At 63.1% G+C, this 57,003-nt stretch carries 53 protein-coding genes (1 of these 53 only partly in view); 29 read left to right on the forward strand and 24 right to left on the reverse strand.

Going from position 1 to position 57,003, the window contains the following annotated elements:
* Positions 1–221 precede the first annotated feature (221 nt).
* The 10 genes from rimP (at position 222) to FJ973_RS21400 (ending at position 12,512) form a co-directional block, all read left to right on the forward strand.
* Entirely contained in the window at positions 222–869 is a 648-nt protein-coding gene (gene rimP / locus FJ973_RS21355) for a ribosome maturation factor RimP (protein ID WP_140557592.1), read from the forward strand.
* 49 nt (positions 870–918) lie between these two features.
* A complete protein-coding gene (gene nusA, locus FJ973_RS21360; protein ID WP_140496790.1) occupies positions 919–2,514 on the forward strand; it encodes a transcription termination factor NusA in 1,596 nt (531 codons plus the stop codon).
* Between the two features lie 38 nt (positions 2,515–2,552).
* On the forward strand, positions 2,553–3,203 hold the full coding sequence (locus tag FJ973_RS21365) for an RNA-binding protein (RefSeq protein WP_140497289.1): 651 nt from the start codon (positions 2,553–2,555) through the stop codon (positions 3,201–3,203).
* On the forward strand, positions 3,200–5,773 hold the full coding sequence (gene infB, locus FJ973_RS21370) for a translation initiation factor IF-2 (RefSeq protein WP_140513170.1): 2,574 nt from the start codon (positions 3,200–3,202) through the stop codon (positions 5,771–5,773). Before FJ973_RS21365 ends, infB begins: the two co-directional genes overlap by 4 nt.
* A gap of 114 nt (positions 5,774–5,887) precedes the next feature.
* Positions 5,888–6,301: a 30S ribosome-binding factor RbfA gene (rbfA, locus tag FJ973_RS21375; protein ID WP_140496786.1), complete on the forward strand. Its 414-nt coding sequence runs from the start codon at positions 5,888–5,890 to the stop codon at positions 6,299–6,301.
* Positions 6,301–7,272, forward strand: coding sequence for a tRNA pseudouridine(55) synthase TruB (gene truB / locus FJ973_RS21380; protein ID WP_140557594.1), 972 nt, complete (start codon positions 6,301–6,303; stop codon positions 7,270–7,272). Before rbfA ends, truB begins: the two co-directional genes overlap by 1 nt.
* A gap of 44 nt (positions 7,273–7,316) precedes the next feature.
* Positions 7,317–8,411 (forward strand): magnesium/cobalt transporter CorA, encoded by a 1,095-nt coding sequence (corA, locus tag FJ973_RS21385; protein ID WP_140513174.1) that lies wholly within the window; start codon positions 7,317–7,319, stop codon positions 8,409–8,411.
* 139 nt (positions 8,412–8,550) lie between these two features.
* Positions 8,551–8,862, forward strand: a complete 312-nt coding sequence (rpsO, locus tag FJ973_RS21390; protein WP_281405124.1) for a 30S ribosomal protein S15 — start codon at positions 8,551–8,553, stop codon at positions 8,860–8,862.
* Positions 8,863–9,275: 413 nt separating this feature from the next.
* Positions 9,276–11,423, forward strand: a complete 2,148-nt coding sequence (gene pnp, locus FJ973_RS21395; protein WP_140513176.1) for a polyribonucleotide nucleotidyltransferase — start codon at positions 9,276–9,278, stop codon at positions 11,421–11,423.
* Between the two features lie 69 nt (positions 11,424–11,492).
* Positions 11,493–12,512, forward strand: coding sequence for a class I SAM-dependent methyltransferase (locus FJ973_RS21400; RefSeq protein ID WP_140557597.1), 1,020 nt, complete (start codon positions 11,493–11,495; stop codon positions 12,510–12,512).
* An 18-nt stretch (positions 12,513–12,530) separates the two neighbouring features.
* On the opposite strand, the gene FJ973_RS21405 is transcribed toward FJ973_RS21400, so the two are convergent.
* From FJ973_RS21405 to fabA, 4 genes are all read right to left on the reverse strand, one after another.
* A complete protein-coding gene (locus FJ973_RS21405; protein WP_140513180.1) occupies positions 12,531–14,075 on the reverse strand; it encodes a bifunctional diguanylate cyclase/phosphodiesterase in 1,545 nt (514 codons plus the stop codon).
* A gap of 125 nt (positions 14,076–14,200) precedes the next feature.
* Positions 14,201–15,013 (reverse strand): enoyl-ACP reductase FabI, encoded by an 813-nt coding sequence (gene fabI / locus FJ973_RS21410; RefSeq protein WP_140513182.1) that lies wholly within the window; start codon positions 15,011–15,013, stop codon positions 14,201–14,203.
* 31 nt (positions 15,014–15,044) lie between these two features.
* Complete coding sequence (gene fabB, locus FJ973_RS21415; RefSeq protein ID WP_140496770.1) at positions 15,045–16,265, reverse strand: beta-ketoacyl-ACP synthase I; 1,221 nt, start codon at positions 16,263–16,265, stop codon at positions 15,045–15,047.
* Between the two features lie 49 nt (positions 16,266–16,314).
* Positions 16,315–16,833, reverse strand: a complete 519-nt coding sequence (fabA, locus tag FJ973_RS21420; protein ID WP_140496768.1) for a 3-hydroxyacyl-[acyl-carrier-protein] dehydratase FabA — start codon at positions 16,831–16,833, stop codon at positions 16,315–16,317.
* Positions 16,834–17,075: 242 nt separating this feature from the next.
* Here fabA and irrA point away from each other — a divergent pair, with 242 nt between their 5' ends.
* Both irrA and FJ973_RS21430 read left to right on the forward strand, forming a co-directional pair.
* Positions 17,076–17,507 (forward strand): iron response transcriptional regulator IrrA, encoded by a 432-nt coding sequence (gene irrA / locus FJ973_RS21425; RefSeq protein ID WP_181165297.1) that lies wholly within the window; start codon positions 17,076–17,078, stop codon positions 17,505–17,507.
* 49 nt (positions 17,508–17,556) lie between these two features.
* Positions 17,557–17,916 (forward strand): DUF4260 domain-containing protein, encoded by a 360-nt coding sequence (locus FJ973_RS21430; RefSeq protein WP_140557599.1) that lies wholly within the window; start codon positions 17,557–17,559, stop codon positions 17,914–17,916.
* Between the two features lie 43 nt (positions 17,917–17,959).
* Here FJ973_RS21430 and FJ973_RS21435 read toward each other — a convergent pair whose 3' ends face one another.
* Positions 17,960–18,520 (reverse strand): SH3 domain-containing protein, encoded by a 561-nt coding sequence (locus tag FJ973_RS21435; protein WP_140496762.1) that lies wholly within the window; start codon positions 18,518–18,520, stop codon positions 17,960–17,962.
* A 148-nt stretch (positions 18,521–18,668) separates the two neighbouring features.
* On the opposite strand from FJ973_RS21435, the gene FJ973_RS21440 reads away from it, so the two are divergent.
* On the forward strand, positions 18,669–19,670 hold the full coding sequence (locus FJ973_RS21440) for a D-glycerate dehydrogenase (protein WP_140496760.1): 1,002 nt from the start codon (positions 18,669–18,671) through the stop codon (positions 19,668–19,670).
* 30 nt (positions 19,671–19,700) lie between these two features.
* Here the strand turns inward: FJ973_RS21440 and FJ973_RS21445 are convergent, their stop codons facing one another.
* From FJ973_RS21445 to FJ973_RS21485, 9 genes are all read right to left on the reverse strand, one after another.
* Positions 19,701–20,189 carry a GNAT family N-acetyltransferase gene (locus tag FJ973_RS21445; RefSeq protein ID WP_140557600.1) on the reverse strand — a complete coding sequence of 163 codons (489 nt, stop codon included), beginning with the start codon at positions 20,187–20,189 and terminating at the stop codon, positions 19,701–19,703.
* Between the two features lie 2 nt (positions 20,190–20,191).
* Positions 20,192–20,950, reverse strand: a complete 759-nt coding sequence (locus FJ973_RS21450) for a molybdopterin-synthase adenylyltransferase MoeB (protein ID WP_140496755.1) — start codon at positions 20,948–20,950, stop codon at positions 20,192–20,194.
* A 39-nt stretch (positions 20,951–20,989) separates the two neighbouring features.
* On the reverse strand, positions 20,990–22,132 hold the full coding sequence (recF, locus tag FJ973_RS21455) for a DNA replication/repair protein RecF (RefSeq protein WP_140557602.1): 1,143 nt from the start codon (positions 22,130–22,132) through the stop codon (positions 20,990–20,992).
* Between the two features lie 11 nt (positions 22,133–22,143).
* The gene (gene dnaN, locus FJ973_RS21460; protein WP_140496751.1) at positions 22,144–23,262 is read right to left on the reverse strand and encodes a DNA polymerase III subunit beta; all 1,119 of its coding nucleotides are present in this window, start codon (positions 23,260–23,262) and stop codon (positions 22,144–22,146) included.
* 200 nt (positions 23,263–23,462) lie between these two features.
* Complete coding sequence (gene dnaA / locus FJ973_RS21465; protein ID WP_140496749.1) at positions 23,463–25,007, reverse strand: chromosomal replication initiator protein DnaA; 1,545 nt, start codon at positions 25,005–25,007, stop codon at positions 23,463–23,465.
* Positions 25,008–25,855: 848 nt separating this feature from the next.
* Complete coding sequence (gene rpsT / locus FJ973_RS21470) at positions 25,856–26,122, reverse strand: 30S ribosomal protein S20 (protein ID WP_140496747.1); 267 nt, start codon at positions 26,120–26,122, stop codon at positions 25,856–25,858.
* A 207-nt stretch (positions 26,123–26,329) separates the two neighbouring features.
* Positions 26,330–27,103, reverse strand: a complete 774-nt coding sequence (locus FJ973_RS21475; protein ID WP_140496745.1) for an enoyl-CoA hydratase — start codon at positions 27,101–27,103, stop codon at positions 26,330–26,332.
* Positions 27,104–27,143: 40 nt separating this feature from the next.
* The gene (gene mutM, locus FJ973_RS21480; protein ID WP_140496743.1) at positions 27,144–28,034 is read right to left on the reverse strand and encodes a bifunctional DNA-formamidopyrimidine glycosylase/DNA-(apurinic or apyrimidinic site) lyase; all 891 of its coding nucleotides are present in this window, start codon (positions 28,032–28,034) and stop codon (positions 27,144–27,146) included.
* The gene (locus FJ973_RS21485; protein ID WP_140557604.1) at positions 28,027–29,268 is read right to left on the reverse strand and encodes a phosphopentomutase; all 1,242 of its coding nucleotides are present in this window, start codon (positions 29,266–29,268) and stop codon (positions 28,027–28,029) included. The genes mutM and FJ973_RS21485 overlap by 8 nt, the downstream gene beginning before the upstream one ends.
* 135 nt (positions 29,269–29,403) lie before the next feature.
* On the opposite strand from FJ973_RS21485, the gene FJ973_RS21490 reads away from it, so the two are divergent.
* Positions 29,404–30,321 (forward strand): PhnD/SsuA/transferrin family substrate-binding protein, encoded by a 918-nt coding sequence (locus FJ973_RS21490; protein ID WP_140557605.1) that lies wholly within the window; start codon positions 29,404–29,406, stop codon positions 30,319–30,321.
* Positions 30,322–30,326: 5 nt separating this feature from the next.
* On the opposite strand, the gene FJ973_RS21495 is transcribed toward FJ973_RS21490, so the two are convergent.
* The 3 genes from FJ973_RS21495 to FJ973_RS21505 form a co-directional block, all read right to left on the reverse strand.
* Entirely contained in the window at positions 30,327–30,947 is a 621-nt protein-coding gene (locus FJ973_RS21495; protein WP_140523898.1) for a TadE/TadG family type IV pilus assembly protein, read from the reverse strand.
* Between the two features lie 38 nt (positions 30,948–30,985).
* Positions 30,986–31,567: a TadE/TadG family type IV pilus assembly protein gene (locus tag FJ973_RS21500; RefSeq protein WP_140513202.1), complete on the reverse strand. Its 582-nt coding sequence runs from the start codon at positions 31,565–31,567 to the stop codon at positions 30,986–30,988.
* A gap of 127 nt (positions 31,568–31,694) precedes the next feature.
* Positions 31,695–32,117 (reverse strand): pilus assembly protein N-terminal domain-containing protein, encoded by a 423-nt coding sequence (locus tag FJ973_RS21505; protein WP_140496732.1) that lies wholly within the window; start codon positions 32,115–32,117, stop codon positions 31,695–31,697.
* A gap of 320 nt (positions 32,118–32,437) precedes the next feature.
* On the opposite strand from FJ973_RS21505, the gene FJ973_RS21510 reads away from it, so the two are divergent.
* The 9 genes from FJ973_RS21510 to FJ973_RS21550 all read left to right on the forward strand — a co-directional run bounded on the left by FJ973_RS21510 (position 32,438) and on the right by FJ973_RS21550 (position 41,511).
* The gene (locus FJ973_RS21510; protein ID WP_140557607.1) at positions 32,438–32,617 is read left to right on the forward strand and encodes a Flp family type IVb pilin; all 180 of its coding nucleotides are present in this window, start codon (positions 32,438–32,440) and stop codon (positions 32,615–32,617) included.
* A 161-nt stretch (positions 32,618–32,778) separates the two neighbouring features.
* The gene (locus FJ973_RS21515; protein WP_140513204.1) at positions 32,779–33,297 is read left to right on the forward strand and encodes a prepilin peptidase; all 519 of its coding nucleotides are present in this window, start codon (positions 32,779–32,781) and stop codon (positions 33,295–33,297) included.
* A 201-nt stretch (positions 33,298–33,498) separates the two neighbouring features.
* Entirely contained in the window at positions 33,499–34,311 is an 813-nt protein-coding gene (cpaB, locus tag FJ973_RS21520; protein ID WP_140513206.1) for a Flp pilus assembly protein CpaB, read from the forward strand.
* Positions 34,308–35,828 carry a type II and III secretion system protein family protein gene (locus FJ973_RS21525; protein ID WP_140513208.1) on the forward strand — a complete coding sequence of 507 codons (1,521 nt, stop codon included), beginning with the start codon at positions 34,308–34,310 and terminating at the stop codon, positions 35,826–35,828. The genes cpaB and FJ973_RS21525 overlap by 4 nt, the downstream gene beginning before the upstream one ends.
* 14 nt (positions 35,829–35,842) lie before the next feature.
* On the forward strand, positions 35,843–36,580 hold the full coding sequence (locus FJ973_RS21530; protein ID WP_140496714.1) for a CpaD family pilus assembly protein: 738 nt from the start codon (positions 35,843–35,845) through the stop codon (positions 36,578–36,580).
* A gap of 34 nt (positions 36,581–36,614) precedes the next feature.
* Positions 36,615–37,904 (forward strand): CpaE family protein, encoded by a 1,290-nt coding sequence (locus tag FJ973_RS21535; RefSeq protein ID WP_140496712.1) that lies wholly within the window; start codon positions 36,615–36,617, stop codon positions 37,902–37,904.
* A 29-nt stretch (positions 37,905–37,933) separates the two neighbouring features.
* On the forward strand, positions 37,934–39,442 hold the full coding sequence (locus FJ973_RS21540) for a CpaF family protein (protein ID WP_140557609.1): 1,509 nt from the start codon (positions 37,934–37,936) through the stop codon (positions 39,440–39,442).
* Positions 39,443–39,471: 29 nt separating this feature from the next.
* Complete coding sequence (locus tag FJ973_RS21545; RefSeq protein ID WP_140496708.1) at positions 39,472–40,485, forward strand: type II secretion system F family protein; 1,014 nt, start codon at positions 39,472–39,474, stop codon at positions 40,483–40,485.
* Positions 40,486–40,494: 9 nt separating this feature from the next.
* Complete coding sequence (locus FJ973_RS21550) at positions 40,495–41,511, forward strand: type II secretion system F family protein (protein WP_140496706.1); 1,017 nt, start codon at positions 40,495–40,497, stop codon at positions 41,509–41,511.
* An 82-nt stretch (positions 41,512–41,593) separates the two neighbouring features.
* Here FJ973_RS21550 and FJ973_RS21555 read toward each other — a convergent pair whose 3' ends face one another.
* On the reverse strand, positions 41,594–42,415 hold the full coding sequence (locus FJ973_RS21555; RefSeq protein WP_140496703.1) for a tetratricopeptide repeat protein: 822 nt from the start codon (positions 42,413–42,415) through the stop codon (positions 41,594–41,596).
* A 130-nt stretch (positions 42,416–42,545) separates the two neighbouring features.
* On the opposite strand from FJ973_RS21555, the gene FJ973_RS21560 reads away from it, so the two are divergent.
* From FJ973_RS21560 to pdeM, 5 genes are all read left to right on the forward strand, one after another.
* Positions 42,546–43,910 (forward strand): leucyl aminopeptidase family protein, encoded by a 1,365-nt coding sequence (locus tag FJ973_RS21560; RefSeq protein WP_140513214.1) that lies wholly within the window; start codon positions 42,546–42,548, stop codon positions 43,908–43,910.
* A 77-nt stretch (positions 43,911–43,987) separates the two neighbouring features.
* A complete protein-coding gene (locus tag FJ973_RS21565) occupies positions 43,988–44,338 on the forward strand; it encodes a MarR family winged helix-turn-helix transcriptional regulator (protein ID WP_140513216.1) in 351 nt (116 codons plus the stop codon).
* 19 nt (positions 44,339–44,357) lie between these two features.
* Positions 44,358–45,227 carry an NlpC/P60 family protein gene (locus FJ973_RS21570; RefSeq protein ID WP_140557611.1) on the forward strand — a complete coding sequence of 290 codons (870 nt, stop codon included), beginning with the start codon at positions 44,358–44,360 and terminating at the stop codon, positions 45,225–45,227.
* Between the two features lie 98 nt (positions 45,228–45,325).
* Entirely contained in the window at positions 45,326–47,860 is a 2,535-nt protein-coding gene (locus FJ973_RS21575; RefSeq protein WP_140557613.1) for a ligase-associated DNA damage response DEXH box helicase, read from the forward strand.
* Positions 47,857–48,573, forward strand: coding sequence for a ligase-associated DNA damage response endonuclease PdeM (gene pdeM / locus FJ973_RS21580; RefSeq protein ID WP_140496693.1), 717 nt, complete (start codon positions 47,857–47,859; stop codon positions 48,571–48,573). Before FJ973_RS21575 ends, pdeM begins: the two co-directional genes overlap by 4 nt.
* Before the next feature lie 5 nt (positions 48,574–48,578).
* Here the strand turns inward: pdeM and FJ973_RS21585 are convergent, their stop codons facing one another.
* From FJ973_RS21585 to FJ973_RS21595, 3 genes are read right to left on the reverse strand one after another with little or no spacing between them, the layout of a single operon-like run.
* Complete coding sequence (locus FJ973_RS21585) at positions 48,579–49,514, reverse strand: DmsC/YnfH family molybdoenzyme membrane anchor subunit (protein ID WP_140523919.1); 936 nt, start codon at positions 49,512–49,514, stop codon at positions 48,579–48,581.
* A gap of 5 nt (positions 49,515–49,519) precedes the next feature.
* Complete coding sequence (locus FJ973_RS21590) at positions 49,520–50,254, reverse strand: 4Fe-4S dicluster domain-containing protein (RefSeq protein ID WP_140557615.1); 735 nt, start codon at positions 50,252–50,254, stop codon at positions 49,520–49,522.
* Positions 50,251–53,181 (reverse strand): molybdopterin oxidoreductase family protein, encoded by a 2,931-nt coding sequence (locus FJ973_RS21595; protein WP_140557616.1) that lies wholly within the window; start codon positions 53,179–53,181, stop codon positions 50,251–50,253. Before FJ973_RS21595 ends, FJ973_RS21590 begins: the two co-directional genes overlap by 4 nt.
* A 277-nt stretch (positions 53,182–53,458) precedes the next feature.
* Between FJ973_RS21595 and FJ973_RS21600 the strand changes: the two genes are divergently transcribed.
* Positions 53,459–54,361: a LysR family transcriptional regulator gene (locus FJ973_RS21600; RefSeq protein WP_140557618.1), complete on the forward strand. Its 903-nt coding sequence runs from the start codon at positions 53,459–53,461 to the stop codon at positions 54,359–54,361.
* Between the two features lie 12 nt (positions 54,362–54,373).
* Here the strand turns inward: FJ973_RS21600 and FJ973_RS21605 are convergent, their stop codons facing one another.
* The 3 genes from FJ973_RS21605 to FJ973_RS21615 all read right to left on the reverse strand — a co-directional run.
* Positions 54,374–55,630: an Hsp70 family protein gene (locus FJ973_RS21605; protein WP_140513226.1), complete on the reverse strand. Its 1,257-nt coding sequence runs from the start codon at positions 55,628–55,630 to the stop codon at positions 54,374–54,376.
* 179 nt (positions 55,631–55,809) lie between these two features.
* Complete coding sequence (locus tag FJ973_RS21610) at positions 55,810–56,598, reverse strand: TIGR02186 family protein (protein WP_140496681.1); 789 nt, start codon at positions 56,596–56,598, stop codon at positions 55,810–55,812.
* Positions 56,598–57,003, reverse strand: partial view of a sulfite exporter TauE/SafE family protein gene (locus FJ973_RS21615; protein WP_140496679.1) — the 3' portion only. Its footprint extends 518 nt past the window's final position; the window shows 406 of its 924 coding nt (coding positions 519–924); the start codon falls outside the window, past its right edge — the gene reads right to left on this strand; it ends in the stop codon at positions 56,598–56,600. The genes FJ973_RS21610 and FJ973_RS21615 overlap by 1 nt, the downstream gene beginning before the upstream one ends.

The following is a 57,003-nucleotide window of genomic DNA, read 5'->3' on the forward strand; positions in this document are numbered from 1 at the left end:
CCCAGCCTCCATCCGCTGGCGATAAAACCGGACAACTCACGTGCTACCTAATCCGGACAACTCATCTGCTTACGACAAGTTGGGACGGCGGGCTTGAAACACCGGGGCGGATCGTTTATATCAGCCTCAAATTCTTGGTCGGTATGACGAAGAGTGGGTCCACCCGGTCCCGCTCTTTTTTATTACCTGCCGACGGCTAGAGAATGATCGACAGGAATCGAATGACGTCAACGGCAAGCGAGAGCGACGATCGCATCATCCGCGAAAGCGGCATCGATGCACGCATCGCGCTGATCGTCCAGCCGGTGCTGCGCGGCATCGGCTTTCGCCTTGTACGCGTGCATCTGTCCGGCCAGAACGGGCTGACGCTGCAGATCATGGCTGAGCGCGAGGACGGCACCATGACGGTCGAGGATTGCGAAGAGGTGAGCCGTGCGGTGTCGCCGGCGCTCGACGTCGACGATCCCATCGAGAAGGCGTATCATCTCGAAGTCTCATCGCCCGGCATCGACCGGCCGCTGGTGCGCAAATCGGATTTCTCGACCTGGACCGGTCATCTGGTGAAGATGGAAACATCGGTCGTTGTCGCGGATCGCAAGCGCTTCAAGGGCAAGATCGCCGAAGCCGGTGAGAACGATGTGCTGATCGAGCGCGACAAGGCGGCCTACGGTGAGGAGCCGACAGTGCGCGTGCCCTACGACGCCATTGCCGAAGCCCGGCTGATCCTGACCGACGACCTCATCCGTGATGCATTGTCGAAGGACAATAGGGCGCGCAAGGAAGCCAAGAAACGCCGCGGCGAACCGGACGACGACGTACCGGAGGGTACGGAACCGGGCGCTACGGAAGAACACGAACAGGAAAGTTGATTGAGCTGCCAGGCCCCAGGGGCCGGCAAACAGGCTCGGGAGAAAAAACATGGTTGTAAGCGCCAACAGACTTGAACTGCTGCAGATTGCCGACGCGGTCGCGCGTGAAAAGTCGATCGACAAGTCGATCGTCATCGCCGCCATGGCTGATGCGATCCAGAAGGCGGCACGCTCGCGTTATGGCCAGGAGACCAACATCCGCGCCGACATCAACCCCAACACCGGTGAGATGAAGCTGCAGCGGCTGATGGAAGTGGTCGAGAAGGTCGACGACTACGCCACGCAGATCGCCATTTCCTCGGCGCGCGAGCGCAATCCCGATGCCCAGCTCGGCGACTTCATCGCCGAACAGCTGCCGCCGATGGATTTCGGCCGCATCGCCGCCCAGTCGGCCAAGCAGGTCATCGTGCAGAAGGTGCGCGAGGCCGAGCGCGACCGCCAGTATGACGAATACAAGGACCGCATCGGCGAGATCGTCAACGGAACCGTCAAGCGCGTCGAATACGGCAATGTCATCGTCGATCTCGGTCGTGGCGAAGCAATCATCCGCCGCGACGAGCTGATCCCGCGCGAAAACTACAAATATGGCGATCGCGTCCGCGCCTATGTCTACGACGTGCGCCGTGAGCAGCGCGGCCCGCAGATCTTCCTGTCGCGCACCCATCCGCAGTTCATGGCCAAGCTCTTCACCATGGAAGTGCCGGAGATCTATGATGGCATCATCGAGATCAAGTCGGTCGCCCGCGACCCCGGTTCGCGCGCCAAGATCGCCGTCATCTCGCGCGACAGCTCGATCGATCCGGTCGGCGCCTGCGTCGGCATGCGCGGCAGCCGCGTCCAGGCGGTCGTCGCCGAATTGCAGGGCGAGAAGATCGACATCATTCCGTGGTCGCCCTCGGCCGCATCCTTCATCGTCAATGCGCTGCAGCCGGCGGAAGTCGCCAAGGTCGTGCTCGACGAGGACGCCGAGCGCATCGAAGTGGTGGTGCCGGACGACCAGCTCTCGCTGGCCATCGGCCGCCGCGGCCAGAATGTGCGCCTCGCTTCGCAGCTCACCGGCTGGGATATCGACATCCTGACCGAGGCCGAGGAATCCGAGCGCCGCCAGAAGGAATTCGTCGAGCGCTCGGCGCTGTTCATGGAAGCTCTCGACGTCGACGAGATGGTCGGCCAGGTGCTCGCCTCCGAAGGCTTCACCAGCGTCGAGGAAGTCGCCTATGTCGATGCCGGCGAAATCGCCTCGATCGACGGCTTCGATGAGGATACCGCCTCGGAGATCCAGACCCGGGCCCGCGAATATCTGGAGAAGATCGAAGCCGAGCACGACGAAAAGCGCAAGGCGCTGGGCGTCAAGGACGAGCTGCGCGAAATCCCCGGCATCACCACCGCCATGATGGTGACGCTCGGCGAGGACGGCGTGAAGACGATCGAGGATTTCGCCGGCTATGCCGCCGACGACCTCACCGGCTGGAAGGAACGCAAGGACGGCGAGACCAAGGTGTATCCGGGCGTGCTGGCCGATCATGGCGTTTCGCGCGCCGATGCCGAGCAGATGGTGCTCGCGGCCCGTCTCAAGGCCGGCTGGATTTCCGAAGACGAGCTTGCAGCCGAAGAAGCGCCGGCTGACGAAGCCGTTGGTGCGTGAGGTGAAACCGCATCGCACAGAAACCGCCCTTGGACGAGATGAACGATCGCACCTGCATCGTCACCCGCAAGCAGGCCGAACCGGATGAACTGATCCGGTTCGTCGTCGGCCCGGATTCGGCCGTCGTTCCGGATCTCAAGAGAAATCTGCCCGGCCGTGGTTGCTGGGTGAGCGCCGACCGCCTACATATCGACAAGGCGGCGGCCAAGAACCTTTTTAGCCGCGCCTTTAAGGCACAGGTGGTCGTGCCGCCCGATCTCGGCGGCATGGTCGATGGGCTGCTTTCCAGATCCGCCCTTGGCATGCTGGGTCTCGCTCGCAAGGCAGGGGCGATCGCGCTGGGCGCCACCAAGGTGGAGAGCGCGGTGCGCGGCGGATTGGCGCTTTTCGTGCTCCACGCGACCGAAGCCTCGGACGATGGCGTGCGCAAGATCAGCCAGGCGCGGCGGGCGACCGTCCATATTGGCGGCCCCTCCATCCTTGCCTACAAACTTTTCTCCGAGGCCGAGTTGAGCTTGGCATTGGGGGGTACAAATGTGATACATGCTGCCGTCCTCGCGGGAGACGCGGGTAAGGCGGTCCAGAAGCGCATGGTTGCGCTCGACCGATATCGGGGCGGTACCCCGGACGATCTGGCAATGCTTGCGGCCGTTGCTGACGAAGATGAGGCCGCAGAGGATATGGAATGAGCGATACGAAATCGGGCGACGACAAGACGTTGAGTGTTACGCCGAAGAAGACCTTGACGCTGAAGCGCCCCGGCATGGAACAGGGCACCGTGCGCCAGAACTTCTCGCACGGCCGCACCAAGTCGGTCGTGGTCGAGACCAAGAAGCGCAAATTCTCGCTGCCCGGCGACAAGCCGGAGCCGGCGGTGGCGGCACCCGTGTTCACCCCGAAGCCGGCGGTCGCGGCGGCTCCCGTCGTGCAGGAGGCACCCAAGGCGCCGCCTCCACCTCCGCCGGCACCGGTCGAGCGCAGCGGCATGGTGTTGAACGAACTGTCGCGCAGCGAAATGGAAGCGCGCCGCAGGGCGCTCGAAGGCTCCAAAGCGCGCGAGGTCGAGGACCGCCAGCGCGCCGTCGAGGAAGCCAAGCGCCGCGCCGAGGATGAGGAGCGCCGCAAGCGCGAGCGCGAGGAATCCGCACGCCGCCAGGCCGAGGAAGAAGCGCGGTTGCAGGCCGAGGCCGAATCCCGCCGCCGCGCCGAGGAAGAGGCGCGTCGCCGCGCGCCGCAGGCCGCCGAACTGGCGACCGCCGACGAGGAAGAAGAGGTCAAGCCGAAGCGGACTGGCGCCGGTGCGCCGGTGCGCCGTCTGGTGACGCCCGAAGTGGCGCGTCCGGCCAAGCCGACCAAGGGCGAGGAAGACCGCCGTCGCGGCAAGCTGACGCTGAACTCCGCGCTTTCCGATGAGGATGCGCGGGCCCGTTCGCTGTCGTCGATGCGCCGCCGCCAGGAAAAGTTCAAGCGCGCGATGCACAATGAGCCGCGCGAGAAGGTTATGCGCGAAGTGATCCTGCCCGAAACCATCACCATCCAGGAACTGGCGCAGCGCATGTCCGAGCGCGCCGTCGATGTGGTCAAGTTCTTCATGAAGCAGGGCCAGATCCTGAAGCCGGGCGACGTCATCGACGCCGACACCGCGGAACTGGTCGCCACCGAATTCGGCCACACGGTCCGCCGCGTCGCCGAGTCCGACATCGAGGAAGGCCTGTTCAACATCGCCGACCGTCCGGAAGACCTGGTGTCGCGGCCGCCTGTCGTGACCATCATGGGCCATGTCGACCACGGCAAGACCTCGCTGCTCGACGCGATCCGCAACGCCAATGTCGTCTCCGGCGAGGCCGGCGGCATCACCCAGCATATCGGCGCCTATCAGGTCGAGAAGAACGGCCAGAAGATCACCTTCATTGACACGCCCGGCCACGCCGCCTTCACGGCCATGCGCGCCCGCGGCGCCCAGGCCACCGACATTGCCATCCTGGTGGTGGCGGCCGACGACAGCGTGATGCCGCAGACGATCGAATCGATCAGCCATGCCAAGGCGGCCGGCGTTCCGATCATCGTGGCGATCAACAAGATTGACAAGCATGACGCCGATCCGCAAAAAGTGCGCTCGGAACTTCTGCGCCATGAGGTATTCGTCGAATCGATGGGCGGTGAAGTGCTTGATGTCGAAGTATCGGCGACCAAGGGCACCAACCTCGACAAGCTGCTCGAAGCGATCCTGCTGCAGGCCGAAATCCTCGACCTCAAGGCCAATCCGGACCGCACCGCCGAGGGCGTCGTCATCGAGGCGCAGCTCGACAAGGGCCGTGGCCCCGTCGCCACCGTGCTGGTGCAGACCGGCACGCTGATGCCGGGCGACATCCTTGTCGCCGGCAATGAATGGGGCCGGGTGCGCGCGCTGGTCGACGATCGTGGCGAACACGTCAAGGAAGCGCCGCCGGCTATGCCGGTCGAGGTGCTCGGCCTCCAGGGCACGCCGCAGGCCGGCGACCGCTTCGCCGTGGTCAACAACGAGGCCCGCGCCCGCGAGATCACCGAGTACCGCCAGCGTCTGGCCCGCGAGAAGGCGGTTGCCCGTCATGCCGGCCAGCGCGGTTCGCTCGAACAGATGATGTCGCAGCTGCAGACGAGCGGACTGAAGGAGTTCCCGCTGGTCATCAAGGGTGACGTGCAGGGTTCGATCGAGGCGATCAACGCAGCGCTCGACAAGCTCGGCACCGACGAGGTGCGTGCGCGCATCGTCCATGCCGGCGCCGGCGCCATCACCGAAAGCGACGTGTCACTGGCGGAGACGTCGGGCGCGGCGATCATCGGCTTCAACGTCCGCGCCAATGTGCAGGCACGCGCCGCTGCCGCGGCCGCCGGCATCGAGATCCGCTACTACTCGATCATCTACAACCTCGTGGATGACGTGAAGGCGGCTCTGTCGGGTATGCTCTCGCCGGAGCGTCGCGAGACCTTCATCGGCAATGCGCAGATACTCGAGATATTCGACATCACCAAGGTCGGCAAGATCGCCGGCTGCCGTGTCACCGAAGGCAAGGTCGAGCGTGGCGCGGGCGTGCGCCTGATCCGCGACAACGTCGTCATCCACGAAGGCACGCTGAAGACGCTGAAGCGCTTCAAGGACGAGGTTTCGGAAGTCCCGGGCGGCCAGGAATGCGGCATGGCCTTCCAGAACTACGAGGACATGCGCGTCGGCGACATCATCGAGTGCTTCCGCGTCGAGATGGTAACCCGCACGCTCTGAGTTCGTGTGACGTCCGTCATGCCAGGCGGTGGCCGAGAGGCCGCCGCCTGGCAAACATTTGAGACATGAGGCACGGTCCTATCCCGCGCCCCACGCTTTCAGGATCGAGAAAAAATGCCCCGTTCGACCACATCAGGCCCATCCCAGCGCATGCTGCGCGTCGGCGAGCAGGTGCGCCATGCGCTGTCCGAAACCTTGCAGCGCGGCGAGATCATCGATCCGCTGGTCGAGAATGCCGTGGTTTCGGTGTCGGAAGTGCGCATGTCGCCCGACCTCAAGATCGCAACCGCCTTCATCTCGCCGCTCGGCGCCACGGACGCCGGCGCGGTGGTCGAGGCGCTCAACAAGCATGCCAAGTTCATCCGCGGCCGTGTCTCCGGCGCGCTGCGGCAGATGAAGTACATGCCCGAGTTTCGCTTCCGGCTCGACACCTCCTTCGACAATTTCGCCAGGATCAACGATCTCCTGAAATCGCCGGAAGTGGCGCGCGATCTGGATGCGGACGACGACGATAAGGACAGCGAATAATGGCGCGCCGCGGCAAGAAGAAGGGCCGGCCGGTCTCGGGCTGGGTGGTGTTGGACAAGCCGGTCGGCATGGGCTCGACCGAGGCCGTCTCCAAGATCAAGTGGCTGTTCCAGGCGGAGAAGGCCGGCCACGCCGGCACGCTCGATCCGCTCGCTTCCGGTATGCTGCCGATCGCGCTCGGCGAAGCCACCAAGACCGTGCCCTACGTCCAGGACGGCGCCAAGATCTACCGCTTCACCGTCGCCTGGGGGCAGGAGCGCTCGACCGACGACCTCGAAGGTCCGGTGACGCGGGACTCCGATCGGCGCCCCGTGGAGGCCGAAGTGCAGGCGCTGCTGTCGAAATACACCGGCGTCATCATGCAGACGCCGCCGCAATTCTCGGCCATCAAGATCGCGGGCGAACGCGCCTATGATCTCGCCCGCGACGGCGAGACGGTCGACATTCCCGCGCGCGAGATCGAAATCGGCCGCCTCGACATCGTCGAGCACGGGGCCGATCACACGGTTTTCGAGGTCGAATGCGGCAAGGGTACCTATGTGCGCTCGCTGGCCCGCGACATGGGCCGCGATCTCGGCTGCTTCGGCCATATTTCTGAACTGCGCCGGATCGAGGTCGAGCCGTTCACCGCCGAGGATTTCGTCACCGTCGCCGAACTGGAGGCGGCGCGCTTCGGCGAGCAGGGTCATGGCACGCAGCAACCGTCCCCCGATTCGATAGAAGCGCCGATCGATTTTGCCGCGATCGACGCGCTGCTTGTCGACACCTCGGCGGCACTCGACTGCCTGCCGCAGATAGCCATCAGCGACGATGCGGCGACGAAGATCCGCCTCGGCAATCCCGTCATCATCCGCGGCCGCGACGCGCCGGTGGAGGCCGAGGAAGCCTGCGCGACCGCGCGCGGCAAGCTGGTGGCCATCGGCGCCATCGAGCAGGGCATGTTCAAGCCCAAACGGGTCTTTGCCGGGTGAGGGCCCTCGTCTAATCTCTATGCGATATCTATCCGAGGGGCCGCATGGCAAAGGTTGAGGCGATCAAGACGCGGGCGCCGCTCAGGGCCAGGCGGCCGCCGGTCGGTGCATCGCCCGGAACGCTGATCGCCGATCCCGCGGCGCGACGCTCGGAACTGCGGCTCACCCTGATCTCGCCGCAAAAGTCCAAAACGATCGACAATGCCAGCATCGACGACGTCAATGCCAATTGCGAAAAGTGGCCGGTCATCTGGCTGGACTGCACCGGCCTGGCCAATATCGAGCTGATCAAGGAGATCGGCCGCATCTTCAGCCTGCATCCGCTGGCGCTGGAGGACGTCGTCAACACGGGCCAGCGGCCGAAGGTGGATTTCTACGAAGACCATGCTTTCGTGGTCGTGCGGATGATCGACGACGTCGCCTCGCACCGCTACGAGCAGATCGCCGTTTTCCTTGGCAAGAATTTCGTCGTCACCTTCCAGGAGCGCGAAGGCGATCCGTTCGATCCGGTGCGCAAGCGCATCGAAAGCTCGGCGCCGAACCGGCTGCGCGCCCGTGGCGCCGACTATCTCGCCTATGCGCTGATCGACGCCATCGTCGATAGCTACTTTCCGCCGATCGAGGCGGCCGGCGAACTCGTCGACAGCATCGAGGACCAGATGCTGCACGCACCGCACAAGCATCAGATGCAGCAGCTTCATGGATTGCGGCACGACGCCAATGTGCTGAAGGGGGTGCTGTGGCCGGTGCGCGATGCGCTAGCGACGCTGATCCGCAACGACGTGTCCTATGTGAAGGCCGAAACCAAGGTCTTCCTGAACGATACGCTCGACCACGCGCTGCGGCTGATCGAGCTGGTCGAGAACCAGCGCGACATGCTGACCGGCCTGATCGAGATGCATCTGTCGCTGAGCCAGGCACGCACCAACGACGTCATTTCCTATCTGACGATCGTCTCGGTCATCTTCATGCCGCTCACGTTTCTGGTCGGCGTCTGGGGCATGAATTTCGATCCGGAGACGTCGCCTTGGAACATGCCTGAGCTGAAGGCCTATTACGGCTATCCCTTGTCGCTGCTGTTCATGGCCGTGGTCGCGGTTGGGCTGATTGCCTTCTTCAAATGGAAAAAATGGCTTTGACAGGGATAACTTGCCGTTTTGGCGTGAAAAGCCGGCTTCGTGAATTGGGCTGGTGTTTTCTTGGGAATTGCACTATATGCGCCGCAGCTTAGCGCTATGACGCTCTGCTTGCACCGGCCCCTGCTGGACGACATCCCGGCTGAGGGCGACCCGTTTCCTCGAACAGATAAGGAAAAACACGATGTCGATTACTGCCGAGCGCAAACAGGAATTGATGACTGAATTCGCAACCGCCAAGGGCGACACCGGGTCTCCGGAAGTTCAGGTAGCCATCCTTTCCGAGCGCATCAAGAACCTGACCGACCATTTCAAGGACCACAAGAAGGATAACCATTCCCGCCGTGGTCTGCTCGCTCTCGTCTCCCAGCGCCGAAGCCTGCTTGATTATCTCAAGCGCAAGGACGACACGCGCTACCAGACGCTGATCGAGAAGCTCGGCCTGCGCCGTTGACGAATTGACCGGCGGGCCTCACAAGGGCCCGCCGGTCGCGCATTTGAGCACCGGACCAATCCGATCTCGAATGCAGGTATTGGAGCGCCGCGCACCCATCCGGATGCCGGACGGACGCTCCAACAAGTTGAGTTTGCGCGTGACGCATTCCACAAGCCGCTGCTTGTGGGGTCATGCGCAGGGCCAGTCGGATCGATTGGCCAAATCCGGTTTCGAGCGTGCAGAGGGCCCCCTCGAAGCCACCCCATGGACGGTCATGGGGCAGGATTGCAGGACGCTCGCGCGGCCATCCGGCCGACATGGATCGAGCTTCCCGTTGTCTTGCCCGTGGCTGCCCGAGAAAGGAAGCCAGGGGAAAGGGCACCCGCGCACGCTGAAACGGCGCGGCCCTTTCCTCATATGAAGGACAAGACATGTTCAATCACCACAAAGTGGAAATCGAATGGGGCGGTCGCCCGCTCATCCTCGAAACCGGCAAGATCGCGCGCCAGGCCGACGGCGCCGTGCTCGCCACCTACGGCGAGACCAAGGTTCTCGCCACGGTCGTTTCGATGAAGGAGCCCAAGCCGGGCCTCGACTTCTTTCCGCTGACCGTCAACTACCAGGAAAAGACCTACGCCGCCGGCAAGATCCCGGGCGGCTATTTCAAGCGTGAAGGCCGTCCGAGCGAAAAGGAAACGCTGGTTTCGCGCCTCATCGACCGCCCAATCCGCCCACTCTTTGCCGACGGCTACAAGAACGACACGCAGATCGTCGTCACCGTCGTCCAGCATGATCTCGAGAACGATCCGGACATCCTGTCGATCGTCGCCACCTCGGCGGCCCTGACCCTGTCGGGCGTGCCCTTCATGGGCCCGATCGGCGGCGCTCGCGTCGGCTACATCAACGGCGAATACGTGCTCAACCCGCATGTCGACGAGATGCAGGAATCCAAGCTCGACCTGATCGTCGCCGGCACCGCCGACGCCGTGCTGATGGTCGAGTCCGAAGCCAAGGAGCTCGGCGAAGACCTGATGCTCGGCGCGGTCATGTTCGGCCATCGCGGTTTCCAGCCGGTGATCGACGCGATCATCAAGCTGGCCGAGGTCGCCGCCAAGGACCCGCGCGACTTCACCGCGCCGGACTATTCCGCTCTCGAAGCCGAGATGCTGAAGATCGTCGGCGACGAGCTTCGCGACGCCTACAAGATCACCGACAAGCAGAAGCGCTATGCCGCCGTGGACGCCGTCAAGGCCAAGGTCAAGGCGGCCTTCGCTCCGGCCGAAGGCGAAGAGCCGAAATATTCCTCCGAGCAGATCGGCAGTGTGTTCAAGGAGCTCCAAGCCAAGGTCGTGCGCTGGAACATTCTCGACACTGGTTCGCGCATTGACGGCCGTGACCTGAAGACCGTGCGCAAGATCGTATCCGAGGTCGGCGTCCTGCCGCGCACCCACGGTTCGGCGCTGTTCACCCGCGGCGAGACCCAGGCGCTGGTCGTCGCCACGCTGGGCACCGGCGAGGACGAGCAGTATGTCGATTCGCTGACCGGCATGTACAAGGAGAAGTTCCTCCTCCACTACAACTTCCCTCCCTATTCCGTCGGCGAGACCGGCCGCATGGGCTCGCCCGGCCGCCGCGAGATCGGCCACGGCAAGCTCGCCTGGCGCGCCATCCGCCCGATGCTGCCGACATCAGACCAGTTCCCCTACACGCTGCGCGTGGTCTCGGAGATCACCGAGTCCAACGGCTCGTCGTCGATGGCAACCGTCTGCGGCACCTCGCTGGCGCTGATGGACGCCGGCGTGCCGCTGGCCAAGCCGGTCGCCGGTATCGCCATGGGCCTGATCAAGGAAGGTGAGCGCTTCGCCGTGCTCTCCGACATCCTGGGCGACGAGGATCACCTCGGCGACATGGATTTCAAGGTCGCCGGCACCGCCAACGGCATCACCTCCTTGCAGATGGACATCAAGATCGAGGGCATCACCGAGGAGATCATGAAGATCGCTCTCGACCAGGCCAAGGACGGTCGTCAGCATATTCTCGGCGAAATGGGCCACGCGCTGTCCGGCGCGCGCGCCGAGCTCGGCGAGTTCGCGCCGCGCATCGAGGTCATGCACATCCCGACCGACAAGATCCGCGACGTGATCGGTTCCGGTGGCAAGGTCATCCGCGAGATCGTCGAGAAGACCGGCGCCAAGATCAACATCGAGGATGACGGCACGGTCAAGATCGCTTCGGCGAACGCCAAGGAGATCGAGGCGGCGAAGAAGTGGATCCACACCATCGTCGCCGAGCCGGAAGTCGGCGAAATCTACGAAGGCACGGTCGTCAAGACCGCCGACTTCGGCGCTTTCGTCAACTTCTTCGGCCCGCGTGACGGCCTCGTCCACATCTCGCAGCTTGCCAACGACCGGGTCGCCAAGACTTCGGACGTCGTCAAGGAAGGCGACAAGGTGTGGGTCAAGCTGATGGGCTTCGACGAGCGCGGCAAGGTCCGCCTGTCGATGAAGGTCGTCGACCAGGCCACCGGCAAGGAAATCGTTCGCGACAAGAAGGCCGAGAGCGAAGAAAACGCCGCCTGAACTGGCTAACGGAAAAATCGAAGCGGGCGCGGCTCATGTCGCGCCCGTTTTCGTTTATGGAGCAAAGGCATGTCCGCTGAAGTGCTGAAGACGCTGTTCCATCCATTCGAGGCCGAGGCGGTCGCCTTGCCGCGAAAGGGCGAGCGCATGCTTTTTCTCGGGGCCGAATCCGGCTTGCGGACACCGCGGGACTTCGACGCCGAGCTGCACGTGGTGCAAGGCTTCCGGCCGCATTTTCGCGCGCTGCAAGCTGCGGGCTTCACTGTCACCCCGCAAACGCAAGGCGATGGCTTTGACGCCGCGCTGGTGCTCGCGGGCCGCCATCGCGGCCAGAACGAGCTGCGCATCGCGGATGCGCTGGAGCGCGTCGCCGAGGGCGGATTAATCGTCATTGCCGGCGGCAAGGATGATGGCATCGCCAGCCTGCGCAAGCGCATGGACGAGCTTGTGCCGCTCGAAGGCCATCTGCCCAAATATCACGGCATCGCCTTCTGGCTTCGCCGGCCGGCCGGGACGGACGCGTCGACAGCGCTGCGTGCCGCCAATCCCGCCGGGCTGGTCGACGGCCGCTTCAGCACGGCGCCCGGCATGTTTTCCTTCGATCGTGTCGATGCCGGTTCGAAGTTGCTGGCGGACCATCTTCCGGCCGACCTGCGCGGCCATGTCGCCGATTTCTGCGCCGGCTGGGGCTATCTGGCGGCGGAGATGGAAGCGCGTTCGCCCGGCATCTCGGCACTTGATCTCTATGAGGCGGATTTCGCTTCTCTCGAAGCCGCCAAAGCCAATCTTGCCACGGCCAGCCAGTCGGTTGCGAAAGGTTTCTTCTGGACGGACCTGCAGGGGGAGCCGGTCGAGCGTCGCTACGACGCGGTCATCATGAACCCGCCTTTTCATCGCAGCCGCGCGGCCGAACCGGAGATCGGCGCCGGCCTGATCCGGGCAGCGGCAAAGGCGCTGAAGCCGGGAGCACGGCTGTACATGGTGGCGAACCGCCAGCTGCCCTACGAGCCGGCACTGGCCGCCGCCTTCTCCAGCCATGCCGAGCTCGCCCGTGACGGCATGTTCAAGGTTCTTTCCGCGCGTCGCTGACACGCAACGGCGTGACACTCAGTGCAGATTGGCGACGCGCCTCGAATCCTCGATGACATGTCCCTCGCCGGCCATGACCGCAAGCGGCGCCGGCCGGCCGAACAGATAACCTTGCACCACCTCGCAACCAGCTGCCCTGAGCAGTGTCGCCTGGTCCTCTGTCTCGACACCCTCGGCAATGATACTGACGCCGAGTGCTCGCGAGAGGCCGACAATGGTCGATACGACGGCGCCGGAGCTCGAATCCGTATCGATGCGGCTGACGAAGGAGCGGTCGATCTTCAGCTTGCCGAATGAAAAATCGATCAGGTAGCTGAGATTGGAATAGCCGGTGCCGAAATCGTCGACGGCAACCGAGATGCCCATATCGGCAAGCTCTTTCAGGATGGCGGCGGCGCGGTCGCGGTCCTGCATCATGGCCGTCTCGGTGACTTCCAGCTCCAGCCGCGAGGGCTTGATGCCGGTGGTCCGCATCGTGTCGCGCACGAGGCCGATGAAGTCCTTGGTCATGAACTGGACCGGCGAGATGTTGACAGCGACGAAGCAGTCGTCGGGTAAATGGCGGGCGTCGCTGCATGCCTTGCGCAGAACCCATTCGCCGATCGGATTGATCATGCCGGTTTCCTCGGCGATCTGGATGAACTCCAGAGGTGGGATCATGCCGCGTTCTGGATGGTTCCAGCGGATCAGCGCTTCATAGCCGACGATGCGGCCGCTCGGCAGGTCCAGCTGCGGCTGATAGTGAAGGTCGAAATCACCGCGCTCGAATGCGATGTGCAGCTCGGATTCGACCCATTGGCGATGATCGGCGACCCGCCCCATCTCGGTATCGAAGACCGACCAGTTGCCGACTCCCCTGGCGCGCGCATTTTGCAGCGCCAGGTTGGAGCGGCGCAGGATGAGGACCGGGTCGACGCCGTCCTTGGGCATCGCCACGATGCCCACCGACAGGCTCACCGATTGCTGGTGGCTGCTGAGCTCATAGGGCTCCATCATCTCGTCGATGAGCCTCTCCACCATAGCTTCCATCGTTCCCTGAATCTGATGATCGGGAAGCAGCACCGCGAACTCGCCGGCGCCGATGCGCCCGATCTGCACGCGCTCGGGCACGCAGGCCTGCAGCCGCTTGGTAAAGGCGCGGATCAATTCGTCGCCCTGGCTGTAGCCGATCGCGTCGTTGATCTGCTTGAACCGGTCGATGTCGATGTCGATGAGGAACATCGGGGCCCCGGTGCGGCTCGTCGCGCAGGCTGCCTCGGCGATCTTGCCGACCATCGCCGGACGCGCCAGCAATCCGGTCAGCTTGTCGAACTGGGTTTCGTTGAAGACGAAATCAGCCGATTCATCGACGCCGGCGAAGAAAGACATCGCGGCTCCCGCCGCCGCCAATGCGCAAAGGGCAGCCATGATCGCCACCATCACGTCCGCCGGCATGCCGGCAAAGCCGTCGCCAAGCGCGTGCTTCAGCCCCCAGATGCCGAGAATGAAACTGCCAATGCCCGAACTGGCTATGGTGATCAGCCGGAACACCGGTGTGCGGTTCGGGTTGCTGACGGCAGGCATTGAAAGTCCCCAAATTGCGGGACTCTATAGCCGACAGGCCCTTAAAATGAGTTTCCGCGAATGCATCCAATTTTATTGGAAGGGAATTATTTCTTCGCAGGAGAAAGACTATTTCGCGAAATGGCCTATTCGCTCGCGCGATCCGTCTGCTTCAGCTCCTCAAGCGTCGGCATGGAAACGATATGATAGCCGGAATCGACATAGTGGATTTCGCCGGTGACGCCGGAAGCGAGGTCGGACAGGAGATAGAGTGCCGAGCCGCCGACCTCGTCGATGGTCACGGTGCGGCGCAGCGGAGAATTGCGCTGCTGGTAAGAGAACATGTGGCGCGCATCGGAAATCCCGGCGCCGGCAAGCGTTCGCACCGGTCCGGCCGATATGCCGTTCACCCTGATGCCGCGCGGGCCGTAATCGTTGGCGAGATAGCGCACGCTGGCCTCGAGGCCGGCCTTGGCGACGCCCATGACGTTATAGTTCGGCATGACGCGCACCGAACCGGCATAGGTCAGGGTGATCATCGATCCGCCATCCTGCATCAGGGCCGCGGCGTGGCGCGCGACCTCGGTGAAGGAATAGCAGGAGATGACCATGGTGCGGATGAAATTGTCGCGGCTGGTGTCGGCGTAGAGGCCCTTGAGCTCATTCTTGTCTGAAAAGCCGATGGCATGGACCACGAAGTCGAGCCCGCCCCAGGCCTTGCCCAAGGTCTCGAAGGTGGCGTGGACCGAGGCGCTGTCCTCGACATCGCAGGGAACCACCAGCGCCGCGCCGAGCTTGTCGGCAAGCGGCTTGACCCGGCGGCCGAAGGCGTCACCCTGGTAGGTGAAGGCAAGTTCGGCCCCATGTTCGGACAGTTTCCGGGCTATGCCCCAGGCGATCGAATGATCGTTGGCGACGCCCATGACAAGCCCGCGCTTGCCCTTCATCAATCCGTCCATGATCGCCAATCCTCGTGGAAAAAACGTGGCCTTATGCGGAATAGCGCTGGAAAACCAGCGTTGCGTTGGTGCCACCAAAGCCGAAGGAATTGGACAAAACGGTGTCGATCCTGGCGTTGTCGATGCGCTTTCGCACCACCGGCATGCCCTCGAATTCGGGGTCGAGAGTCTCGATATGGGCGCTTTCGCCGATGAAACCGCCTTGCATCATCAGGATCGAATAGATGGATTCCTGCACGCCGGCCGCGCCCAGCGAATGGCCCGTCAGCGATTTGGTCGAGGTGATGAAGGGCATCTTCTCGCCGAACACCTCGCGGATCGCGCCCATTTCGCGGGAATCCCCCACCGGCGTCGAGGTCCCATGGGTGTTGATGTAGTCGACCGGGGTGGTGACGGTCGCCAGCGCCTGCCGCATGCAGCGGACCGCGCCTTCGCCCGAGGGCGCAACCATGTCGAAGCCGTCCGAGGTGGCGCCGTAGCCGACGATCTCTGCATAGATCTTGGCGCCGCGCGCCTTGGCATGCTCCAGTTCCTCGAGCACCAGCACGCCGGCGCCGCCGGCGATGACGAAGCCGTCGCGATCGACGTCATAGGCGCGGGAAGCGGCAGATGCCCTGTCATTGTACTTCGACGACATGGCGCCCATGGCATCGAACAGGTCCGACATCGTCCAGTCGAGATCTTCGTGGCCGCCGGCGAACACCATGTCCTGCTTGCCCCACTGGATCAGTTCGTAGCCATTGCCGATGCAATGCGCCGAGGTCGAACAGGCCGACGAGATCGAATAGTTGACGCCGTGGATCTTGAACCAGGTGGCCAGCGTCGCCGACGCGGTCGACGACATCGCCTTCGGCACCGCGAATGGGCCGATGCGCTTGGGGCTGCCATTCTTGAGCGTGGTTTCGGCCGCCTCGACGATGGTGCGGGTGGAAGGCCCGCCCGAGCCCATGACGATGCCGGTGCGCTCATTGGTGATGTCGCTCTCGCCAAGGCCGGCATCGGCGATCGCCTGGTCCATGGCGACATGGTTCCAGGCCGCTCCCTGGCTCAGGAAGCGCATTGCGCGGCGATCGATCATGGCGCTGGGATCGAGCGTCGGCGCGCCCCAAACCTGACAGCGGAAGCCGTGCTCGGCGAAGGAGTCGGAGAAGCTGATGCCGGATTTGGCGTCATGCAGCGAGGCTTGCACCTCGTTGGCATTGTTGCCGATCGACGACACGATGCCGAGGCCTGTGACTACGACACGTCTCATTCGCAACTCCTTCCAGGAATGCTGGCCACGAAGTCGGCCAGGGCGACGGTCAAGCGACCGCCGACTGCTTGGACAGACCGACTTTCAGGTCCGTTGCCGCGTATATGGGTTCGCCGTCCGCCTTTAGCCAACCATCGGCGATGCCCAGCACCAGCCGGCCACGCATCACACGTTTGAATTCCACGCCATACTCGACCTTTTTAACCGAGGGCGTGACCATTCCCTTGAACTTGACCTCGCCGGTCGACAGCGCCATGCCTTTGCCGGGTTCGCCCAGCCAGCCGAGATAGAAACCCGTCAGCTGCCACAGGGCATCGAGGCCCAGGCATCCAGGCATGATGGGATTGCCGATGAAATGGCAGGCAAAGAACCACAGGTCCGGCTTGATGTCGAATTCGGCGCGGATGAAGCCCTTGTCGAAAGCCCCGCCTGTTTCGCTGATCTCGGTGATGCGGTCAAACATCAGCATCGGCGGGTAAGGCAACTGGGCATTGCCCGGTCCGAACAGCTCGCCGCGGGCGCAGGCCAGCAATTCTTCGTAGTCGTAGCTGGATTTCGAACCCGCCATCAATCTCGTTCCCATATGTCCCGGGCGCTGGCGCGCCCTTGTCGTTGGTGTCCTAACACAATCTGTTTCAGGCCGGAAACCGGCGTTTGCGCTTAACCCGCCAGTCTTGCCGGGTCAATGCGCGCTATTGATCGCATCCGGACGACAGAATATATGTCGAAAGGGGTCCGGTTTCGGCAGACATCCATTTTTTTGCCATTCTGGACGTGTCTTGAGGCGGAACTGTGAGCTTGGACGACCAGATGGACCGGGGCTGCCGGAAGGAAAATGTCGCTGTGGACAAGCGGGTTCGTGAAGCCGGCCTGAGGCCGACACGGCAGCGCATTGCGCTTGCCGACCTGCTTTTCGCCAAGGGCGACCGCCATCTGTCGGCCGAGGAACTGCACGAGGAGGCCGTCGCCGCCGGCGTGCCGGTGTCGCTGGCCACCGTCTACAACGCCCTTCACCAATTCACCCAGGCGGGACTCCTGCGCATTCTGGCTGTCGAGGGCGCCAAAACCTATTTCGACACCAACACCTCCGATCATCACCATTTCTATATCGAAGGCGAAAACCGGATTTTCGACATCGCCAATGGTCCGGTCACCGTCACCAACCTACCGGAACCACCCGAGGGGATGGAGATCGCCAATGTCGACATCGTGGTGAGGCTGCGCCCCAAACGCGCCGAATGACCGAAGGCCAAGCACGTATGCACGGCCGGGCACGTATGAACGGCCAGGAATGAAACCCCTCGATCTGGCTGTCCGGCTGGAATGGGCCGCTGTCGCGGTGTCCGCTATCGTCTTTTATGCACTCGCCGGTGCGTCCTGGTGGTTGTTCGCCTTGTTGATCCTGGCGCCTGATCTGTCCATGTTCGGCTATCTCGCCGGGCCGCGCGTCGGCACCGCCTGCTACAATGCCTTCCACATCTTGGTCCCACCGGTGTTTTTGGTGCTTGCCGGCAGCCTGTTCGGCAATGCAGCCGCTATAGCGGTTGCATTGATCTGGATCGCCCACATCGCTATCGATCGCGCGCTGGGTTACGGCTTGAAGCTGTCGAGCAGCTTTCAGGATACCCATCTCGGCCGCATCGGCCGCTAAACGGTCCGGCCTGCGGTTCAAACGAATCGGGCAAGGCCAAAAATCAGTCCTTGACCCGCTCGCCGGGATAGGCGCCCCAGACGACGGATTGGGCGAGCCAGCCGGTATGGCCATCGAGCGTCATTTCGCACCACTGGCCGTCGCAGGATTTGATCGTGCCCATGACGCCCGGCTCGACGATCGCCACCACGCTGGCGTCCTTTTCGGGGCTCCTGAGGAGATTGATCTGGGCGCCCTTGCCGCGCTGCCACGGCGCCACGATCGCCGTGCGCCGGCCCGAAAGCAGCGACTGGTTGATCCAACCTTCCGAACCGTCGGCGTCGCGCACGCGGCGCCATGTGTCGAACTCCTGGATGATCTCCATCGGCAGGCCGGCCTTCAGATACATCCAGTCGACCGAGTAGTTGGCGCCCGGCCCGACACGCGAATTGACGCGGCCGGATTTCAGGCTGACGAATCGTGGCAGCGGCAGGCCGCTCGGCCCGAGCGTGACGACGCTCTGGGCGGGAGCCGCTGCACCTTGCGCGCACAGTTGGGGTGAATAGAGCAGAGCGCCGAGAAATGCTGCGCTGAGGGTCAGGCGAAGCGACGCGAAACCAGACACTTTCGTTCCTTTCGGCGCTGGCCTGCCGGCCCCGGCGCCCCTTTTTCTTTGTCTTCGGCGGCACCGCTTGGTACATGGGTAAATCGGCTACCGCGACCGGCTTCCAGTTTCGCCGGTCTTGGTTAAAGAGGTCTCAACGAGGGAAGCAATGGCAGGCAAAAAGAAGCCTCTCGTGGTCATCACGCGAAAACTGCCCGACCCTGTCGAGACCCGCATGCGCGAGCTGTTCGACGCAAGGCTGAATGTCGAGGACAGGCCGATGACGCAGCCGGAACTGGTCGCGGCGGTCAAGGAGGCCGACGTGCTGGTGCCGACGGTGACCGACCGCATCGACGCGGCATTGATCGCCCAGGCCGGCGAAAACCTCAAGCTGATCGCCAATTTCGGCAATGGCGTCGACAAGATCGACGTGGCGGCCGCGGCCAAGAAAGGCATCACCGTAACCAACACGCCCAACGTGCTGACCGAGGATACGGCCGACATGACGATGGCGCTGATGCTGGCGGTGCCGCGCCGGCTGGCGGAGGGCGCCAATGTACTCACCGGCGACAAGAAATGGGCCGGCTGGTCGCCGACATGGATGCTTGGCCGGCGCATCTGGGGCAAACGGCTCGGCATTGTCGGCATGGGGCGTATCGGCACCGCCGTTGCCAGGCGTGCCAAGGCTTTCGGCCTCTCCATCCACTATCACAACCGCCATCGCGTGCTGCAGGCGGTCGAGGACGGGCTGGAGGCGACCTATTGGGAAAGCCTCGATCAGATGCTGGCCCGCATGGACATCATCTCGGTCAACTGCCCCTCGACGCCGGCGACCTTCCATCTGCTTTCGGCGCGGCGGCTGGCGCTGCTCCAGCCCACCGCCTATATCGTCAACACCGCGCGCGGTGACATCATCGACGAGGAGGCGCTGGTCAAGCTGATTCAGGATGGCAGGATCGCCGGCGCCGGACTCGACGTCTACGAGCACGAGCCCGCATTGAACGGAAAACTGCTCAAGCTCGCGACCAAGGGCAAGGTCGTGCTTTTGCCGCATATGGGGTCGGCGACGCTCGAGGGCCGCATCGACATGGGCGAGAAGGTGATCATCAACATCCGCGCCTTCGTCGACGGGCACCGCCCGCCGGATCGCGTGCTGCCGCTCAGGACCTGAGCGGCTTCGCAACATAATGTAAGTGGAAACTTACGAAACAGTCTTGCGCATGGTGACCGAAGTCGGTCGCGCATAACCTTCATGCGCCGTTCTCACGGTCTCGCGAAAACCGAGCCGGGCAAAGGCTGCCTGGTTCCCAGCCAGCTCGATTCGCGTCTGCAGCTCGATTGCGGCCTTGCCGCGGCTGCGGGCAAAATCCTGGACGGCTTGCATCAACAACCTGCCGATGCCCTGGCCCTGACAGTCCGGCGTGACGGCGAGCTTGCCGACATAGAGGTGGTCGGTTCGTTCCAGGGCGAAGATGCAGCCGACGATCCTGTTGCCGCTGAGCGCCAGCATGCCGGTCTCGCGGCGGGCTTTGTCGCGCAAGGTTTCCGCGGTGAGCAGGTGCGCCGAGGACGGCGGGTCGATGATGCCGTCCATGAAGGCGAAAGCGCGCAGGATCAGGGCGAGCACTTCGTTCCAGCGGTCGAAATCGGACGGAACCCGGGTGATGACGATATCGGCAGTGCGCTTCAACGTCAGTTTCGTCTCTTGTAGCGGATGGTCTCGAAACGCGCGGCCAGCGCGTCGTAGAGCAGCAGTCGTCCGATCAGCGGCTCGCCAATGCCGGTGATCAGCTTGATGGCTTCCATCGCCTGCAACGTGCCGATGACCCCAGTCAGCACGCCAAGCACCCCGGCCTCGGCGCAGGAGGGCACCAGACCCGGCGGCGGGGCCTCCGGGAAGAGGTCGCGGTAGCCGGGGTTGGAGGTGCCATCCCTATCGGCTTGGAACGGCATCAGCACGGTCACGGAGCCATCGAAACGGCCCACGGCGGCGTGCACCAGCGGCTTTCCCTCCGCCGCGCAGGCATCGGCCACGACATAGCGCGTCTCGAAATTGTCGGACCCGTCGACGACCACATCGTAACGGGCGACGAGGGCTTGGGCATTGTCCGCGGTCAGGCGCAATGTGTGGATTTCGACAGCGGTGTTGGGATTGATGCGGGCGATTGCCGCCTTGGCGCTGTGGGTTTTCAGCATGCCGACAGTGTTCGTGCCGTGAATCACCTGCCGCTGCAGGTTGGAGAGCGAAACCGTGTCGTCGTCGATCACGCCGAGCGTGCCGACGCCGGCTGCGGCAAGATATTCAAGCACTGGTGCGCCCAATCCGCCGGCGCCGATGACCAGCACCCGCGCTCGCTTCAGGCGCTGCTGGCCGGCGCCGCCAATTTCGGGCAGCACGATGTGGCGGGCATAGCGTTCGAGTTCTTCGTCGGTGAGGGCGGTGGCGATCATGGCTCGATCATATAGCGGGAGAAAAACCTTGTCAGGTGCTCACACAGCCATCGGCGCGACCGTGCCGTGATCCACGATCAGGAACTGCGCCCGGCCCGCTAGGCTGGAAAACAGCGCAGCATCGGTTCCCGTCATGAAAGCCTGGCAGTTCAATTCCTCCAGGATCGAGAACAGCGCCGCACGCCGGCCACCATCGAGATGTGCCGCGATCTCGTCGAGCAGCAGGATTGGCGTCAAGCCGGACATCTCGCCGGTCAATCTGGCATGCGACAGGACAATGCCGACAAGCAAGGCTTTCTGTTCGCCGGTCGAACACAGCGCCGCCGGCATCGCCTTGGGTCGGTGCCGGACCACGAGATCGGAGCGGTGCGGGCCCTCGAGCGTGCGCCCGGCGGCGCGGTCGCGGTCGCGGCCCCCGGCGAGCGTGCGGCGGAACCGCTCCTCGACGTCGACAGCCGGCGTGTTGGCGATCTCGGCTTCCAGATCGCCCGACAGGCCGATATCGGCCTGCGGAAACGGGCCGCTGTCGGGCAGCCTGTCGATCATGGCGGCCAGAAGGCGCACCATTTCGGCGCGCGCCGCGGCGATCGCCACGCCTGTCTCGGCCATCTGCGTCTCGATCGCCTCGAACCAGCTCAAATTCCGCGAACCTTCCGTCAGCAGCCGGTTACGGCCGCGCATCGCCTTTTCATAGTCGAGGGCGCGCTGTCCGTGGCCTGGATCGATCGCCAGCACCAGCCGGTCGAGAAAGCGCCGGCGGTCCGCGGCCGGTCCTGTGAACAGAGCATCCATGGCCGGCGTCAGCCACACGACGCGCAGCCATTCCAGCATGTCCTCGGCGGATCGCGCCGTGGCGCCGTTGATGCGCACCCGCCTGCCGCCCTCGCCAAGACTGTCGCCACCCGAAATGCCCGTCCCTATCTCGACTTGGCCGTCAGGTCCGTCGAGCCGTGCGTGCAGCGCAAAGCCGCCGTCACCGCCCTCACGCGCGACGTCCGCGTAAGGCGCGCGGCGCAGGCCGCGGCCCGGCGTCAACAGGGAAATCGCTTCCAGCAGATTGGTTTTGCCAGCGCCATTGTCACCGGAAAACACCACCGCGCCCGGCTCAAGCTCGACCGACAGCGCCGCATAGTTGCGGAAATTGGTAAGTGTAAGCTTACTTATATGGGTTTGTGCCGGCAACCGCTACTGCTCTACACCCGCATCGGCATCAGCACATAAAGCGCGGTTTCATCGGCCATGTCGTGGATCAGCGTTGGCGAACCGGCGTCGGCCAACATGAACCGGGCCTCTGAACCGGTCAATTGTGCGGCAACGTCGAGCAGGTACTTGGCGTTGAAGCCGATCTCGATCGGGTCGGCTGAATAGTCGGCGGCCAACTCCTCGGTGGCGCTGCCCGAATCCGGATTGTTGACCGCAAGCGTCACCTGGCCCTCACTGATCGAAAGCTTCACCGCGCGCCCGCGTTCGGAGGAGATGGTCGAGACGCGGTCGACGGCGGCCGCGAAGCTCTGGCGGTCGATGATCAGCTTCTTGTCGTTGCCGGTGGGAATGACCCGCTGATAATCGGGGAAGGTGCCGTCGATCAGCTTGGAAGTCAGGATGACGCTGCCGATGGTGAAGCGGATCTTGGTGTCCGACAGTTCGGTGGTGACCGCCACGTCGGGATCATCGACCAGCTTCTGCAATTCGCTGACCGTCTTGCGCGGTATGATGATGCCCGGCATGCCTTCGGAACCCGCCGGCGCGTCGATCTCGGCGCGCGCCAGGCGATGGCCGTCGGTCGCCACCGAGCGCAGCTTCAGCTTGCCGCCGACCTCATGTGTGTGAAGATAGATGCCGTTGAGATAATAGCGCGTCTCCTCGGTGGAGATGGCGAACTGGGTCTTCTCGATCAGCCCCTTGAGCGCGACCGAGTCGAGCCGGAAGATATGCGAGAAGGATCCGGCCGAAAGCTCGGGGAAGTCCGATTGCGGCAGGCATTGCAGTCGGAAGCTCGAGCGGCCGGAGGTCACCGTCATGGCGTTGCCGTCCTCGTCCGTCTTCAGCATCACCTCGGCACCGTCGGAAAGCTTGCGCACGATGTCGTAGAGCAGATGCGCCGGAACCGTTGTCGCGCCACCCCGCTCGACCTTGGCCGGCGTCGCTTCCGTCACCTCCAGGTCGAGGTCGGTGGCCTTCATTTCCAGGCTGGCGCCTTCGGCGCTGAGCAGCACGTTGGACAGGATCGGTATGGTGTTGCGCCGCTCGACCACGCGGTGGACGTGGTTGAGCGACTTCAGGAGATTTGACCGTTCCAGGATAACACGCATGACGAACCAGGCTCGCTTGAATGAATGAGCGGGTCTCCGGCTGGCGGCGTCCCGCGAAAGGTCTGAACAGGCTTCAGAATCTGCGTAAACTGACAGGAAAAAACCAGCAAACGCAAGCCCGCGCGACCGGTTCGGGCCGGCTACGCGGGCTTTCTGGGGATAAAGGCGGCGAAGCACGCCGCCAGGCGTTTTCGAACGGCTCAGGCCTGGTCGTTGATCAACCGTCTCAACAGTTCCAGTTCCTGCGCCAGCGTGTTGTCGCCGCCGGAAAGATCCTCGATCTTGCGCACTGCGTGCAGCACCGTTGTGTGATCGCGGCCGCCGAAGCGCCGCCCGATCTCGGGCAGCGAGCGCGGCGTCATCACCTTGGACAGATACATGGCGACCTGCCTCGGCTTGACGATGGTGCGCGTGCGCCTGTTGGACAGCAACTCGGTCTTCGACACATTGTAGTGCCGCGCGACGATGCGCTGAATATCCTCGATACGGACCCGCTTCGGCTCGCCGGTGCGGTAGATATGGCCGAGGATCTCGTCGATGCGATCGATGGTGATCTGCGGCTCGAAAGACTGGCGGAACAGGAGTTGATTGAAGGCGCCTTCCAGTTCGCGGCCGCTGCCGGTCACCGTGCGGGCGACGTGATTGAGGATCTCGTCGGAGATGTCGAGGGAAGCGTCGTCGTGCCTGGCGGTGGCGAGGCGCAGCTTGAGCATGCCCAGGCGCATGGCGAAATCGGGGGCCGACATTTCGAGCGCGACGCCGCCATTGAGGCGCGAGCGGACCCGCGGTTCGAGGGATTCCAGTTCAGACGGGGGCCGGTCGGCGGCGACGACGACCTGCTTGGCGCTGTCGAGCAGCATGTTGATCAGATGGCAGAATTCGTGCTGGATCGACTTGCCCTGCAGGAATTGCATGTCGTCGATGATGAGCAGGTCGATATCGCGAAGCTGTTCCTTGAGCGTCAAGGCATTGTTGTCGCGGATCGCGGTGGCGAAGCGCCACATGAAATATTCCGCCGTCAGGTAGACGACGCGCGATTTCGGGTTCTGCTTCAGCGATTCCGCGGCGATAGCCTGCAACAAATGGGTCTTGCCGAGGCCGACCGTCGCATGAAGGAAGAGCGGGTTGAAGCGCACCGCGCTCGACTGCGATTCCGCCACGGCCTTGGCCGCGGCGAAGGCCACCCGGTTCGACGGCCCTTCGATGAAAGAGGCGAACGTGTAACGCGGATCGAGCGGCGATCCCAGCACATTGTGGCGGAACTCGCTCTCGGCCGGCATGCCCGGGCGCGGCGCCGGAGCCCGCTCCAGCCTGCCGGGGCTTACGGTGCCGGCGGCCAGCGCCGTCTGCGTTTGTCGCGTCATCTTGCGCGCCGGCGCCAATTCCGGTTCGGCATGGCTGCGCCCCTGGCGGGTGGCTGTGCGCACGATGATCTCGATCTTGAGGATCTCGGGATCCTCGTGCTTCCAAAGCTCGCAGATAAGGTCGAGATAATGGCCGTTGATCCACGAGCGCAGGAAGGCAGTGGGCACCGAAATGCGAACGATGCCCTTTGAAGCCTCCGCGACCTTCATGCGCCCGAACCAGCTCGAATAGACTTCGGTTCCCAACCGCGCCTTCAACTGGGCCTTGACCCGGTCGAACTTCTGTTCCGCGTCGCTGGAAGCCGCCATCTCATCAGCTCCGATCAGATTTCCTGAAAATGGGATGTCATTGGTAAGCTCCCTTTCGACGCCGCTCTGCATGATCGAGTTCCTTGTCTCTGTACCTGTTTTTCCGCCGGGGATGCGCCTCCTGCATCCGTGTTCCAGCGACTGCGCTTTGCTACGACGCCCGCTGCCGCCGCCGGCAGATGAACGTCGCCCATTGTCCAGGGAACCGGTGCCGGCCCATGGAAGCCAGTCCGTGTTGGGTATGTCAGGGCAATGCAACACCGTCCGGCGAAAATCGCCGGCGCTGTCGACCTGCCATGTATAGTTACGCCAGTCCCCTACCGTATCGAAAAAGAGCAAACCAAACCTGTCCGCGGACTTGATCCGCGCCACAAACCCCGCCAATTTAAGCTGGCCCATTCAGGCTGGGTCAGGGCCACCCGGCCCATCCCTTTCGATGGACCGACATTACCGAAATCGCTGTGGATAGGGCAAGGCCACGTCTAACGGATTTTTAAGGAATCTGGTTAGGTCCGGCGCGCCGAAGCGCCATGCGGCAGCACTATAGTTTGACAAAGCCATTGTGATTCAAACCCTTTTCCGGCGAATATGAAAAAGCCGGGCTGGCGCGAAATTTTGTGAAATAAATCGCTTGACAGCCAGTTGTTCTCCTGGCGCTTCGCCGCGCTGTGGACAACGTGTGGATGACTATCTGTAACTAGCTGGGAAATATTGATTATTTCTGCGGAGGGAGAATTTTTTAGCCGACACTTTTCAAGTATCTGGACCATCAGCCGGCACGCATATGCCGGCAAAGCATTTCGGACCGCAAACTCCGCTTTCGACGCCGTTTCCGAGTATTCTTTTTAAGTGCTTGCCGGCAAACGAAAAAACCCGGCACTATCGGCCGGGTTCTCAGAAGATCAGTCCGGAAAGGGACGTCAGGCCGACAGCACCTTGAGGCGCTGGGCCAGCCGTGAAACCTTGCGGGCCGCGGTGTTCTTGTGGATCACGCCCTTTGTCGCGGCACGCATCAATTCCGGCTCGGCGGCCTTGAACGCCGCCTGCGCGGCGGCCTTGTCGCCGGAGGCGAGCGCCTCCTCGACCTGGCGCACATAAGTGCGGACGCGCGAGCGGCGGTTTTTATTGATCGCCGCGCGGCGGACGATCTTGCGCGTTGCCTTTTTGGCCGAGGATGTATTGGCCATGATGCCTCTCTTCTGATCTGGTCGGCGCATGCGGCATGCCGCAGGGCACAAAAAACAAACGGGCAGCCACAGGGCCGCCTCGGTTGGTGCGGCTTATAGTTCAGCTTTCCCGGCGCGTCAACGCTGGCTGGCGTTCTTTTTGGCTGTCGTCGCGCCGGAGCATTTTTTCAGCCACGCCGAAGCATTTCGCGCCCCGGAGGTGCGCTGTCAGCGATTGGTGAAATTCGGCTTGCGCTTCTCGGCGAAGGCCGCCATGCCTTCCTTCTGGTCGTCGAGCGCAAACAGCGAATGGAACAGTCGACGTTCGAACCGCAGCCCCTCGGCGAGCGTCGTTTCATAGGCTCGGTTGACGGCTTCCTTTGCCATCATCACCGACGGCAGCGAAAAATCGGCGATCTTGGCCGCCGCCTTGACGGCCTCCTCGACAAGCTCGCCGGCAGGCACGACGCGCGAGACCAGGCCGGAACGCTCGGCCTCCGCGGCATCCATCATCCGCCCGGTCAGGCACATGTCCATCGCCTTCGACTTGCCGACGAACCGGGTCAGGCGTTGTGAACCGCCCATGCCGGGAATGACGCCGAGCGTGATTTCGGGCTGGCCGAATTTTGCCGTGTCGGCGGCGATGATGAAGTCGCACATCATCGCCAGTTCGCAGCCGCCGCCCAGCGCATAGCCGGCCACCGCCGCGATGATCGGCTTGCGCGCCCGGGTCAACTCTTCCCAGCCGACGAAAAAGTCCTTGATGTAGGCATCGACGTAGGAAATCGACTGCATTTCCTTGATGTCGGCGCCTGCGGCGAAGGCCTTCTCGGAACCGGTGACGACCATCGCGCCGATGCCGTCATCTGCCCCGAACACGTTTACCGCGGCCACCAATTCCGCCATGACCTGGGAATTCAGCGCATTGAGCGCCTTCGGCCGGTTCAAGGTGATCAGCCCGACCTTGCCCCTGGTTTCAACGACGATCGTTTCATAGGCCATGGCTTCGGCTCCTTTCCAGGCAATTGAAGATCGATCTAGCTCACCGCTGACAGGTCCGGCAATAGAAGGTCGAGCGGCCGCTCTGCGTGATGCGCTCGATATGGCCGCCGCAGCCAGGCTTGGAGCAGGGTTCGCCCTCCCGGTCATACACCGCGAAGGAGTGCTGGAAATAGCCCAGCGAACCGTCGGTCTGCATGTAGTCGCGCAGCGACGATCCGCCGGCCGCAATGGCATCTGCGATGACCGAGCGGACCGCCACGGCAAGCCCCCGGCTTTGCTCACCCGCTTTCTTGCCGGCTTTGGCTATCGTGCCCGCCTCGCGCAGCGGCGACAGCCCGGCGCGCCATAGCGCCTCCGAGACATAGATGTTGCCGAGCCCGGCTATCAATCTCTGGTCGAGAAGAGCGGCCTTCAGCGGCGATTTCCGGCCCTTCAGCAGCGAGGCCAGCAGCACTCCGTCAAGCGCATTGCCGGTGGGTTCGACGCCGAGCCCCGCCAGCATCGGATGGGTGTCCGGCGGCCCTTCGCAAAACAGCATGAAGCCGAAGCGACGCGGATCGTTGAAAACCACGCGCGAGCGGGTGCCGTCCCGAGAGGCGACGTCGAAGATGACATGGTCGTGCGTCGAACTCTTCGACCGCTCGTGATGGAACACGCCGGGCATTTCGGCAGCGTCGGCCGTCTCGATGCGAAACGAGCCCGACATGCCGAGATGGCAGATCAGGGCGGGACCGCCTTCGAGATCCATCGTCAGATATTTGGCTCGGCGTCCGAGCGCCGTGATCGTCTTGCCGGTCAGCCGCTCGGCGAATTTTTCGGGGAATGGAAAACGCAGGTCCGGCCGGCGTGCCTCGGCGCGGATGATGCGGGCACCCTCCAGAACCGGCTCCAGCCCGCGCCGGACCGTCTCGACCTCGGGCAATTCAGGCATGGCCGCCCATATCCGGGTAAAAGGAAGTGCCGTAGCGGCCGTGCGCCAACCCGAGATGTTCGGCCACGGTTTCACCAATGTCGCAGAATGTCGTTCTCAGCCCGATGTCGCCGCCCGTCAGACCTGGTCCGATGCCGATCACCGGAATGCGTTCGCGTGTGTGGTCGGTGCCGCGCCAGGTCGGGTCGTTGCCGTGGTCGGCCGTCAGGATCAGCAGATCGCCCTGTCGCAATCTCGCGAATGCTTCCGGCAGTCGCCGGTCGAAGGCCTCGAGCGCGGCGGCATAACCTGCAACATCGCGGCGATGGCCGAACTCGGTGTCGAAATCGACGAAATTGGCGAAGACGAGATCGCCGTCGCGGGCCGCATCCATTGCATCAAGCGCCTGGTCGAACATGGCCATGTTGCCCGCGGCCTTGCGCACTTCCGAAATCCCCCGATGGGCAAAGATGTCGCCGATCTTGCCCACGGCGATGACGCGGCTGCCACGCGCCGTCAGCCGGTCGAGCAATGTCGGCTCGGGTGGCGGCACGGCGTAGTCGTGTCGGTTGTAGGTCCGCTCGAAAGTGGCTGCCGTCTCGCCGACGAACGGTCGCGCGATCACCCTTCCGATCCTCAACGGATCAACCAGGCGACGCACCACCTTGCAGAATTCGTAGAGCCGCTCCAGTCCGAAATGGACCTCGTGCGCGGCGACTTGCAGGACTGAGTCCACCGAGGTGTAGCAGATCGGCTTGCCCGTGCGGATGTGCTCCTCGCCGAACCGTTCGATGACCTCGGTACCAGGCGCATGGCAGTTGCCGAGAATGCCCGGCACCTTGCCCTCGCGGATGATCGCCTCGGTCAGTTCGGCGGGAAAGGCTGGGATCGTGTCGGGAAAATAACCCCAGTCGAAACGCACCGGCAGGCCGGCTATCTCCCAATGACCGGATGGCGTGTCCTTGCCGCTCGAAACCTCCTGGGCGGCACCGTGGAAGGCATTGTCGACGAGATCCGTCCCGAAAGCGGCAAAGCCCAGCCCCGTCGCGGTCTCGGCAGCCTTGCCAAGTCCGAGCGACGCCATGTTGGGAACAAACAACGGCCCTTGGCGAAGTCCTTCGCGATCGGCGCGGCCTTCCGCACAGGCCTCGGTGATATGGGCGAAGGTGTTGGCACCGGCATCTCCGTAGCGTTCGGCGTCGGCGGCGCCGCCTATGCCGAAGGAATCCAGGACGAAGAGGAAAGCACGCGCCATGAGGTCATTATTGCCGGTTTGAGCACCCAGACATAGGGATCCACGGCGGCATTGGCAATTCGGAAACCAAACGGCAACCGCTCGGCGCGATAGTCCGGAACCAATTCATTGACGGATCGCAGGACCGGGTCTCCCATGAAAGCTGCCCTGAAGACATGCGCCGCTCTCATGATCGCGCAAGGCGCGGTCTGGTCCGGCTCGGCGCACGCCGACTGGCGTGACGATATCGGCACGTTTCGCATCGGCATCGTCGCCGAACCCGGCGCCGCCAACACCGTTCCAGGCCTGGCGCGGTTGACCGAGGCCTTTACCAACGCGCTGGGCATGAAGGTGGAGTTCGTCGTTGCCCGTGACTATGCCGCGCTGATCGATGCGCAGGCCAATGCCCGCATCGAATATGCCGTCTACTCGGCGACCGCCTATGCAACGGCGTCAAGACGCTGCGAGTGCGTCGAACCGCTTGTGGCACCGGTCGATTCCGATGGCGCGGTCGGCATCCGCGCCGTGCTGCTGACGAAGGATGGCAAGGTGCCCAGCCTGGCCGCGATGGAAACCCACCGGATCGCCATGCCGCCGGCGGACAGCATTGGTTCTCTTTTGCCATTGGCCGGACTGGCTGCCGAGCACGTCAAGATCGCAGAGGACGCATCGTTTCTGGTTCACGCCGGTTCCGCCTCGGCCGCGGAAGGAATGCTGGTCGATGGCCAGGCCGATGCCTTGTTCGGCTGGGCGACGGCGGCGGCCGACGGCGAGCCAAGACTATCGGGCACGCAGGCAAGGCTCGAAGCCGCCGGGCTTTCGGCGACCGCCCTTCAAGTCGTATGGACGTCGGGTTTGCTGAGATACGGTCCTCACGCGGTGCGTAGCGATCTCGACCCGGAAGCCAAGCGCCGGTTGGCGGTTTTCCTGACCAATCTCAAATCGACGACGCCCGACATCTACGACCTGCTGGAATCGAGGCATTCCGGCGGTTTCGCCACCGTGGTTCCCAAGGATTACGAGATGGCGCACGCCATCGTGCGTCTGGTGTCGGACGGTGGCGTGCGGCGATAGGGTCGTCAGCAGTCGCCGCAAGGGATCGTCAGGCTTCTGCGCGGACGCAGATAATAGGTCTCGCCCATCGATATGTTGTTGAAGACCGTCGTCAATCCGGCCGTCTGTGAGCTGTCTGCGGACCAGGTGATGATCGGTTTGTAACCAAGTTTGCTTTCGACACGAATGAGAAAGGTGCCTGCGACCCTGAGCGTTGCCGGAACCGTAGTGGTTGCGGGCAGGGCGGTGCCGATACTGTAAGCACCATTGACCACCTTGCGCGACCACACCACGTTCACCCTGGGCGGCGTGTCGGTTGTGACCTGTATTGCCGTGATGGTGATATCCGGCTTCGAGCGATTGTACGGCTGCAAGGTGGAGGTGCCGATCTTCATGATGGCATCCAGATCCGCCTTGACGATGGTCGGCTGCTGCGTGACCAGATCCGCGACCATGCTGCCGATGCGGCTGACCTTCTTGCTGGTCTCGATGGCCTGCGAAGCCTCCATGGTGATGAAATACATGATCAGCAGGATTGGCACGATGAGAGCGAACTCGACCGCCGCGATGCCACGGCGATCGCGTATGAAACCGACCCACTTCCCCCAGCGTCCTGCAATTTCTGGATGTGCCCCCGCACGCATCATGCCCGTCCCTTTTTCTTGGCTTTGCTTTCGCCGCGAACTCAGTTGTCGAATGGCTCGTTCTGCCAGGTCACCGATGCAAAATGCAGTGTCTTGTTACCGCCCATCGACTGAGCCAGAAGATCGGTCATGACGGGCCATTTGTAGAAGACCCGCAGCATGTTCTTCGATTCTGCCAGGCCCGGCGTGGTCGCGAAGGGCTGCGAGTTGGCGCCTTGCATCAAGATGATCTCGCCATTCTCGATCTTGAAGCTGGCCGTGGCCGCGTCGGCGAACGTGGTATATGCGCGAAGGTCCACGTCCAGCTGATTTGGGCAATCCTGCGAGACGATGATCTTCAGTTTGTCGCAGATCATGGTCTTCAACTTGTCCCCGGCGACGTCGGCCGGTCTCAACTGCCCGGTGCGCAATTTGCGCGCGATGTCGTCGGTGATGTTGGCCATAACTTCCTGGCCGGCAAATGAGATGCAGCTTTCCAGGATGGCGAAGACAAGAACCGCGAACGGCAATGCGAGCAGCGCGAATTCCAGTGCCGTACTGCCGCGGCGGTCGCCGGCGAAGCGTGCGAAAAGCCGTGCCCGTCTTGCCTTGCGGTCGCTTGTCGAGACGAATTCGATGCTCATGCTCTGATCCTGCCCATCCCCAGACGGTCTCGGCAGGTGTACTAGTGCAAACCAGTTGAAGTCCGGTTTGAATGATCGTTAAAGTCGCCGCGGGCGCCTTAACCACCCGCTAACCTGGACCGCGTGCCTACCGGCTGACGCTCATCTCGGCTTCTGAGGATTTTTCGGCTTCGCTCTTGTAGGAGCTTTCGCAATAGGGCGTGCAGGACATGGTCTGAACTTCAGCGCGCCGGTAGATGCGCACCGACGAGGCCGCCTGCCGCACGACGGTGATCTGTTCATCGATGATCGGGCTGCCATCCTGGTCGAGGACGACGAGGTTGGTGACGCCGAAGCCCTTGCCAGTCAGCACGATCGTCGAGGCGTCCTGCACGGACGCGTCGGCGATTGCCGGGTTGCCGACCACGATCGTGTCGGCGGGGCGCGACAGTTTGACGATCTTGGCCTGGTTCATGGTGACCTCGATGCCGGTGTCGGCCCTGGCGGGCATGACAAAGCTCACGGCGGCAAGAAGCACGGCAATCAGGATCGACGATTTCGGCTCGGCCATTGACGCGCTCCAGGCGGGCGGACTGTTCAACGGAACATGAACGAGATTGGTGAACCAACGGTTAAGCAGGCCCGGGCGCCATATGCCGCGATCGTCATACGCGCCGCGGAGCTGTTTCTTTTGCGGCTGCTTGCCTGGGAATTGCGCCTCGGCCGGCGCTTAGCCCATAGTTAACCACGCAATATGTTCCAACCGGGAAAGGAATCGGTAAGGCTGTTTATTAAGTCGATCGAAAGAGCTTCTCCCTAGATTGGCAGCATCCGATCAACCATCACAGAAGTTGACGGAAGTGCTGTAACACGTGGAGTAGGAGCTCTCGAATGTCTAATCTCATTGCACGTTTCGTAAAGGACGAATCCGGCGCGACCGCTATCGAATATGGTCTGATCGCCGCCCTCATCGCGCTCGCCATCATCGTCGGCGCCGGCGCGCTTGGCAACGCCATCAACGCCAAGTTCGAAGCTATCGGAACCTCTCTGAACAAAGTCCCGACGCCCTGAACGACGTCAAGTATATTGAGCGCTCGGATTGCGTTCTGGACAAGGGCCGCCACCTGGCGGCCCTTGTTCTATTCAATGTCTTTTTGCCCTGGGCCTCATCAATCGTTAATCGAACATGCTTAGATTGAGTGCGGCTTAATCCGACAATAGGCATAGCGCCGATGCTTGAAGCCCTGATCTTCGTCGTCTTCCCGTTCTGCATGCTGTTCGCCGCGATCTCCGACATGCTGTCGATGACGATCGCCAATCGCGTGCCGGTGCTGCTCGTCGTCGTCTTCGCGCTGGTTGCGCCGCTGACCGGCATGGAATGGGCGGCCTATGGCTGGCATTTCGCCGCCGGCGCGCTGGTTCTTGCCGCAACGTTCGGCCTCTTTGCAATGGGCGGCATGGGCGGCGGTGATGCCAAGCTGCTGGCCGCGACCGCCGTGTGGATGGGACTCAACATCCAGCTCGTCGAGTATCTCGTGGTCTCGACCTTCATAGGCGGCTTGCTGACGCTTGCCATTCTCGTCTACCGGAAGTCGCCGCTTGCGGTTTTTACCGGCCGCAATCCGTTCCTGCGTCACTTCGCGGACGAGACGACCGGGGTTCCCTACGGCATCGCGCTCGGTTTGGGCGGATTGCTGACCTACCCGGATTCGCCCCTGATGGTCTGGGCGCTGGCCAGGCTGGCGGCCTGACCTTACCGATCATTCCTTGGCTGTGTTGCGGCTGGCTCCGCGGAGCGGGGCTGGCTGTTTGTCCGTGGCTGCGCAATACAGCTAATTTATGTAAACCTTAAATTAATCACGATCGTAAGCATTACATTAACCTTGTTTTGACGATTGCCGCTGCAAAGTCCGGCCTGGCTAGGTGGTTTGCCAAGGCGAGGGTTCGGACAGATGCCAGCATCCCGATTGATTATTCTGAGCGTGGCGGTCGCCGCGGCGGGTGGTGCTGGCTATGTCGCGAAGAACATGGTCGCCGCGCCGCCACCGCAGATCGTCGAGTCCGGTCCAGCGGCTCCCGCCGTGGCATTGCAGGACGTGCTTGTCCTGTCGGGTGATGTCACCATGGGCAGCCAGCTCGAGAACAACATTGCCTGGCAATCCTGGCCGGCCGACGGCATCAACGCCAATTTCATCACCAAGGCCACTGCTCCCGACGCCCTGGAGAAACTGAAGGGGTCCATAGCCCGTGTGCCGATGTACGCGGGCGAGCCGGTGCGGCGTTCCAAGCTGATCGGCGAGGGGCAAAGCTTCATGTCGTCGATCCTGCCTTCCGGCATGCGGGCGGTCGCCACGACGATATCGGCCGACACCTCTGCCGGCGGCTTCATCCTTCCGAATGATTTCGTCGACGTCATCATGACCCGCCGGGCCGATGCCAACAGCGGCGGCTCCGGCTTCAACACCGAAACCATCCTCAAGAACATCCGCGTCCTGGCGATCGACCAGACCATCCAGGAGGACGAGGAAGGCAAGAAGACCAGGGTGGGCCAGACCGCCACGCTGGAACTGACGCCCAAGCAGGCGGAGATCATCACCGTCGCCCAGCAGATGGCGGATCGCCTGACGCTCGCGCTGCGCGCGATCACGGACACCCAGGAAAAGAATTTGGATGAGGCCGACTATCTCGTTTCCGGCAATGGCCGCAAGGGAACGGTCAGGCTGATCAAGTCGGGCGAAGTTTCCGAAGTGGGGGCAAGGAAATGAGGCTAAGCGGTAAACTGCCGGCGATCATGGCAGCGGCTTTCGGCCTGCTGCTCATTGGGACAAACGTGCAGAGCGTTGTCGAGGCCAAGAGTGCACAGGTTTCGGCTTCGGCGGCCACCCAGCGCGTCAAGCTCGGCCTCAACAAGTCGGTTGTCATCGACCTGCCGAGTGATGCCTACGACATTCTTGTCGCCAATCCGACCGTCGCCGATGCGGTGACCCGCACCGCGAGGCGCATCTACCTGTTCGGCAAGGCGGTTGGCGAGACCAACATCTTTGTGTTCGGGCCGAATGGCGAACAGATCGTCAGCCTCGATCTGGCCGTCGAACGCGACGTCGCAGGCCTGGAGGATTATATCAAGCGCTTCATCCCGACATCGTCCATCAAGGTCGAACTGCTGAACGACAACGTCGTCCTGACGGGAACCGTCGACACGCCGCTGGACGCCAAACGCGCCGTCGACCTGGCAACGATCTTCGTCTCGGGCGGTGAAGCGACGACGGGACAATATTCGCAGACCGCGGCCGGCGGCTCGGCCCAGAGTGGTGTCGACATCAACAATCCGGACCAGGAACGCCGCGTCTCGAAAATCGTCAATCTTTTGCAGATCATCGGCGACGACCAGGTCACGCTCAAGGTGACGGTCGCCGAAGTCAGCCGCTCCGTGATGAAGCAGCTTGGCGTCAACATGGTGGGCAGCGGCGGTAGCAACGGCATCAGCTATGACGCGATGAGCACCCCGGCATACGGGCTTGGGAAACCGCTGTCGCAATTCTCGGGAGCTTCGATCGGCACCTCGGCGCTTCAGGCGTATCTAAACGCAATGGAGCAAGGTGGCGTCATGAAGACGCTGGCGGAGCCGACCCTCACCGCCGTGTCGGGTGAGAAGGCGACATTCAGGGTCGGTGGCGAGTTCAATCTCATCACCAGCCGTACGAACAATGTTTCAGACGAGAACAAGACAGGGCAGGTCACATACACCAACGACAAACTCGAATACGGCATCGGCCTGGAGTTCCAACCGGTTGTGCTGTCGGCCGGTCGGATCAGCCTCAAGGTCCGGACGTCCGTGTCGGAGCCTACTGCCGAAGGCGCCACCACGCTGGAAGCTGCAGGCAGGTTGCCCGGAACCACGTTGTTGTCCATCCGCAAGAGACTTGCCGACACGACCGTCGAATTGCCGTCAGGTGGTTCTATGATGATCGCCGGCCTCGTCCGCGATGACGTCAGGCAGGCTGTCGCCGGCCTGCCCGGGCTGACAAAGATCCCGGTGCTCGGCACACTGTTCCGAAGCAGAGACTTCGTGCGCAACGAGACCGAACTGGTGATCATCATCACGCCCTATCTGGTGAAACCGGTGGCACGAAACGACCTCGCCAAACCTGACGACAATTTCAACGCCGCCAGCGATGGCGCCGGTATGTTCCTGGGCCGAGTCAATCGTGTCTACGGCACAATGCAGACGGACAAGCCCAGCGGCCGTTATCACGGCGTCGTCGGCTTCATCTACAAGTGAACGGGGAAGCGGACATGTCTCAGTCAGCATTGCAGGCAAGGACCATCGCCATGACCACGCGCTCCGGCCGTTCGCGAATTCTCCGGCGCGCCATTCCTGCCCTGGCGGTGGCGATGGCGGCATTGCTGGCCGGCTGCGCCCAGCGCGACAGTGTCACCGTCGGCGCCATTCCAGACGACTACCGCACCAACCATCCGATCGTGATCGCCGAGAAGAACCAAAAGATAGATCTACCTGTCGGTGCAGGTGACCGCGGCATGACCGGCTCGCAGCGCGATACGCTCCTGGGTTTCCTCGACGGCTATGACAAGAGTGCTGCCCCGACGCTGACGATCCAGGTTCCGAGCGGCTCGGCCAACGAGGTCGCCGCCGCCGCAGCAGCGCGCGATTTCGCCCGGCTCGCGATTGCCGCGGGCGTCAAGCGCAACCGGATCGTGGTCGTCTCCTATCAGGCTGCCTCGAGCGAGACATCCGCCCCGATCCGGGTCGCCTATATCGCCGTGAAGGCCCAGACCGACAAATGCGGACGATGGCCAGATGACCTGCTGGAGACGTCTGAGAACAAACACTATGCCGATTTCGGCTGCTCCTATCAAAACAATCTCGCCGCCCAGATGGCCAATCCGGCCGACCTGATCGGGCCGCGCAAGCAGACCACCATCGACGCGGAAAATCGTGGCGCGGTGATCGATGTCTACCGCAGCAGGGGTATTTCGGACGAGTTCCTCGGCAATTCTGAAGTGACGTACTGAGCCGCGCCCTAAGGAAAAGAGAAGTCACGGAAAGATGACCATGAGCAACCTTGCCTATGACGCCCCCATGGACGGCGGTGAGACCTCGCCGCAGGACATCGCCGCGATGCAGGCGCTGCGGCCGGTTCCCCGCATCTCGATCCAGGCATTCTGCGAGACCGAGGGTGTCGCCAATCCAGTCGAGCGCGCCGGCGAGGACCGCCGCATGACCAAGGCCCATCTCAAGGTCCATATGGGCGGCGTCCCCACGGCCATCGAATTCTACCAGTCGGCGCCGACGCCGAACCTGATCCTGCTGGAGTCGCGCAGCGAACCCAAACAGCTGCTGGAACAGCTCGCGCAGCTCTCGGAATATTGCGACCCGTCTTCCAAAGTGGTGGTAATCGGCCACTACAACGATGTCGGCCTCTATCGCGAGCTCATCCGCTCCGGCATTTCCGAATATGTCATCGCGCCGGTGTCGATGGCCGACATCGTCAGCGTCATATCGTCGATCTTTGTCGATCCGGAAGCCGAGCCGCTCGGCCGCTCGATCGCCTTCGTCGGCGCCAAGGGTGGCGTCGGCTCTTCCACCATCGCCCATAACGTGGCTTGGGCGATGTCCTCCCTGTTCAAATCCGAGGTGGTCGTCGCAGACCTCGACCTCGCTTTCGGCACGGCCAACATCAATTTCGACCAGGATCCCGCGCAAGGCATCGCCGAAGCGGTGTTTTCGCCCGAGCGCATCGATGAAGTCTATCTCGACCGGCTGCTGACCCAGTGCGCCGAACACCTTTCGCTGCTCGCCGCGCCCTCGACGCTCGAACGCGTCTATGATTTCGATCCCGACGCCTTTACGCAGCTTGTCGACACCGCGCAGCGCACCGTGCCGCTCCTGGTGCTCGACGTTCCCCATGTCTGGACGGGTTGGACCAAGAACACCCTGATCAAGGCCGATGAAATCGTCATCACGGCGACGCCGGAACTGGCCAATTTGCGCAATACCAAGAATTTGGTCGACATGCTCAAACGGCTTCGTCCCAACGACTCGCCGCCCAAACTCATCATCAATCAGGCCGGCGTGCCCAAACGTCCGGAGATTTCCCCGTCCGATTTCGCCGAGCCGCTCGGCCTGGCCGCGATGGCGATCATCGGCTTTGACCCGCTGCTGTTCGGCAATGCCGCTAACAACGGACGTATGCTTGGTGAAATGGACGCCAAGAACCCGGTTGTCGCCACGATCAACGAAATTGCCCATGTGCTGACCGGTCGCAGCGAAATCCGGGTGAAGAAAAAAGCGGGTCTCGGAAATCTGCTCGGCAAGCTTTCGCGCAACAAGAAATGATGCTTCTTCAGTGGAATCGGTAGTCGATCATGTTTGGTAAGAGAGGCAGCGACGACGGCAACCGGTTCAAGCCGGAATTCCGCCAGCCGGCACCGGCGCCGACCGCGCCAGCCGTCGCGGATTCGGCCGATACGGCGGTTCTTGCGAGGCCGGCGGCCGCACCTAAGTCGAGCGCTCCTGTTGCACCGCCGGCCCGCCGCGCGGTCGAGGCGCCGCCGATAGCTCCGGAGCCGAAGCGGGCGGCGCGCGAAAAGAGTGAAACCTACTACGACACCAAGAGCCAGGTCTTCGCCGCCCTGATCGACACGATCGACCTGTCGCAACTCGCCAAGCTCGATCCCGAAAGCGCGCGCGAGGAAATCCGCGACATCGTCAACGACATCATCGCGATCAAGAATTTCGCGATGTCGATCGCCGAACAGGAAGAACTGCTCGAGGATATCTGCAACGACGTGCTTGGCTATGGGCCGCTCGAGCCATTGCTCGCCCGCGACGACATCGCCGACATCATGGTCAACGGCTCCAAGAACGTCTACATCGAAGTCAACGGCAAGGTCGAACAGACCGGCATTCGTTTTCGTGACAACCAGCAGCTTCTCAACATCTGCCAGCGCATCGTCAGCCAGGTTGGCCGCCGCGTCGATGAATCCAGCCCGATCTGCGATGCGCGTCTTCCCGACGGCTCCCGCGTCAACGTCATCGCGCCGCCGCTCGCCATCGACGGCACCGCGCTCACCATCCGCAAATTCAAGAAGGACAAGCTGACGCTCGATCAGCTGGTGAAGTTCGGCGCCATCTCGCCGCAAGGAGCCGAGGTTCTCAAGATCATCGGCCGTGTCCGCTGCAACATCGTCATCTCCGGCGGCACCGGCTCGGGCAAGACGACGCTGCTCAACTGCCTGACCAACTACATCGACCGCGAGGAACGCGTCATCACCTGCGAGGACTCGGCCGAACTGCAACTACAGCAGCCGCATGTTGTCCGTCTGGAAACCCGCCCGCCCAACCTTGAAGGCGAAGGCGAGGTGACGATGCGGGATCTGGTCAAGAACTGCCTGCGCATGCGGCCCGAGCGCATCATCGTCGGCGAAGTGCGCGGACCCGAAGTGTTCGACCTTCTGCAGGCGATGAACACCGGCCATGACGGCTCGATGGGAACGATCCACTCGAACAGCCCGCGCGAATGCCTGAATCGTATCGAATCCATGATCGCAATGGGCGGTTTTTCGCTGCCGCAGAAGACCGTGCGCGAAATCGTCGTCGGCTCCATCGACGTGATTATCCAGGCGGCACGCCTGCGCGACGGGTCGCGCCGCATCACTCACATCACCGAGGTGATCGGAATGGAAGGCGACGTCATCATCACGCAGGACATCGTCCTCTACAACATCAAGGGCGAGGACGCGAATGGGCGGCTGCTGGGAGAGCATGTATCGACCGGCATCGGTCGCCCCCATTTCTGGGACCGCGCCCGTTACTATGGCGAGGAGCAGCGCCTCGCAATAGCGCTTGAGGCGATGGAGAAACGCGCTGACTGACGCTGCTGCAGGCGTAAGGGTTCTGGTCGATGTTTGGAATTGACGGCACCGTATTGGCGTTTGTCGTGCTCGCCGGCTTCAGCGCCGGCGCGGTCGCCTATGCATTCCTGTTCACCCGGATCAGCAACGAAAAGCAGGCCGGCAAGCGGCTGGAAACGATCAAGACCGCGGAGACGGATCGCTCCGTCGTCAAGGCCTCGCGCGATCGCGTGGCGGAGGCGGCCAAAAGACGCAAGTCGGTCCAGGATTCCTTGAAGGAACTCGACGAGAAGCAGAAATCCAAGGACAGCGCGGTCAAGAAACCGCCGCTGAAAGCCCAACTGCGCCAAGCCGGCCTGAAGGTTTCCATCGAACGCTTCTACATCTACTCCGCCATTTGCGGCCTAGCCCTGACGATCATCGCCTTTGTGGTGGGGGCGCCGCTTTTTGTTTTGCCTGGCGTGCTGCTGGCCGGTGCGCTCGGCCTGCCGCGCTGGTTCGTCTCATTTCGCCGCGCGCGGCGGGTCAAGGCATTCCTCAACGAATTTCCCAACGCGCTCGACATCATCGTGCGCGCGGTCAAATCCGGCCTGCCGCTGAACGATGCGGTGCGCCTGATCGCCAATGAATCCCCCGAGCCCGTCAAGGCCGAGTTTCGCCGCATCGTCGATTCGCAGCAGATGGGCCTGTCGATCCCGGATGCCACCTTGCGCATGCCCGAAACCATGCCATGCACCGAGGCGAGCTTTTTCGGCATCGTCATTCAGATCCAGTCGCAGGCCGGCGGCAATCTCTCCGAGGCGCTGGGCAATCTTTCGCGCGTGCTTCGCGACCGCAAGAAGATGAAGGCCAAGGTCCAGGCGCTGTCGATGGAAGCCAAGGCGTCCGCCGCCATCATCGGCGCGCTGCCTTTCATCGTCGCGTTTCTCGTCTATCTCTCCAGCCCCAACTACCTGATGCCGCTGTTCACCACGAGCATCGGTAACCTGATCCTGGGAGTTTCGGCCGTCTGGATGTCGATCGGCATCTTCGTGATGCGCAAGATGATGAACTTCGAAGTCTAGGGCCGCGGCATGACCGAACAAGTCGTCAAATCACTGACGGATCCCGGCCTCCTGATCGCGCTGCTGGTCGGCATTGCCGTGTTCGCGACGGTCTTCACGTTGCTGCCGGCATTTGGGGGAAACCAGCTCAAGGCGCGCATGAAGTCGGTCGCGCTGGAACGCGACGAATTGCGCGCCAAGCAGCGCGCGCGGCTTGCAAGCGAGGCGGATCGCCGCCGCAAGGGCCTGCGCGAAGAACAGTCGATCGGCATGCGCAACATCGTCGACAGGCTCGACCTGCGGCGCGCCCTCGCCGACGAGGGTACTTTGCAGAAGCTCAAGGTTGCCGGTTTCCGTGGACAGAACCCGCTGACGCGGTTTCTCTTCTTCCGCCTCGTGCTTCCGTTTGTCGGCTTCGCACTGGGCGTGATCTACATATTCGTGCTCGGAGGACTGCCGCAGCAGCCATTGTTCATCCGGCTGTTCGTCTGCGTCCTCGTTGCCTATGGCGGCTTCTACGCACCGGTCGTCTATGTCAACAACCGCGCCACCAAGCGCAAGCAATCGATCCAGATGGCATGGCCGGACGCGCTTGACCTGATGCTGATCTGCGTCGAATCTGGCATGTCGGTGGAAGCGGCATTGCGCAAGGTCGCCGACGAGATCGGCGCCCAATCGGTGGCCCTTGCGGAAGAATTCATCCTGACGAACGCCGAGCTCTCCTATCTGCAGGAGCGCAAGCAGGCCTATGAGAACCTCGCCAGCCGCACCGGCCTGGAATCCGTCAAGTCGGTGTCGCAGGCACTCGTCCAGGCCGAGCGTTACGGCACCCCTGTGGCGCATGCGTTGCGCGTGCTCGCGGGTGAAAGCCGGGACCAACGCATGAACGCTGCCGAGAAGAAGGCCGCCGCCTTGCCGCCCAAGCTCACCGTGCCGATGATCCTGTTTTTCCTGCCGGTGCTGTTCGCCATCATCCTCGGCCCTGCCGGCATCCAGGTCAGCCAGCGCGGCATCTTCGGCCAGGCGCACGAAACCAGCAGCCAGTAGGTGAATCTGACCGATCCAAAGAAAAACCGCGCGGCTGACGCAGCGCGGTTCTCTTATGCAGGGTTCGGTGGCCGCGTGCCGCTCAGTTGGTTGCGGCTTTCGCCTTGTCCTGGTCCTTGAGCTGGCTCCAGGCATTTTGCTGAGCCAGCATCTGCCTGAGATAAGCGACATTGGCCTGCGCCTGTTCGGGTGACAGCTCCTGCGAGGCGATCTTCTCGGCTTCGTCGAAGCGGCCCTGCAGGCCGACGACCAGCGCCAGGTTCTGGCGCACGCGGCTGTCGGCATTCGGCTGCTGTGCGGCCGAGCGCATATAGGTTTCGGCGGTGCGCAGGTCGCCTCCCAGCACATAGGACATGCCAAGGTTGGAAAGCACCGAAGGTTCGTTCGGCTTGAGCTCCAGCGCCTTGCGGTAGAGCTGGCGCGCGTCGTCCTTCTGGCCGAGTTGGTCGAGAATGGCCGCTTCCGCCGACACCAGCCTCCAGTCGGGATATTCCGGCGTCTGCGCCCGGCGCACGGCATCAAGCGCCGCCTCGAACTGGCCGTTGGCGGCCAGCGCCTTGCCGTAGGCGGCAAGCACGTCGCGATCCTTGGGATAGGCGATCGCCAGCTTGCGCATCACGGCAAGCGACTGGTCGGCATCGCCATCCATCTGCAGCGCCGCGGCGAAGTTGGTCGCTATCCGCTTATCGTTGGGATTCCTGGAATAGGACTGGCCAAGCGCTGCCGTCGCATTGTGCAATTCTCCCGCCGACATCGTCTCCAGCGGCTTGCCGCTGGTGCGTCCGATCGAGCCTGTGCTGATCTTGTCGGTTCCGCAGCCGGCAACGCCTGCGGCGAGGGCGAGCATGAAGGCCGTGGTGATGAGCCGCTTTCCGCTGGCGTTCATCGTGCGGTTCGTCGACATCGGCACCCTGGGCCTCCATTCGTGCGCGTGGCCATTGCGTGACCATCTTCCCTCTCGAAGAAATATTCTGTTAACCCTAACGGACAGTTAAGAAGCGCCGAATCGACGGACGTCGGCAGGAGAACATCGAATGTCAGTGGAACTGGTCGAGAACAAGCTGAACAACCCGCTTCCTGTCCATCTAGTGGCTAAGGACGGTCTGGAGACGGCCGGTCTGACGTCATCAGCCGTGGCGTGGGCCAGGGCCAACGGCTTCTCCGGCGAAGCGGGCAGGACGCTCATCGTGCCTGCGGAAAACGGCGCGCTCGGCGGTGCCTTGTTCGGCATTGGCGACGGCGAGGGCGCGCTGGCCGTCGGCGCGCTGGCGAAAAGCCTGGCGGAGGGCGACTGGCATTTCACCTCCGCGCCGGCCGAGCCGGAGCTGGCGGCGATCGCGCTGGCCCTCGGCGGCTATGTCTTTACCCGCTATGGCAAGAAACCGGGCAAGGCGCTGCGCTTCGAATTGCCGGCCGGCGTAGAGGCAAAACGCGTTCGCCGCATCGTCGAAGGCGTCTTCCTGACGCGCGATCTTGTCAACACGCCGACCAGCGACATGGGGCCGGACGAGCTGGAGAAGGCGGTTCGAGCCCTGGCCGAAATTCACAAGGCCGAGGTGTCGGTCATCAAGGGCGACGATCTCATCAAGCAGAATTTCCCGATGATCCATGCCGTCGGCCGGGCTTCGTCCAGCGCACCGCGTCTTATCGGCATGGGCTGGGGGCCAAGGAGCGCGCCGAAAGTGACGTTGGTCGGCAAGGGCGTCTGTTTCGACACTGGCGGCCTCGATATCAAGCCGTCGTCCGGCATGCTGTTGATGAAGAAGGACATGGGGGGCGCCGCCAATGTGCTGGGTCTGGCCTCGATGATCATGGCCTCCGGATTGAACGTGCGGCTGCGCGTGCTGATCCCGGCCGTCGAGAATTCGATCGCCGGCAACGCCTTCAGGCCTGGCGACGTGTTGGCGAGCCGCAAGGGCATGTCAGTCGAGATTGGCAACACCGATGCCGAGGGAAGACTGGTTCTGGGTGATGCGCTGGCGCTGGCCGACGAGGAGGAGCCGCAATTGCTTGTCGACATGGCGACGCTCACCGGGGCTGCTCGTGTCGCGCTAGGTCCGGACCTGCCGCCCTTCTACACCGGCGACGAGGCACTAGCCTCGGAACTGACGACAGCCTCGCTGGCGGTCGAGGATCCGCTGTGGCGCATGCCGCTGTGGCGGCCCTATGATGCGAAGCTATCGTCGAAGATCGCCGACATCAACAATGTCACCACCGATGGGTTCGCCGGTTCCATCACCGCGGCGCTGTTTCTCAAGCGCTTTGTCGAGAAGACGCCAAGCTGGGCGCATTTCGACATATTCGCCTGGAACCCCGCCGATCGTCCGCACGGACCTGCCGGCGGCGAGGCGCAAGGCATCCGGGCACTGGAGCGCGTCATCTCGAAGCGTTTTGGCTGAGGTGGCGGCGACTTTCAGGGCCGGCAGGTTGCCGAAACTGAAACGGAACCGAAACAATTTGCCGTCATTCTCGTGCGATGTCGATTTCGATGCGCCCGAGCCAGGCCTTGCGATTGTGGCAGCAAGTGATGCTGTCGCAGGTGCGCGACGACGCGCCCGACCTCACCATGCGCCAGACGGCTATCCTGTTCACCATCTATCTCGATCCGCCGCCGCACACGGTGCGCGGGCTGGCGGCCCGTCTCAACGTCACCAAACCGGTCATCACCCGCGCGTTGGATACAATGGGTGCGCTCAAACTGGTGTCGCGTCATCGCGACGAGCTCGACAAGCGCAACGTGCTGATCAAGCGCACGGTCGAAGGCGCCCTCTTTGTCGAGCGCTTCGGCGATGGTATCATCGCCAAGGCACAAGAGCTGCCCATCTGACGACCAGCCGCTTCAATGGATGACTGATTTGACCGCCAGGGATGCCCGCCTCCACGCCTTTCGGCCCGATCTTGCCGATGCGAGATTGAAAGGAGAGGTCGCTGCCGACCGCTTTGTCGCCGGCCGGCCGGCGCGGATTTCGATCCCAGTTGCCGATATCCGCAAGGCTCCGCGTCCAGACGCTGGTGTCAACACGCAAGCGCTATTCGGCGATGACGTGCTCGTTTTCGAGGACAGAGAGGGCTGGGCCTGGATCCAGGCCGAACGGGACGGTTATGTCGGCTATGTCGCCGACGCCATGTTGGGCGGGCGGGATCATGCGCTCACCCATATCGTCTCCGTGCCCCGAACTTTCCTCTATCCCGGCCCGGATCTGCGCCTTCCGATCGCGGGACAGCTGTCGATGGGGTCCACCGTCACGGTGACCGGGTCCGCCGAAACGCGCGGCACCCACTATGCCGTCCTGCCCTCCGGTGAGGCAATCATAGCGGGTCACCTGCGGCCGCTCAGTAATGTGGCCGCCGACTATGTTTCGGTGGCCGAGATGTTTCTCGGCACGCCCTATCTCTGGGGTGGTGTCTCCGGCTTCGGCATCGATTGCTCCGGCCTCGTGCAACTGGCGATGCGCATGGCCGGCGCCGATGTCCTGCGCGATTCCGACATGCAGGCGCAGAGCATCGGCGAGCCGCTGGATCCAGGCCCCGATTATTCCGGCCTGCGCCGCGGCGATCTCGTTTTCTGGAAAGGCCATGTCGCCATCATGACCGATGCCGAGACCATGATCCACGCCAACGGCCACACCATGTTGGTGTCGCGCGAAGGCCTGAAGGAAGCCGTCGCCCGCATCGGCTATCTCTACGGCGGGCCGACGGGGTTCCGGCGGCCCTAGCGCCAATCCTCCCTTCTCCCAGGGAGAGAAAAACTGCTCGATCACCTTTTGTTCCGATTGTTCTTGGCGTTCGCACGCCGTCGCGCTACCTCTGACGCGTGACAGAGAAGCCGCGCCTTGCCGACCAGAATGCCGCCGTTGTCCTGCCCGAGCCATTCCTGAGATGGTTTGGCGAGAAAGGCTGGTCGCCGCGCGCCCACCAGATCGAATTGCTGGCGAGGGCTCAAGCAGGGCAGTCGGTGCTGCTGATTGCACCAACCGGCGCCGGCAAGACGCTGGCCGGGTTCCTGCCTTCGCTGACCGAACTGGCCGTCAGGGCCAGGCGAAAACCGGGACAGGCCCGCCGCGGCATCCACACGCTCTACATCTCGCCGCTGAAGGCGCTGGCTGTCGACATCGAGCGCAACCTCGGCAAACCGGTGGAGGAGATCGGGCTCTCCCTCACCATCGAGACCCGCACCGGCGACACGCCGGCGTACAAGCGCCAGCGGCAGAAGCTGGTGCCGCCCGACATCCTGCTCACCACGCCCGAGCAGCTTGCGCTGCTGATCGCGGCACCCGATGCCAGGCGTTTCTTCGAAGACCTGCGCTATGTCGTGCTCGACGAGTTGCATTCGCTGGTGATTTCGAAGCGCGGTCATCTCCTAGCGCTTGGTCTGGCGCGGCTGCGCCAGTTCATGCCCGAGGTTCAGACCATCGGACTTTCCGCCACGGTGGCCGAACCGGACGAATTGCGCCGCTGGCTGGTCGGCCAGAATCCACCCGGCGATATGGCCGAACTGATCGTCGTTACCGGCGGCGCAAAGCCCGAAATATCCATCCTTGACTCGGAAGAGCGCGTGCCCTGGGCCGGACATTCGGCCCGCTACGCGACGCCCGAGATCTACCGCGAGATCAAGCGCCACAAGACGACCCTGCTGTTCGTCAATACGCGCAGCCAGGCGGAGTTGCTGTTCCAGGAATTGTGGCGCGTCAACGAAGATACCTTGCCGATCGCGCTGCATCACGGATCGCTCGATGTCGCGCAGCGGCGGCGGGTCGAGAAGGCGATGGGCGACAATGCGCTGCGCGCCATCGTCGCCACCTCGACGCTCGACCTCGGCATCGACTGGGGCGACGTCGACCTCGTCGTGCATGTCGGCGCACCGAAAGGAGCGAGCCGGCTGGCACAGCGCATCGGCCGCGCCAACCACCGCATGGACGAACCGTCCAAAGCCATCCTCATCCCGGCCAACCGCTTCGAGGTGCTCGAATGCCGGGCAGCGCTGGACGCCAACTATCTCGGCGCGCAGGATACGCCTCCACTGGTCGATGGCGGGCTCGACGTGCTGGCGCAACATGTCCTTGGCTGCGCCTGCGGCGCACCGTTCCGCGCGGATGATCTTTACGAGGAGGTGCGGTCGGCGGCCCCCTATGCCGGCCTCGATCGGCCGACATTCGACCGCGTCGTCGATTTCGTCGCCACGGGTGGCTACGCCTTGAAGAGCTATGAGCGATACGCCCGCATCCGCCTCAACAAGGAGGGATTGTGGCGGGTATCCAATCCGCGCGTGGCCCAGCAATACAGGCTGAACGTCGGCACTATCATCGAGGTGCCGGCGCTCAACGTGCGTTATGTCCAGGCCGGCAGCAAGGGTTCCGTGTCGCGCGGCGGCAGGGTTTTAGGCAAGATCGAGGAGGCTTTCCTCGAGACGCTGACGCATGGCGACACCTTCATGTTCGCCGGCAAAGTTCTTCGCTTCGAAGGCATTCGCGAGAATGAGTGCTTCGTCTCGAACGCGCCCGGCAGCGATGCGAAGGTGCCTTACTATGGCGGCGGCAAGTTCCCGCTTTCGACCTATCTCGCCGAACAGGTCCGCGCCATGCTGGACGATCCGCAGCGGTGGAAGAAACTGCCCGAGCAGGTGGCCGACTGGCTGCGCTTCCAGGTCGACAAATCGGTGCTGCCCAAACGCGATGACCTGCTGATCGAGACCTTTCCGCGCGGCAACCGCCACTATCTGGTCGCCTACCCCTTCGAGGGCAGGCTGGCCCACCAGACGCTCGGCATGCTGCTTACCCGCCGTCTGGACAGGACGGGCGCCAGGCCGCTTGGCTTCGTCGCCACCGACTATGCCTTGGCCATTTGGTCGCTGGGCGACATGGGGGCGATGTTCAAAGCCGGAAAACCCTCGCTCGGCGCGCTTTTCGATGAGGACATGCTTGGCGACGATCTCGAGGCCTGGCTGGCAGACAGCTGGCTTCTCAAGCGCACTTTTCGCAATTGCGCGCTGATTTCAGGGCTGATCGAAAAGCGTCATCCCGGCAAGGAGAAGAGTGGCCGTCAGGTGACTGTCTCGACAGACCTTATTTATGACGTCCTGCGCAGCCATGAGCCGGATCACATATTGCTCCAGGCGACGCGCGCGGACGCGGCGGCGGGCCTGCTCGATGTCAGCAGACTTGCGGACATGCTCTCGCGCATTCAAGGTCGAATCATGCATAAGAACCTCGAACAGATATCGCCGCTCGCCGTGCCGATCATGCTCGAGATCGGCAAGATGCCGGTGCACGGCGAAGCCGATGAAACGCTGCTGATGGATGCGGCCACGCTGGTTGAGGAAGCCATGGGGCCGGAGATGGCTGAGGAATGAATTTTTCGCTGGCGCGTGCATCGTTGATCGCCGACGCCGATCTGGTCGGCATCGCCGGCGAACGTGCGGTCTGCGATCCGCGCGGCGTGCTCTACTTTCCCGAGCTCAAGCTTCTGGCCGTTTCCGATCTGCATCTGGAAAAAGGCTCATCGCTGGCAAGGCGCGGCATGCTGCTCCCGCCCTATGACACCGGCGCGACCTTGCTGCGATTGCAGGCCGTCATCTCAGACTACCAGCCGGCAATCGTCATCAGCCTGGGCGATTCCTTCCATGATGGCGGCGGCGCCGAGCGCATGCATCGAAGTTTCCGCGAACGGCTGGAGGCGCTGATGGCGGGCCGCGACTGGTTCTGGGTGGCCGGCAACCATGACCCGGAGGCGCCGGCCGACCTGCCGGGCGATACGGTGCGCGAACTCGCCATCGGCTCGTTGCTGTTCCGGCACGAGCCGTCGAAGCTGCGCGTCGAGGGCGAGATATCGGGCCATCTCCATCCCTGCGCCCGCATCGTCCAGCAGGGCCGTTCGGTGCGGCGGCGCTGCTTCGCCGGCGATGGCGGCCGCATGATCATGCCCGCCTTCGGCGCCTATACCGGCTCACTCAACGTGCTCGACCGCGCCTATGCCGGCCTGTTCCGCCTGGAATCGCTGATGGCGTATATGCTCGGCACGGACCGCATCTTTGCGATTTCAGGCTCGATGCTGCGACCCGGCTGAAGCCGCTATTTCCCGTAGTAGAGAGTGACCGTGTGCTTCGCTTCGGCGAAGAACAGCCAACGTTCGACCAGCATGCCGACAAACTGTGCGACCGCGGCGAACACCGATGCGAGCGCCGCGAAAGGTGACGGCAAGGCGAAGGCCGTAATCAGCAGCAAGGCGGGCAGCGCGAAACCCAGGAGCTGGGTGATCCGCCGCAGCTTTGCGCTGTGCTTGCGCGCGATGCGAAAACCCATTTCCTTGAGCAAATAATTTTCCTCGGTATGCGGCCATTCCAGCGATCTAACCGTCCCCCCGGCAAGCCCGGTTGCGGTGTTGGCGTTGGTGGGGATTTCCAATTGGTCGTTGTACCGCCAGGTCGCAAGCTTCCAGGCCCAACCGAGCAGGGTCAGCAGTACGCAGGCTGCCAGAAGCATTTTGGAACCGACGGCAAAGCCTTGGCATAGCGCGGCCAGAAGCACACTGCCGCTCATAGCCGAGAAAATGAGATAGCCGGGCAAGGTGTAAGGGCTGTGCCACTGAGCGATGGGTTTCAGCGAGGCATAGATCATGCCGGTCATGCAGACGGTGATGACGGCGCCGATCGTTGCCAGAAGTCCGGCGGCGGCGACCCAGCCATCGGTGCGGCCAAGAATGACCCAGCCAATGCCGAACAGTCCGGCCGGGACGAAGGTGGCGACCGAGGCGACGCCTTCGCGCGACAGCCAGGAACTGCGCCATTGCGAGAACGCACGCCAGGCGCGTTCGGGGCGGCCGAGATGTCCGGTCGAGGACAACAGGCCGGCGGTGATCAGCCCGAGCGCCAGTCCCATGCCGATGAAGCCCAGCCAGAAATCGGGTGCGATGACGCCAAGTGGCGCCAGCACGCCGAGCAGCGCCAGCAGGCCGTAGCCGGCGCCGGCGGCGGTGGTGAAGAAGACGACCGAGAAGGCTGGATGCATGGGGTTTAGTTCGAGAGCATGCGGTCGACCCAGCCGAGGAACCCACCCTCGGCCCTCACCGGCTCCAGGGTTGGCGCAGAAATCTTTGCGGCGCGTTCGGTATGCGCGCGCGGCGGCAGGTATTTGTTGGTCGGGCGGTAGCCGAGTTCCGGCATCAGGTCGACGCCGCCACGCTCCTCAACCAGTTGCGACACCGCCGAGGCGGGGTCGCCGAGATCGCCGAAATGCCGTGCGCTGGTCGGACAGGCCGCGACGCAGGCCGGCACGCGGTCCTCCTCGGCCAGATTGTCATTGTAGATGCGGTCGACGCAGAGCGTGCATTTCTTCATCACGCCGACATCGGTGTCGAATTCGCGCGCGCCATAGGGGCAGGCCCAACTGCATAGCTTGCAGCCGATGCACTTGTCCTCATCGACCAGCACGATGCCGTCCGAGGCTCGTTTGTAGGAGGCGCCGGTCGGACACACAGTGACGCAGGCCGGCGTCTCGCAATGCAGGCACGAGCGCGGGAAGTTCACCGTGCGGCCGCCCATCCCGGTGGTGTGCTCGTAGCTGTGCACGCGATTGAACCAGACGCCGTCGACATGGCCGCCATAGGGGTCGATGTCGGTCAGCGGCGCCATGTGGCCGCCGGTGTTCCATTCCTTGCAGGCGGTGACGCAGGCCTGACAACCGACGCAGGTGTCGAGGTCTATGACCAGGCCTAGTTTTTTGCCCGTGTGGGCGGGGACGCAGGTCATTTGGCGGCTTCCCTGTTCATGCGGAATTCGGCGCCAAAGCGAAGTGTGTCCGGCGATGGCTGGAATTGCGGCGGCTGGTGGAAACGCTCGAATTGCGGCTCGGTGAAACCGGCTTCCTCCGCCGCGCATTTGACGATGCGCACCTTGAGATCGAACCATGCCGCCTGGCCGGTCACCGGATCGGAATTCGAATACCGCCTGCCGTTGGTGTCTGCCGTGGTCTGGTCGCCGATGATGTGGTTGAGCAGGAAGCCGCGATTGCTCTCGGCGGCATCGTCCTTCAGCCCCCAGCTGCCGCGCCTTTTGCCGATGGCGTTCCAGGTCCAGACCGTGCTTTCGTTCACGCCCTCGACCAGCTTGATCTGTCCCTTGACCTTGCCATTGATGCTTTCGATCCACACCCAGTCGTCGTCGGCAAGGCCGAGACCTGCGGCGGTCCTCTCATGCACGAACAGCCGGTTTTGGCTGGTGATCTGCCTCAGCCACGCATTCTGCGAACCCCAGGAATGGTACATGTGCATCGGCCGCTGCGTCAGCGCATGCAACGGATATTTCTGCTGGTCGACGGCCGCTTCCTCGAACGGCACGTACCAGAAGGGTAGCGGGTCCATGTAGGTCTCGATGCGCTGGCGTTCGCTCTCGGGCGGCACGGCCCGACCATGGCCGCGCGCGGCAAGACGAAAGCGCTGCAAGGGTTCGGAATAGAGCTGGAAGACGACTGGTTCGGCCTTCGGGATGAAGCCCATCTGCACCGCGAAATCGAGATAGGACCGGTTGGCCATCTTGTAGTAGCGCTGGTCCTCAGCGAAATCGTGGTGCCAGAAGCCGCCATTGTCGATGTAGCGCTGCAACTGGTCCGGGTTTGGCTCGCCCTTGCCGGTCGAATTGCCGTCCTTGCCGCGCCAGCCGGCAAGCGGGCCGATACCGGGCGTGCGCTCGTGATTGACGATGTAGTCGGCATAGTCGGCATATTTGGCCGCCCCGTCTTCTCTGACGAAACCCGGCAGGCCGAGGCGCGCGCCGAGCTCGATCAGCACCGATTGGAACGGGCGCACGTCCCGGTCCGGCTCGACCACGGGATGGCGTATAGCATCGCCCGGTCCGTCGGCATGGCTGATCGGCCGGTCGAGCAGGCTGATGCAGTCGTGCCGTTCGAGATAGGTTGTGTCGGGCAGCACGAGGTCAGCGAACGGCACGGTCTCGGAATAATAGGCGTCGGAATAGATGATGAAAGGGATCTTGTAATTGCCCGCCTCGTCGAGGTCGGTCAGCATACGAATCGTCTCGACGGTGTTCATCGAGGAATTCCAGGCCATGTTCGACATGTACATCATCAGCGTGTCGATCTTGTATGGATCGCCGGCCCAGGCGTTGCGGATGACGGTGTGCATCAAGCCGTGCGCAGCGAGCGGCGCCTCCCAGGAATAGGCCTTGTCTATGCGGATCGGCACGCCTGCCTCATCGACCAGAAGGTCGTCAGGCCCGCAGACGAAGCCGAGCGGCATGCCGTCCAGTGGCGTCATCGGCCGGACGTTCTTGCCGGCAGGCTTCGGTCCTGGCGGCGCGCAACGCGGATAAGGCGGTTTGAAGCGGAAGCCGCCCGGGACGTCCACCGTTCCGAGCAGCACTTGCAGCAGGTGAATGGCGCGGCAAGAATGAAAACCGTTGGAATGGGCTGAGATGCCGCGCATCGCGTGCATCGACACGGGCCGTCCCCTAATCGTCTCGTGGCGGCGGCCGGCCCAGTCGGTCCACGCCACCGGCAGTTCGATCGTCTGCTCAAAGGCGACATGAGCGAGCTCGGCGGCGATCCTGCGGATCGTATCGGCGGCAATGCCGCAGCGCTCCGCGACCGCATCGGGCGAATAGCTCTCATTGAGGTATCGATCGGCGATCAGCTGGAACACCGGAACGCAGCGACGACCGTCGACGGTGAAGCTGCCGGTCAATGCCGGTTTGGCGCTGGCGTCGGTGGCGCGGACAGGCACCTTCGCCACCCTGTCCCAGGCGAGCGGGTTGCCGGCGCTGTCGCGGACAAACAGCCCGTCATCGGCCGCACCCGGATCCTGGATGACGAGCACATGGGCGTTGGTGTAGCGCAGGAGATAGTCGAGATCGACGCGGCCTGCCTTCAAGAGCTCGTGGATGAGGGCGAACACGAACAGGCCGTCGGTGCCCGGCCGGATGCCGATCCAGTCGTCGGCGATGGCGTTGTAGCCAGTGCGACATGGGTTGATCGACACCACCTTGGCGCCGCGCGCCTTCAGCTTGCCGAGGCCGATCTTGATCGGGTTGGAATCATGGTCCTCGGCGACGCCGAAAAGCATGAAATACCGGGTATTGTCCCAGTCGGGTTCGCCGAACTCCCAGAACGAGCCGCCGATCGTATAAAGCCCGCCTGCGGCCATGTTCACCGAACAGAAACCGCCATGCGCGGCGAAGTTCGGCGTGCCGAACTGGCTTGCCCACCAGCCGGTCAGGGATTGCGATTGGTCGCGGCCGGTAAAGAAGGCGAGCTTCTTCGGGTCGCTGCGGCGGATGGACGAAAGCCGCTCCGCGGCGATCGTCAGCGCTTCTTCCCACTCGATCTCGCGGAATTCTCCCGAGCCGCGCGAGCCGGTGCGCAGCAGCGGCTTTTTCAGCCGGGCAGGGCTGTAATGCTGCATGATGCCGGAGCTGCCCTTACCGCAGATCACGCCGCGATTGACCGGATGATCCTTGTTGCCGTTGATGTAGCGGACCTTGCCGTCCTTGATGTGCACGTCGATGCCGCAGCGGCAGGCGCACATATAGCATGTGGTCTTGGCGATGCGGTCGGAGACGGCGGGCGAGGTGTCGACGCCATCGTTCTCGTCGGGTGCGTTCGTGTCGGCGAGCGGGCGTTGGGACGGGGCGGAATTCGCGCCGCGCGGAGATCCTTGGGTCATGATCCCCGAGCGCTTCTGCGGTTCGCGGCTTTGGCCCTGGTTTTCGGCCCGGGACCGCGCATGTAATGCTCTTCCGGATGATAGTGATCGCCGGCCAGCCGCCGCCGCAGGCCGCGGGTCCAGTGCGCGAACAGGGACTCGAACCGCCCGATCATTTCATTCTCTGTCAATCGGTAGCGAATTTTTTCTAACTTCGATTGAAAACTTAGAATAAAGCTATCAACCCGTCTAATCAGTTGTTCTTGTAAATTCGATCGATATTGGTTCTTAATGCCTTATGACACTTGACCAGTTGCGGATATTTGTCGCCGTCGCCGAGCGCGGCCACATGACCAAGGCGGCGGAGCTGCTGGGCATCTCCCAATCGGCCGCGTCGGCCGCCATCCGCGCGATTGAGGAGCAGCATGGCGTCCATCTGTTCAACCGCGTCGGCCGCAACATCGAGCTTGCCCAGACCGGTCACCGGTTCCTGCCAGAAGCCAAGGCCGTACTGGAACGAGCCGCCGCCGCACGCAATGTGCTGGAACATGTCTCGCAGACGGTTGCCGGCAGCCTCTCCATCGCCGCCAGCCTGACGATCGCCAGCTATTGGCTGCCGCGCCGGCTGGCGTCCTTCCACGAAGCCTATCCTGCGGTCAGGCTGAGCGTCAGCATAGGCAACACCAGGCAGGTCGAAGCCAGCGTGCTGGATGGAACCGCCGATCTCGGCCTGGTCGAGGGGCGCACCGAGTCCGACATATTGCGCCGCGCCAAGGTCGATATCGACCGGTTGATGCTGGTGGTTGCCGGTTCTCATCCCGAGATCGCCGAAATCGCGCCGGGCCGCCCCGACATAAAAGGGCTGCGCTGGATCATCCGCGAGGGCGGTTCCGGCACGCGGGAGGTGCTGGAGGATCTGGCGCGCCGCGAAGGGATTTCGCTTGACGACCTGCAGATATTTCTGGTGCTGCCGAGCAACGAGGCGGTTCGCCAGGCGGTCGAGGCCGGTGCCGGCGCCACCATCATTTCGGAGCTCGTCGTCGGACGCGCCGTCGCCGAAGGCAGCCTGCGGTCCGTGCCGCTCGAACTGCCGAAACGCGACTTCGCCATGATTACACATCGCGACCGCCAGGCAAGCTTGGCCCAGATGGCGCTCAAGGCGCATTTGGGGGCCGACGAGAAGGCGTCCGCGCGTTCGTGAATTGTCCGGATATCAGCCGAACTTGCGCTGCGCGTCCAGCGAAAGGCCAAGTCCGACCGAGCCGAACATATCGCCCTCGATGACCGAAGCCTGAGGCATCAGCGACAGGATTTTTTGTCTCGCCAGCGGGATCGCGGTGGATCCTCCGGTCAGGAACACGGCGGTGATGTCGGACGACTTGACCCCGGCGTCGCCGATGGTCTGGCCGACCGTGGCGGCAACGCGCTCGATGTCCCTGGCGATCGTGGCGTCCAGCGCCTTTCGGGTGATCTCGGCGGCGAACTGGACTTCCGGCAGCCTCACCTCGACATCGGCCGAGACCTTGTCGGTCAGCTCGATCTTGGCCCTTTCGACAAGAGCGGCCAGCGCGTGCCCGTACCGGTGCTCGACGATATGGATGAAGCGGTCGACGAGATCGGCGCGCTCGGCCTCGTAGCGGATCTGGCGCAGATGCGTCATCGCCTTGGCCGTGTAGACCAGGTTGATGCGTTGCCATGTGGCAAGATCGATGAAGTAGCTGGCCGGCAGGTTGCGCTTGCCGTCCTTGGTCGGGCTGAGGTAGCCGAGTTCCGGCATCACATGCGCGATGCTGAGCAATCGGTCGAAGTCGGTGCCGCCGATATGGATGCCGCGGCTGGCCAGGATATCGTCCTTGCGGTCAAGCGAGCGGGCACGCTGCGGCGAGACCCTTACGATCGAGAAGTCCGACGTGCCGCCACCCATGTCGATGATCAGCGCCAGTTCCTCGCGCGTCACCTTCTGCTCGTAGTCGAGGGCCGCCGCGATCGGTTCGAACTGGAAGGCGATATGCTTGAAGCCCTGGGCGCGGGCGGCTCCTTCGAGCTCGCTTTGTGCCCTGGCATCGGCCTCGGCGTCGTCGTCGACGAACTGCACCGGCCGGCCGAGTACCACGCTCTCGACGGCGCCGCCGGCATCGTCCTCCAGTCTTTTTCGCAGATGGCCGAGGAACAGGCCGACGATCTCCATGAAGCCGATCGATCGCGCCTTGATGCGCGTCTTTTCCTGCGCGAGCGCGCTGCCGAGCACGCTCTTCAGCGAGCGCATCAGCCGACCTTCGACGCTGTCGGTGTAATTGGCGATTGCGTGGCGGCCGAAACAGGTACGGTTGTCCTCGAAGTTGAAGAACACGGCGCTTGGCAGCGTGACCTCGCCGCCTTCCAGCGCGACGAGGTGCGGCTGGCCGCTCCTGACCACGCCCACGGTGGAGTTGGAAGTGCCAAAATCGATGCCGGCGAATGCTGGTCGCATCGCAGCCTCCTGTCATCTCTGCTAAAGCAGCGGTTCGGCGCCGTCTGTGAAGCGTGCGCTCTCTGTCGTCCGGGGTGATCGGACCGCTCTGCCGAATTGAATTGTGCGTGTTGCCCGGTAGACCGGGAGGTGGCGGTCTATAGCATGATCCGGGAAAGGAAAACCCCTTTGTAGCCGCTTTAGTCCTTGCGGAAGATCAACCTTCCGAGCCAGCCCGTCACCATGGCCAGCGATATGGCGAAGACGCCGTAGAGGAAGGAATAGTCGTGGGCGACACGGAAGATCGACTGTTCGAAACCGGATTTGCGGATCTCGAGCTGGGCCGAGCTCTCCTTGATGAACAGGCCGCTCTTGAACAGGAACGCGCGCGCCTTGTGGGTGCCGACCGGAACGTTCGGCGCCAGCCGCACCGTGGCGCGGAACAGGTTCTGTGACAGGAACTGCACGCCGCCGACATTCTCGCTGTAGAGACCGGTCGCGGCCTTGCGTTCGCGCAACGCCGCGGTGAATTCCTCGATCGTGGCCGGGCTGTCGCCGGCATCGGCCGGCTGCATGTAGAGATTGGAGGCGCCGAGCGACAATTGCCTGTAGCTGTTCGGCTCGGTGATGTCCTGCAACGGCCGCGTCGTCGCCACCGAATAGGACACCGGCACGTTTTCGAAGGTCTCGGATTCCAGGTTGACCCAGACGCCGAGCACCCGGTCCTTGCGGCGCACCACCACCGGCTTGGGTGGACCTTCGAGCACGACGATGATGTCGTAGCGGCCTTGGCGCGCCACCAGCGGATCAGGATTTTCCAGCGAGCCGAAAATGGTCAGGTCGGCCCCGGAAAAGCCGGCGGTGATCGAGACTTTGTCGGTGGAAAGGCCGATCTGGATGCTTTCGGTCGGCGGCGTCTGCGCCTTCGCGGGTGCGGCGGCGATCAATGACAGAAGAGCGGCGGTTGCGAGCGCTTTCAGGCCATTCATCAGTTGAAGCCCGCGCCGGACAGCGAATAAAGATTGGGCGGCGTGACGAAGAGGTCGATGGCAAGCCTTATCGCCACCGCCAGCACCAGCATCGCCAGCAGCGCTCTCAACTGCTCGCCGCGCAGCCGCTGGCCGGCCTTGGCGCCATATTGCGCGCCGGCGACACCACCGGCCATCAAAAGAAAGGCCAGCATCACGTCGACCGTCTGATTGGTGGTGGCGTGGACCAGAGTGGTGTAGGCCGAGGTAAAGATGATCTGGAACAGCGAGGTGCCGATGACGACGTTGGTCGGCACTTTCAGGAGATAGATCAGAGCCGGCACCATGATGAAGCCGCCGCCGACACCCATGATAGACGACAGGAAGCCGATGGCCGCGCCCAGCCCAAGCACTGGGATGACGCTG

Origin of the sequence: Mesorhizobium sp. B2-1-3, assembly GCF_006442495.1 — a bacterium.
Classification (GTDB): Bacteria; Pseudomonadota; Alphaproteobacteria; order Rhizobiales; family Rhizobiaceae; genus Mesorhizobium.

Bases quoted from the DNA above. Each gene is read 5' to 3' on its own strand.
- FJ973_RS21450 (WP_140496755.1), bottom strand. From the start codon at position 20,950: ATGATCGCCACCGCCCTCACCGACGAAGAACTCGAACGCTATGCCCGC.
- FJ973_RS21530 (WP_140496714.1), top strand. From the start codon at position 35,843: ATGTCTCAGTCAGCATTGCAGGCAAGGACCATCGCCATGACCACGCGC.
- FJ973_RS21510 (WP_140557607.1), top strand. From the start codon at position 32,438: ATGTCTAATCTCATTGCACGTTTCGTAAAGGACGAATCCGGCGCGACC.
- rbfA (WP_140496786.1), top strand. From the start codon at position 5,888: ATGCCCCGTTCGACCACATCAGGCCCATCCCAGCGCATGCTGCGCGTC.
- pnp (WP_140513176.1), top strand. From the start codon at position 9,276: ATGTTCAATCACCACAAAGTGGAAATCGAATGGGGCGGTCGCCCGCTC.
- FJ973_RS21585 (WP_140523919.1), bottom strand. From the start codon at position 49,514: ATGCATCCAGCCTTCTCGGTCGTCTTCTTCACCACCGCCGCCGGCGCC.
- infB (WP_140513170.1), top strand. From the start codon at position 3,200: ATGAGCGATACGAAATCGGGCGACGACAAGACGTTGAGTGTTACGCCG.
- FJ973_RS21405 (WP_140513180.1), bottom strand. From the start codon at position 14,075: ATGCCTGCCGTCAGCAACCCGAACCGCACACCGGTGTTCCGGCTGATC.
- FJ973_RS21490 (WP_140557605.1), top strand. From the start codon at position 29,404: ATGAAAGCTGCCCTGAAGACATGCGCCGCTCTCATGATCGCGCAAGGC.
- FJ973_RS21560 (WP_140513214.1), top strand. From the start codon at position 42,546: ATGTCAGTGGAACTGGTCGAGAACAAGCTGAACAACCCGCTTCCTGTC.
- dnaA (WP_140496749.1), bottom strand. From the start codon at position 25,007: ATGCAGAGCGGCGTCGAAAGGGAGCTTACCAATGACATCCCATTTTCA.
- FJ973_RS21505 (WP_140496732.1), bottom strand. From the start codon at position 32,117: ATGGCCGAGCCGAAATCGTCGATCCTGATTGCCGTGCTTCTTGCCGCC.
- fabA (WP_140496768.1), bottom strand. From the start codon at position 16,833: ATGGCGGGTTCGAAATCCAGCTACGACTACGAAGAATTGCTGGCCTGC.
- cpaB (WP_140513206.1), top strand. From the start codon at position 33,499: ATGCCAGCATCCCGATTGATTATTCTGAGCGTGGCGGTCGCCGCGGCG.
- FJ973_RS21515 (WP_140513204.1), top strand. From the start codon at position 32,779: ATGCTTGAAGCCCTGATCTTCGTCGTCTTCCCGTTCTGCATGCTGTTC.
- FJ973_RS21525 (WP_140513208.1), top strand. From the start codon at position 34,308: ATGAGGCTAAGCGGTAAACTGCCGGCGATCATGGCAGCGGCTTTCGGC.
- corA (WP_140513174.1), top strand. From the start codon at position 7,317: ATGGCAAAGGTTGAGGCGATCAAGACGCGGGCGCCGCTCAGGGCCAGG.
- fabI (WP_140513182.1), bottom strand. From the start codon at position 15,013: ATGGACGGATTGATGAAGGGCAAGCGCGGGCTTGTCATGGGCGTCGCC.
- fabB (WP_140496770.1), bottom strand. From the start codon at position 16,265: ATGAGACGTGTCGTAGTCACAGGCCTCGGCATCGTGTCGTCGATCGGC.
- nusA (WP_140496790.1), top strand. From the start codon at position 919: ATGGTTGTAAGCGCCAACAGACTTGAACTGCTGCAGATTGCCGACGCG.
- FJ973_RS21570 (WP_140557611.1), top strand. From the start codon at position 44,358: ATGACTGATTTGACCGCCAGGGATGCCCGCCTCCACGCCTTTCGGCCC.
- FJ973_RS21545 (WP_140496708.1), top strand. From the start codon at position 39,472: ATGTTTGGAATTGACGGCACCGTATTGGCGTTTGTCGTGCTCGCCGGC.
- FJ973_RS21590 (WP_140557615.1), bottom strand. From the start codon at position 50,254: ATGACCTGCGTCCCCGCCCACACGGGCAAAAAACTAGGCCTGGTCATA.
- FJ973_RS21595 (WP_140557616.1), bottom strand. From the start codon at position 53,181: ATGACCCAAGGATCTCCGCGCGGCGCGAATTCCGCCCCGTCCCAACGC.
- rimP (WP_140557592.1), top strand. From the start codon at position 222: ATGACGTCAACGGCAAGCGAGAGCGACGATCGCATCATCCGCGAAAGC.
- FJ973_RS21400 (WP_140557597.1), top strand. From the start codon at position 11,493: ATGTCCGCTGAAGTGCTGAAGACGCTGTTCCATCCATTCGAGGCCGAG.
- FJ973_RS21605 (WP_140513226.1), bottom strand. From the start codon at position 55,630: ATGCGACCAGCATTCGCCGGCATCGATTTTGGCACTTCCAACTCCACC.
- FJ973_RS21610 (WP_140496681.1), bottom strand. From the start codon at position 56,598: ATGAATGGCCTGAAAGCGCTCGCAACCGCCGCTCTTCTGTCATTGATC.
- mutM (WP_140496743.1), bottom strand. From the start codon at position 28,034: ATGCCTGAATTGCCCGAGGTCGAGACGGTCCGGCGCGGGCTGGAGCCG.
- pdeM (WP_140496693.1), top strand. From the start codon at position 47,857: ATGAATTTTTCGCTGGCGCGTGCATCGTTGATCGCCGACGCCGATCTG.
- rpsT (WP_140496747.1), bottom strand. From the start codon at position 26,122: ATGGCCAATACATCCTCGGCCAAAAAGGCAACGCGCAAGATCGTCCGC.
- FJ973_RS21600 (WP_140557618.1), top strand. From the start codon at position 53,459: ATGACACTTGACCAGTTGCGGATATTTGTCGCCGTCGCCGAGCGCGGC.
- FJ973_RS21365 (WP_140497289.1), top strand. From the start codon at position 2,553: ATGAACGATCGCACCTGCATCGTCACCCGCAAGCAGGCCGAACCGGAT.
- FJ973_RS21430 (WP_140557599.1), top strand. From the start codon at position 17,557: ATGAAACCCCTCGATCTGGCTGTCCGGCTGGAATGGGCCGCTGTCGCG.
- FJ973_RS21535 (WP_140496712.1), top strand. From the start codon at position 36,615: ATGACCATGAGCAACCTTGCCTATGACGCCCCCATGGACGGCGGTGAG.
- truB (WP_140557594.1), top strand. From the start codon at position 6,301: ATGGCGCGCCGCGGCAAGAAGAAGGGCCGGCCGGTCTCGGGCTGGGTG.
- dnaN (WP_140496751.1), bottom strand. From the start codon at position 23,262: ATGCGTGTTATCCTGGAACGGTCAAATCTCCTGAAGTCGCTCAACCAC.
- FJ973_RS21555 (WP_140496703.1), bottom strand. From the start codon at position 42,415: ATGTCGACGAACCGCACGATGAACGCCAGCGGAAAGCGGCTCATCACC.
- FJ973_RS21495 (WP_140523898.1), bottom strand. From the start codon at position 30,947: ATGATGCGTGCGGGGGCACATCCAGAAATTGCAGGACGCTGGGGGAAG.
- FJ973_RS21540 (WP_140557609.1), top strand. From the start codon at position 37,934: ATGTTTGGTAAGAGAGGCAGCGACGACGGCAACCGGTTCAAGCCGGAA.
- FJ973_RS21550 (WP_140496706.1), top strand. From the start codon at position 40,495: ATGACCGAACAAGTCGTCAAATCACTGACGGATCCCGGCCTCCTGATC.
- FJ973_RS21440 (WP_140496760.1), top strand. From the start codon at position 18,669: ATGGCAGGCAAAAAGAAGCCTCTCGTGGTCATCACGCGAAAACTGCCC.
- irrA (WP_181165297.1), top strand. From the start codon at position 17,076: ATGGACCGGGGCTGCCGGAAGGAAAATGTCGCTGTGGACAAGCGGGTT.
- FJ973_RS21485 (WP_140557604.1), bottom strand. From the start codon at position 29,268: ATGGCGCGTGCTTTCCTCTTCGTCCTGGATTCCTTCGGCATAGGCGGC.
- FJ973_RS21565 (WP_140513216.1), top strand. From the start codon at position 43,988: ATGTCGATTTCGATGCGCCCGAGCCAGGCCTTGCGATTGTGGCAGCAA.
- FJ973_RS21475 (WP_140496745.1), bottom strand. From the start codon at position 27,103: ATGGCCTATGAAACGATCGTCGTTGAAACCAGGGGCAAGGTCGGGCTG.
- FJ973_RS21500 (WP_140513202.1), bottom strand. From the start codon at position 31,567: ATGAGCATCGAATTCGTCTCGACAAGCGACCGCAAGGCAAGACGGGCA.